This is a genomic window from Lentibacter sp. (genome assembly GCF_965657785.1).
In the GTDB taxonomy this organism is placed as follows: Bacteria; Pseudomonadota; Alphaproteobacteria; order Rhodobacterales; family Rhodobacteraceae; genus Lentibacter.
Genome location: NZ_CBFHPP010000011.1, coordinates 1 through 55,407 on the forward strand (window position 1 = coordinate 1; position 55,407 = coordinate 55,407).

General features: G+C 59.1%; 55 protein-coding genes. 25 read left to right on the forward strand and 30 right to left on the reverse strand.

What is annotated here, in order from left to right; translation table 11 throughout:
• Positions 1 to 90 precede the first annotated feature (90 nt).
• From soxZ to ACTF58_RS08035, 5 genes are all read right to left on the reverse strand, one after another.
• Complete coding sequence (gene soxZ, locus ACTF58_RS08015; RefSeq protein WP_438991451.1) at positions 91 to 420, reverse strand: thiosulfate oxidation carrier complex protein SoxZ; 330 nt, start codon at positions 418 to 420, stop codon at positions 91 to 93.
• A gap of 18 nt (positions 421 to 438) precedes the next feature.
• On the reverse strand, positions 439 to 855 hold the full coding sequence (gene soxY, locus ACTF58_RS08020; RefSeq protein ID WP_438991452.1) for a thiosulfate oxidation carrier protein SoxY: 417 nt from the start codon (positions 853 to 855) through the stop codon (positions 439 to 441).
• 45 nt (positions 856 to 900) lie between these two features.
• Positions 901 to 1,377: a sulfur oxidation c-type cytochrome SoxX gene (soxX, locus tag ACTF58_RS08025; RefSeq protein ID WP_438991453.1), complete on the reverse strand. Its 477-nt coding sequence runs from the start codon at positions 1,375 to 1,377 to the stop codon at positions 901 to 903.
• 159 nt (positions 1,378 to 1,536) lie between these two features.
• Positions 1,537 to 2,100, reverse strand: coding sequence for a thioredoxin family protein (locus tag ACTF58_RS08030; RefSeq protein ID WP_438991454.1), 564 nt, complete (start codon positions 2,098 to 2,100; stop codon positions 1,537 to 1,539).
• Positions 2,101 to 2,121: 21 nt separating this feature from the next.
• On the reverse strand, positions 2,122 to 2,862 hold the full coding sequence (locus ACTF58_RS08035; protein ID WP_438991455.1) for a cytochrome c biogenesis CcdA family protein: 741 nt from the start codon (positions 2,860 to 2,862) through the stop codon (positions 2,122 to 2,124).
• A 36-nt stretch (positions 2,863 to 2,898) separates the two neighbouring features.
• On the opposite strand from ACTF58_RS08035, the gene ACTF58_RS08040 reads away from it, so the two are divergent.
• From ACTF58_RS08040 to ACTF58_RS08050, 3 genes are read left to right on the forward strand one after another with little or no spacing between them, the layout of a single operon-like run.
• Positions 2,899 to 3,318 carry a thioredoxin family protein gene (locus ACTF58_RS08040; RefSeq protein ID WP_438991456.1) on the forward strand — a complete coding sequence of 140 codons (420 nt, stop codon included), beginning with the start codon at positions 2,899 to 2,901 and terminating at the stop codon, positions 3,316 to 3,318.
• 38 nt (positions 3,319 to 3,356) lie between these two features.
• Positions 3,357 to 3,695, forward strand: a complete 339-nt coding sequence (locus ACTF58_RS08045) for an ArsR/SmtB family transcription factor (protein ID WP_438991457.1) — start codon at positions 3,357 to 3,359, stop codon at positions 3,693 to 3,695.
• Positions 3,696 to 3,727: 32 nt separating this feature from the next.
• Entirely contained in the window at positions 3,728 to 4,780 is a 1,053-nt protein-coding gene (locus ACTF58_RS08050; protein ID WP_438991458.1) for a YeeE/YedE family protein, read from the forward strand.
• A 23-nt stretch (positions 4,781 to 4,803) separates the two neighbouring features.
• Here the strand turns inward: ACTF58_RS08050 and ACTF58_RS08055 are convergent, their stop codons facing one another.
• Together ACTF58_RS08055 and ACTF58_RS08060 are read right to left on the reverse strand one after the other, a co-directional pair.
• Entirely contained in the window at positions 4,804 to 5,502 is a 699-nt protein-coding gene (locus ACTF58_RS08055; RefSeq protein WP_438991459.1) for a DUF1223 domain-containing protein, read from the reverse strand.
• Between the two features lie 115 nt (positions 5,503 to 5,617).
• Positions 5,618 to 6,046, reverse strand: coding sequence for an FKBP-type peptidyl-prolyl cis-trans isomerase (locus ACTF58_RS08060; RefSeq protein WP_438991460.1), 429 nt, complete (start codon positions 6,044 to 6,046; stop codon positions 5,618 to 5,620).
• Positions 6,047 to 6,218: 172 nt separating this feature from the next.
• On the opposite strand from ACTF58_RS08060, the gene ACTF58_RS08065 reads away from it, so the two are divergent.
• The 5 genes from ACTF58_RS08065 (at position 6,219) to ACTF58_RS08085 (ending at position 10,923) form a co-directional block, all read left to right on the forward strand.
• Positions 6,219 to 6,917 (forward strand): haloacid dehalogenase type II, encoded by a 699-nt coding sequence (locus ACTF58_RS08065; protein WP_438991461.1) that lies wholly within the window; start codon positions 6,219 to 6,221, stop codon positions 6,915 to 6,917.
• Positions 6,910 to 7,728 carry an alpha/beta fold hydrolase gene (locus tag ACTF58_RS08070; RefSeq protein WP_438991462.1) on the forward strand — a complete coding sequence of 273 codons (819 nt, stop codon included), beginning with the start codon at positions 6,910 to 6,912 and terminating at the stop codon, positions 7,726 to 7,728. Before ACTF58_RS08065 ends, ACTF58_RS08070 begins: the two co-directional genes overlap by 8 nt.
• On the forward strand, positions 7,725 to 8,696 hold the full coding sequence (locus ACTF58_RS08075) for a threonine ammonia-lyase (protein ID WP_438991540.1): 972 nt from the start codon (positions 7,725 to 7,727) through the stop codon (positions 8,694 to 8,696). Before ACTF58_RS08070 ends, ACTF58_RS08075 begins: the two co-directional genes overlap by 4 nt.
• A gap of 107 nt (positions 8,697 to 8,803) precedes the next feature.
• Positions 8,804 to 9,592, forward strand: a complete 789-nt coding sequence (gene pcaD, locus ACTF58_RS08080; RefSeq protein ID WP_438991463.1) for a 3-oxoadipate enol-lactonase — start codon at positions 8,804 to 8,806, stop codon at positions 9,590 to 9,592.
• On the forward strand, positions 9,592 to 10,923 hold the full coding sequence (locus ACTF58_RS08085) for a lyase family protein (protein ID WP_438991464.1): 1,332 nt from the start codon (positions 9,592 to 9,594) through the stop codon (positions 10,921 to 10,923). The genes pcaD and ACTF58_RS08085 overlap by 1 nt, the downstream gene beginning before the upstream one ends.
• On the opposite strand, the gene ACTF58_RS08090 is transcribed toward ACTF58_RS08085, so the two are convergent.
• A complete protein-coding gene (locus tag ACTF58_RS08090) occupies positions 10,920 to 13,061 on the reverse strand; it encodes a malate synthase G (RefSeq protein ID WP_438991465.1) in 2,142 nt (713 codons plus the stop codon). The two genes, ACTF58_RS08085 and ACTF58_RS08090, sit on opposite strands and share 4 nt — an antisense overlap.
• Positions 13,062 to 13,260: 199 nt before the next feature.
• On the opposite strand from ACTF58_RS08090, the gene pepN reads away from it, so the two are divergent.
• Together pepN and ACTF58_RS08100 are read left to right on the forward strand one after the other, a co-directional pair.
• Positions 13,261 to 15,825 (forward strand): aminopeptidase N, encoded by a 2,565-nt coding sequence (pepN, locus tag ACTF58_RS08095; protein ID WP_438991466.1) that lies wholly within the window; start codon positions 13,261 to 13,263, stop codon positions 15,823 to 15,825.
• 4 nt (positions 15,826 to 15,829) lie between these two features.
• On the forward strand, positions 15,830 to 16,258 hold the full coding sequence (locus ACTF58_RS08100; RefSeq protein WP_438991467.1) for a hypothetical protein: 429 nt from the start codon (positions 15,830 to 15,832) through the stop codon (positions 16,256 to 16,258).
• On the opposite strand, the gene ACTF58_RS08105 is transcribed toward ACTF58_RS08100, so the two are convergent.
• Complete coding sequence (locus ACTF58_RS08105; protein WP_438991468.1) at positions 16,259 to 17,122, reverse strand: transglycosylase SLT domain-containing protein; 864 nt, start codon at positions 17,120 to 17,122, stop codon at positions 16,259 to 16,261. It abuts the gene before it with no gap.
• 183 nt (positions 17,123 to 17,305) lie between these two features.
• Here ACTF58_RS08105 and ACTF58_RS08110 point away from each other — a divergent pair, with 183 nt between their 5' ends.
• The 4 genes from ACTF58_RS08110 to ACTF58_RS08125 all read left to right on the forward strand — a co-directional run bounded on the left by ACTF58_RS08110 (position 17,306) and on the right by ACTF58_RS08125 (position 21,139).
• Complete coding sequence (locus tag ACTF58_RS08110) at positions 17,306 to 18,598, forward strand: hypothetical protein (protein WP_438991469.1); 1,293 nt, start codon at positions 17,306 to 17,308, stop codon at positions 18,596 to 18,598.
• Between the two features lie 85 nt (positions 18,599 to 18,683).
• Positions 18,684 to 20,198 carry an Asp-tRNA(Asn)/Glu-tRNA(Gln) amidotransferase subunit GatB gene (gene gatB / locus ACTF58_RS08115; protein WP_438991470.1) on the forward strand — a complete coding sequence of 505 codons (1,515 nt, stop codon included), beginning with the start codon at positions 18,684 to 18,686 and terminating at the stop codon, positions 20,196 to 20,198.
• 8 nt (positions 20,199 to 20,206) lie between these two features.
• Complete coding sequence (locus ACTF58_RS08120) at positions 20,207 to 20,683, forward strand: thioesterase family protein (RefSeq protein ID WP_438991471.1); 477 nt, start codon at positions 20,207 to 20,209, stop codon at positions 20,681 to 20,683.
• A 75-nt stretch (positions 20,684 to 20,758) separates the two neighbouring features.
• A complete protein-coding gene (locus tag ACTF58_RS08125; protein WP_438991472.1) occupies positions 20,759 to 21,139 on the forward strand; it encodes a DUF4177 domain-containing protein in 381 nt (126 codons plus the stop codon).
• Here ACTF58_RS08125 and ACTF58_RS08130 read toward each other — a convergent pair.
• Complete coding sequence (locus ACTF58_RS08130) at positions 21,112 to 21,363, reverse strand: BolA family protein (protein ID WP_438991473.1); 252 nt, start codon at positions 21,361 to 21,363, stop codon at positions 21,112 to 21,114. The two genes, ACTF58_RS08125 and ACTF58_RS08130, sit on opposite strands and share 28 nt — an antisense overlap.
• Before the next feature lie 75 nt (positions 21,364 to 21,438).
• On the opposite strand from ACTF58_RS08130, the gene ACTF58_RS08135 reads away from it, so the two are divergent.
• Complete coding sequence (locus tag ACTF58_RS08135) at positions 21,439 to 22,062, forward strand: DnaJ domain-containing protein (protein ID WP_438991474.1); 624 nt, start codon at positions 21,439 to 21,441, stop codon at positions 22,060 to 22,062.
• 28 nt (positions 22,063 to 22,090) lie between these two features.
• Here ACTF58_RS08135 and msrB read toward each other — a convergent pair whose 3' ends face one another.
• On the reverse strand, positions 22,091 to 22,558 hold the full coding sequence (msrB, locus tag ACTF58_RS08140; protein WP_438991475.1) for a peptide-methionine (R)-S-oxide reductase MsrB: 468 nt from the start codon (positions 22,556 to 22,558) through the stop codon (positions 22,091 to 22,093).
• A gap of 218 nt (positions 22,559 to 22,776) precedes the next feature.
• Here msrB and cobS point away from each other — a divergent pair, with 218 nt between their 5' ends.
• The 4 genes from cobS to ACTF58_RS08160 all read left to right on the forward strand — a co-directional run bounded on the left by cobS (position 22,777) and on the right by ACTF58_RS08160 (position 28,146).
• Positions 22,777 to 23,763 carry a cobaltochelatase subunit CobS gene (cobS, locus tag ACTF58_RS08145; RefSeq protein WP_438991476.1) on the forward strand — a complete coding sequence of 329 codons (987 nt, stop codon included), beginning with the start codon at positions 22,777 to 22,779 and terminating at the stop codon, positions 23,761 to 23,763.
• A gap of 128 nt (positions 23,764 to 23,891) precedes the next feature.
• Complete coding sequence (gene cobT / locus ACTF58_RS08150; RefSeq protein ID WP_438991477.1) at positions 23,892 to 25,769, forward strand: cobaltochelatase subunit CobT; 1,878 nt, start codon at positions 23,892 to 23,894, stop codon at positions 25,767 to 25,769.
• A 169-nt stretch (positions 25,770 to 25,938) separates the two neighbouring features.
• Positions 25,939 to 27,741: an aminopeptidase P family protein gene (locus ACTF58_RS08155; RefSeq protein ID WP_438991478.1), complete on the forward strand. Its 1,803-nt coding sequence runs from the start codon at positions 25,939 to 25,941 to the stop codon at positions 27,739 to 27,741.
• Positions 27,742 to 27,801: 60 nt separating this feature from the next.
• Entirely contained in the window at positions 27,802 to 28,146 is a 345-nt protein-coding gene (locus ACTF58_RS08160) for a DUF427 domain-containing protein (protein ID WP_438991479.1), read from the forward strand.
• A 14-nt stretch (positions 28,147 to 28,160) separates the two neighbouring features.
• Here ACTF58_RS08160 and ACTF58_RS08165 read toward each other — a convergent pair whose 3' ends face one another.
• A complete protein-coding gene (locus tag ACTF58_RS08165; protein WP_438991480.1) occupies positions 28,161 to 29,840 on the reverse strand; it encodes a chloride channel protein in 1,680 nt (559 codons plus the stop codon).
• A gap of 111 nt (positions 29,841 to 29,951) precedes the next feature.
• Here ACTF58_RS08165 and ACTF58_RS08170 point away from each other — a divergent pair, with 111 nt between their 5' ends.
• On the forward strand, positions 29,952 to 31,328 hold the full coding sequence (locus ACTF58_RS08170) for an FAD-binding oxidoreductase (RefSeq protein ID WP_438991481.1): 1,377 nt from the start codon (positions 29,952 to 29,954) through the stop codon (positions 31,326 to 31,328).
• Between the two features lies 1 nt (position 31,329).
• Here the strand turns inward: ACTF58_RS08170 and recN are convergent, their stop codons facing one another.
• From recN to ftsZ, 4 genes are all read right to left on the reverse strand, one after another.
• Entirely contained in the window at positions 31,330 to 32,976 is a 1,647-nt protein-coding gene (gene recN / locus ACTF58_RS08175; protein WP_438991482.1) for a DNA repair protein RecN, read from the reverse strand.
• 44 nt (positions 32,977 to 33,020) lie between these two features.
• Positions 33,021 to 33,869, reverse strand: coding sequence for an outer membrane protein assembly factor BamD (locus ACTF58_RS08180; RefSeq protein WP_438991483.1), 849 nt, complete (start codon positions 33,867 to 33,869; stop codon positions 33,021 to 33,023).
• 163 nt (positions 33,870 to 34,032) lie between these two features.
• Complete coding sequence (gene lpxC, locus ACTF58_RS08185; RefSeq protein WP_438991484.1) at positions 34,033 to 34,953, reverse strand: UDP-3-O-acyl-N-acetylglucosamine deacetylase; 921 nt, start codon at positions 34,951 to 34,953, stop codon at positions 34,033 to 34,035.
• A gap of 189 nt (positions 34,954 to 35,142) precedes the next feature.
• Positions 35,143 to 36,777: a cell division protein FtsZ gene (ftsZ, locus tag ACTF58_RS08190; RefSeq protein ID WP_438991485.1), complete on the reverse strand. Its 1,635-nt coding sequence runs from the start codon at positions 36,775 to 36,777 to the stop codon at positions 35,143 to 35,145.
• Between the two features lie 427 nt (positions 36,778 to 37,204).
• On the opposite strand from ftsZ, the gene ACTF58_RS08195 reads away from it, so the two are divergent.
• Positions 37,205 to 38,410 (forward strand): PhnD/SsuA/transferrin family substrate-binding protein, encoded by a 1,206-nt coding sequence (locus ACTF58_RS08195; protein WP_438991486.1) that lies wholly within the window; start codon positions 37,205 to 37,207, stop codon positions 38,408 to 38,410.
• A gap of 123 nt (positions 38,411 to 38,533) precedes the next feature.
• Positions 38,534 to 38,998 (forward strand): DsrE family protein, encoded by a 465-nt coding sequence (locus tag ACTF58_RS08200; protein WP_438991487.1) that lies wholly within the window; start codon positions 38,534 to 38,536, stop codon positions 38,996 to 38,998.
• A 51-nt stretch (positions 38,999 to 39,049) separates the two neighbouring features.
• Here ACTF58_RS08200 and ftsA read toward each other — a convergent pair whose 3' ends face one another.
• The 8 genes from ftsA to ftsW form a co-directional block, all read right to left on the reverse strand.
• Positions 39,050 to 40,378, reverse strand: coding sequence for a cell division protein FtsA (gene ftsA, locus ACTF58_RS08205; RefSeq protein WP_438991488.1), 1,329 nt, complete (start codon positions 40,376 to 40,378; stop codon positions 39,050 to 39,052).
• Positions 40,375 to 41,265, reverse strand: a complete 891-nt coding sequence (locus tag ACTF58_RS08210; protein WP_438991489.1) for a cell division protein FtsQ/DivIB — start codon at positions 41,263 to 41,265, stop codon at positions 40,375 to 40,377. Before ACTF58_RS08210 ends, ftsA begins: the two co-directional genes overlap by 4 nt.
• On the reverse strand, positions 41,253 to 42,167 hold the full coding sequence (locus ACTF58_RS08215) for a D-alanine--D-alanine ligase (protein ID WP_438991490.1): 915 nt from the start codon (positions 42,165 to 42,167) through the stop codon (positions 41,253 to 41,255). The genes ACTF58_RS08210 and ACTF58_RS08215 overlap by 13 nt, the downstream gene beginning before the upstream one ends.
• An 82-nt stretch (positions 42,168 to 42,249) precedes the next feature.
• A complete protein-coding gene (murB, locus tag ACTF58_RS08220; RefSeq protein ID WP_438991491.1) occupies positions 42,250 to 43,176 on the reverse strand; it encodes a UDP-N-acetylmuramate dehydrogenase in 927 nt (308 codons plus the stop codon).
• Positions 43,173 to 43,424: a DUF2484 family protein gene (locus ACTF58_RS08225; RefSeq protein ID WP_438991492.1), complete on the reverse strand. Its 252-nt coding sequence runs from the start codon at positions 43,422 to 43,424 to the stop codon at positions 43,173 to 43,175. The genes murB and ACTF58_RS08225 overlap by 4 nt, the downstream gene beginning before the upstream one ends.
• Positions 43,421 to 44,827, reverse strand: coding sequence for a UDP-N-acetylmuramate--L-alanine ligase (gene murC / locus ACTF58_RS08230; protein ID WP_438991493.1), 1,407 nt, complete (start codon positions 44,825 to 44,827; stop codon positions 43,421 to 43,423). Before murC ends, ACTF58_RS08225 begins: the two co-directional genes overlap by 4 nt.
• 13 nt (positions 44,828 to 44,840) lie before the next feature.
• Positions 44,841 to 45,929: a UDP-N-acetylglucosamine--N-acetylmuramyl-(pentapeptide) pyrophosphoryl-undecaprenol N-acetylglucosamine transferase gene (locus ACTF58_RS08235; protein ID WP_438991494.1), complete on the reverse strand. Its 1,089-nt coding sequence runs from the start codon at positions 45,927 to 45,929 to the stop codon at positions 44,841 to 44,843.
• Entirely contained in the window at positions 45,926 to 47,092 is a 1,167-nt protein-coding gene (gene ftsW / locus ACTF58_RS08240) for a putative lipid II flippase FtsW (protein WP_438991495.1), read from the reverse strand. Before ftsW ends, ACTF58_RS08235 begins: the two co-directional genes overlap by 4 nt.
• Positions 47,093 to 47,268: 176 nt before the next feature.
• Here ftsW and ACTF58_RS08245 point away from each other — a divergent pair, with 176 nt between their 5' ends.
• Complete coding sequence (locus ACTF58_RS08245) at positions 47,269 to 48,462, forward strand: NAD(P)/FAD-dependent oxidoreductase (RefSeq protein ID WP_438991496.1); 1,194 nt, start codon at positions 47,269 to 47,271, stop codon at positions 48,460 to 48,462.
• A gap of 245 nt (positions 48,463 to 48,707) precedes the next feature.
• Here ACTF58_RS08245 and ACTF58_RS08250 read toward each other — a convergent pair whose 3' ends face one another.
• Both ACTF58_RS08250 and ACTF58_RS08255 read right to left on the reverse strand, forming a co-directional pair.
• The gene (locus tag ACTF58_RS08250) at positions 48,708 to 49,115 is read right to left on the reverse strand and encodes a c-type cytochrome (protein ID WP_438991497.1); all 408 of its coding nucleotides are present in this window, start codon (positions 49,113 to 49,115) and stop codon (positions 48,708 to 48,710) included.
• A gap of 43 nt (positions 49,116 to 49,158) precedes the next feature.
• Positions 49,159 to 49,572: a c-type cytochrome gene (locus ACTF58_RS08255; RefSeq protein ID WP_438991498.1), complete on the reverse strand. Its 414-nt coding sequence runs from the start codon at positions 49,570 to 49,572 to the stop codon at positions 49,159 to 49,161.
• Positions 49,573 to 49,687: 115 nt separating this feature from the next.
• Between ACTF58_RS08255 and ACTF58_RS08260 the strand changes: the two genes are divergently transcribed.
• Together ACTF58_RS08260 and ACTF58_RS08265 are read left to right on the forward strand one after the other, a co-directional pair.
• A complete protein-coding gene (locus ACTF58_RS08260) occupies positions 49,688 to 50,098 on the forward strand; it encodes a PaaI family thioesterase (protein ID WP_438991499.1) in 411 nt (136 codons plus the stop codon).
• A 10-nt stretch (positions 50,099 to 50,108) separates the two neighbouring features.
• Complete coding sequence (locus tag ACTF58_RS08265; RefSeq protein ID WP_438991500.1) at positions 50,109 to 50,555, forward strand: DMT family transporter; 447 nt, start codon at positions 50,109 to 50,111, stop codon at positions 50,553 to 50,555.
• A 57-nt stretch (positions 50,556 to 50,612) separates the two neighbouring features.
• Here ACTF58_RS08265 and ACTF58_RS08270 read toward each other — a convergent pair whose 3' ends face one another.
• The 4 genes from ACTF58_RS08270 to proS all read right to left on the reverse strand — a co-directional run bounded on the left by ACTF58_RS08270 (position 50,613) and on the right by proS (position 55,395).
• On the reverse strand, positions 50,613 to 51,605 hold the full coding sequence (locus tag ACTF58_RS08270) for an Ldh family oxidoreductase (protein WP_438991541.1): 993 nt from the start codon (positions 51,603 to 51,605) through the stop codon (positions 50,613 to 50,615).
• Between the two features lie 156 nt (positions 51,606 to 51,761).
• Entirely contained in the window at positions 51,762 to 52,445 is a 684-nt protein-coding gene (locus ACTF58_RS08275) for an ABC transporter ATP-binding protein (protein ID WP_438991501.1), read from the reverse strand.
• Entirely contained in the window at positions 52,438 to 53,724 is a 1,287-nt protein-coding gene (locus ACTF58_RS08280) for a lipoprotein-releasing ABC transporter permease subunit (RefSeq protein WP_438991502.1), read from the reverse strand. Before ACTF58_RS08280 ends, ACTF58_RS08275 begins: the two co-directional genes overlap by 8 nt.
• 318 nt (positions 53,725 to 54,042) lie before the next feature.
• The gene (proS, locus tag ACTF58_RS08285) at positions 54,043 to 55,395 is read right to left on the reverse strand and encodes a proline--tRNA ligase (RefSeq protein ID WP_438991503.1); all 1,353 of its coding nucleotides are present in this window, start codon (positions 55,393 to 55,395) and stop codon (positions 54,043 to 54,045) included.
• Positions 55,396 to 55,407 lie beyond the last annotated feature (12 nt).

Below are 55,407 nucleotides of genomic sequence, written 5' to 3' on the forward strand. Positions count from 1 at the left end.
CCGATGAGGGACATTGTCTTGAAGTTCATGCATTTCCTCCCTTGGAAAGCACCCTGCCCTTCTGCGGGGCAAGGCACTCATGCGTGTTGATCAGGCGATTGCGACTGATTTTGCGTCTTCGTAGACAGAACCGTCATCATCATACCAAGTGAATTTGAAATCACCGGCTTCAGGAACAGTCGCTTCGAATTCGAAATACGGGTTTGTCGAAATCGCAGGTGCGAGTTCAACATCAATCACCATCTTACCGTTATATTCCGCGGTAAAGCGGTTGATGATCGAGCGCGGAATTTTGTTGCCGTCGCTGTCTTTACGCTGGCCTGATTCCATGCTGTGGCTGATCAAGGTTTTGATTGTCACAACCTCGCCAGCCGCTGCTGACTTGGGGGCTTTGACGCGGGGTTTTACACCATCTGCCATGTTTTTAGTCTCCTCTAATTAGCCGCCGCAGCCGCCAATGGTCACTTTTACAGTCGAGCTTGCGCGGGCAAATGTGCCATCTGCCATCTTGGCCACAGCAACAACATCTTGCGTTCCCGCAAGACGGATGCGTGTCGACGCACTCTGCGTGCCTGACAGCTCGCCAAACTTGAATGTCGCCACATCAGGTGTCGGGTTGCCCGCCGCGAGAAGCAAGATTGCCTCCGCGCCGTCCGCCGATACGCTGACTGGGACAGTATTGCCATTTTCGGCGATTTCAGGAGCTGTCAGCGTTACGCCGCCTTCAGCCACATCTGCGCCACCTGTAAACGCTGCAATCATGTCGTCTGCGGCCGCAGTGGCCTGAAACGGCAGAATTGTCAGGGCAACAGCGCCGGCCCCAAGGGCAAGCGTATCACGTCGTGAAAATTCCATATCTAACTCCTTTACGTCTCTCTCAAAGCGCTCCAGCAGGCTGGATCACTCGTCTTTCAGTGTCATCAGGAACGCAACAACATCTTCAATTTGCTGCGCACTCAAAAGCGGATCAAGCGCACCTTCCGCAGCCTTGCCTGTATAGGCATTGCCTGGGCGCTGGAAGCCTTCGACCTTGTAGTAACTTGGCATCATCGTGCCGTCGTATGTCAGCTTTGCGTTTGATACGATCCCGCGCAATTCAGCCTCGCTCCAACGGTCCGCAACGCCATCAAGCGCAGGACCAATGTTGCCGGGAAACGCGACGTCTTCCAGCGAGCTGACAACGTGACACGCAACGCAATTGCCTTTGCTGCGGCTAGAGTAGACACCGATGCCTTCCTCTACGTTTCCGGCTACGCCGCTCAACGACATTTCAACCGCGCCATCTTCGGTAAAGACGACATCTGTTGGTGCAACCATATCCGCATAAGCCGCTCCGGCTGTTAGCGTTGCCGCCAGTGCAAGTGTTGTGAACCTCATAATTCCTCCCTTGGCCACCCGTGTTCTAAAGCTAGGTTAGCTTTGCATACCGTAGTGGACAGGCACGAGACTCGCAACAACAAATTCACGAAAATGAATTTACCTATTTATCGATATCCAAAGCGTTCACGTTCTCCCACACCGCAACCGCTTGGAAAATCATTCCGAAAGTTGCGTTTCAAGCTTGCGTGCGTGATACTTTTGGAAAGGCTCCTCGCCCGCATAGCCCTCCTCTTTCACCCAGCTCAGCATATTAAGCGTGGTCCACTTCCCAAAAGCCCCAGGAACTTGCGCCACAGCCGCCTGCGGGGCCGTCAGCCCCTCGGCCACCTCTTCGGGAAAATAAATCATCAAGGGCGTGAAGAGCGCGCCCCACTTCTGGACCATCTCCTTTTCAGGCAGCGTTTCGCCGTCAAAGTCTGTAACTTCAACATCCCCGAACATATTGATCTGGACGAAGAAATAATTGTCCTTGATGTAGCTGTCGATCGCAGGGTCGATAAAGACCTCTTCGTGCATCTTCTTGCAATAAATACACCCGCGTTGCTCGATGATAATCGCAAGGCGCTTGCCCTCCGCAGTGGCCTCGGCCAAATCTTCTCTGAGGTCCTTGAAAGTGTCGCGCATCCATGCCGCTTTATGCAGCCCGTCGTCCCCAAGCTCGGCCGCATAGGCAGGCAATCCAATCAAAAGCGCCGCGAGCACAGCAAATATCTTACGCATATCTTCCTCCCGTTTCTCTTATTATCCCAGCGTTTGAAAGCTCGGAAAAACCTCGATCATCCAGTTTGCAATCACATTGACCGTGTTTGTCGCAATCAGGATCGCAAACACAATCAACATAACCCCCATGACCTTTTCAACATGGCCCTGATACTGCCGAAACCGCGCCATGAAGCCCAAGAAAGGCTTGGCAAAAAACGCAGCAAGAACAAAAGGCGCGGTCATCCCCAGCCCAAAGCAGGCCAGCAAAAGCCCGCCCTTCCAAAGCTCGCCCATGCCACTCGCCATAAACAGGATCGACGCCAGCACAGGCCCCACACAAGCCGTCCAACCAAAGCCAAAGGCCAGCCCCATAAGATATGCGCCCAGCACGGTGGAGGGGTCTGCCTTGCTCTCCATCCGCGCCTCCCGATAGAGAAAGCCAATGCGGATGACGCCCAGAAAGTGCAGCCCGAAGACAAAAATCACCGCAGCAGCAACATAAGACAAAGGCTGCTTCCACTGTGCAAAAGCCTGCCCCAAAGCTGTCGCGCCCAAGCCAAGCAGCATGAAGATCGTCGTGACCCCCAAAGCAAACATAAACGCAGACACCACAAGCCGCTTCTGTGCCCCGGGCGCAATCTCGCCCTCCTCACGCAGCTCGCTCATGGAAATACCGGCCATGTAGCTCAAATAAAACGGGACCATCGGCAGGATACAGGGCGTAAAAAAGGCCACCAGTCCCGCCAGTGCTGCGCCCCAGTAGCTGATCTCGCCGAGCATCACCCGCGCTCCTTGTCAAATTAACATATTCAGATTATGTTGTGTGTAATTCAAACAGTCAATGATGATACCATGTTCGCGCGTCTTATTTCCTTTTTGGCCTTTGCCATTTTCGTGACGGGGCAGGCTTTCGCTGTCGAATTGATCATGGTGGAACAGAAAGGCTGCGCCCATTGTCAAGCGTGGCATAAGGCGATAGGTCCAATCTATCCAAAAACACCAGAGGGCGCGTTTGCCCCCCTGCGAGTTGTCAATATTGCTGACGGAGCGCCAGAAGGCGTGCAATTCGCGCGCAAACCTGTGTTCACTCCGACTTTTATTCTGGTGGATGAGGGCGTAGAGATCGGCCGCATTGAAGGCTATCCTGGAGAAGATTTTTTTTGGGGTCTGCTCGAAATGATGCTAAAGGCCAAGACAAGTTATATAAAACCTGACGGCTCCGCTGCCAGCAATTAGAAAAAAGGAGCACAAAGCTCCGCGCAGAAGGATACCCTATGGGACTTCCACAATTCACCGATGATCTGACCGATGCAGAGATCGACAACTTCATGGACAACGCTACAAAGGCGTCCAACTTTCTCAAAACAGTCAGTCACGAAGGCCGTCTGATGATCCTATGCCATCTCGTGACAGGAGAAAAGTCGGTCACCGAGCTTGAAAGCCTGCTCTCCGCACGTCAGGCCGCCGTGAGCCAACAGCTCTCGCGCTTGCGACTTGAGGGCCTCGTCATTCCGCGCCGTGACGGCAAGGCGATCTATTACCGCTTGGCAGACAATCGTCCCAAGCGTATTTTGGAGCTTGTTTACGAACTGTTTTGCGACGACGATAGCTAAGGACACCGCATCTTCACTTGGGAGGGTTGCAGATGCTTGAAATGATTTCAGAGAGCAGTTTTGTGACGCTGGCTGGCGTTTTTGGCGGCGTTCTGTTGGGTCTTGCGGCGCGGCTCGGCCGGTTTTGCACGCTGGGCGCCATCGAAGACGCGCTCTACGGCAACAACACCCTACGCTTACGAATGTGGGGCCTTGCCATTGGTGCGGCGATCATGGGCACATATGCGCTTCAAGGCGCGGGCATGGTGCCGCTAGAGCAGAGCTTCTACCTTTCAATCACGTGGATGCCGGTCGCCTCTATTCTTGGCGGCTTGCTCTTTGGTTACGGCATGGCGCTGGCCGGCAACTGCGGCTTCGGGGCGCTGGCGCGGCTCGGCGGTGGCGATATGCGCGCGTTTGTGATTGTGCTGGTCATGGGGGTCTCGGCCTATGCCGTGCTGTCTGGCCCGCTTGCCTATCTGCGCATTTGGGTCTTTCCCCAAACTCAAGCCACAACGCCCCCCGGCATCGTTCATTTCATCGCAGCCCAAACAGGCCTTGGCGTGCCGCAGCTCGGCGTCGCCATCGGCTTTATGATTGCCCTCGCCTCGCTCGCCTCTCCCGCCTTTCGCAAAAGCCCTGCCTCAGCTGTCTGGGCGCTGGTGGTTGGCGCGGCAGTCGTCAGCGGCTGGGCAGCGTCAGGCTATATCGCGGCCAACGGATTTGGCGCTTTTCCAGTTGTGTCCCACAGCTTCAGCGCCCCTGTGGGGGAAGCCTTGCTCTTTGCCATGACGGCCTCCGCTGGCTTGCCCTCCTTTGCCGTCGGCTCGGTGGTTGGCGTTTTGATCGGGGCCTTTATCGGCTCGTTGATCAAAGGGCACTTCCGCTGGGAAGCCTGCGAAGACCCTCGCGAGTTGCGTCGCCAGCTCTTGGGAGGGGCCTTAATGGGCGCAGGCGCGGTTCTGGCGATGGGCTGCACAATCGGTCAGGGCTTGTCTGCGTTTTCCACGCTGAGCTATTCGGCTCCGGTGACATTCGCCGCGATTTTTGCAGGGGCGGCTTTCGGGCTGCGTCAGCTCATCGAGGGCTTTCAACCCGCCGAGTGACACAGCGCCAGATCAATGCCAGATCAATCAACCCGCGCCGCAGCCAGTATCGGACCATGCCCACGCGCCTGCAAAATAATTGCCGCGCGCTCAGGTCCGCTCAGGTGCTCTTTTGTTTCATACGGTCGCTTCATATCCCAGATATCGAGCACTTGGATATCGGTGACAATATTTGCGTATTTTATGTCAAGACCGGCATTTTCGCCGCGTTGGATTTGGGTCATCGCCTGAGGCAAATATCGCACCAGAAGCACGGCCACTGGCTCCTCGTGCCCCTGCGCTTGCGCCAAGATACGCAGCTTGCCCGCCTCACGCACCACAGTCAGGCGCGCTTTATCAGCTTGCCTCTGATGGCGCTGGATCAGGCGGTTAACCTCAACAGGGTGGTTCCCGACCACGTGCTGCTCCCCCTGAACAATCATTTGGGGCGTATAAACAGACCGACGCCCGCCCACATGGGCATAGGCCCGCTGACGATCAGAATGTGCCTTTTGCCCAAACACATCTTTCCAGCCGATATAATCCCAGTAATCCACGTGCAACCCGAGCGCGAGCACATCCTCACGCGCCGCCAATTTGTGCAAAAAAGCGTCAGCAGGCGGGCAACTCGAACAGCCCTGAGATGTGAAGAGTTCGACCACAACAAGCCTGTTTTCCTCAGCCTTAGCCGAGGCGACAAAGCCCGCAAGCATCAGGATAACAAATATAATGCTGCGCCACATTGGGCTTCTCCTTTGCGCCTCTGGTCGTTGAGGTATACCGCAAAGAGGCTCTCACTCACCAATCAAGGTTTCGCGAGACTTGGGCGGGTTTTGTTTCAAACCCGCCCGAAAGCGTTTAATTTACAGACACAAGTTCGATCTCGAATGTCAGGTCTTTGCCCGCAAGCGGGTGATTGGCGTCCAGAACAACAGTCTCATCTGTGATCTCAACCACCGTGAGCGGCATGACCTCGCCGCGCTCGTTCTTGGCTTGAAGCTGCAAGCCAATCTCAAGCGGGATCTCCGCCGGAATTTCGCCGCGCGGCACCGCTTGGCGCGCTTCAGCGTGATGCGGGCCATAGGCGTCATCGGAGCCAATCTCAACGCGCTTTTCCTCGCCGACTTTCATGCCGGGCAAAGCCACATCAAGACCCGGGATAATCTGGCCAGAGCCAACCACAAACTCAAGCGGATCGTTGCCTTGGCTCGAATCAAAAACCGAGCCATCGCTCAAGGTTCCAGTATAGTGAATACGTACGGTGTCACCGCTTTTAACTTCGCTCATGGCGTGTCCAGTTCTATTTGGGGGAAATGAATTTAGAGGCCGCGCCAGCTGCGCAGGTTCTCAGGCTCGCAGACAAACTAAACGCCAAATCTCATGATTGCAAACAACCAGCGCCATTGACCTTTCTCCCCCCCTCACTCACTCTCGCTAAAAAATCACGAGGGGAAATGTGATGCCGATCAAAGCCTGCGTTTTTGACGCCTATGGAACTCTGTTTGATGTCACGGCCGCCGCCCGCGAAGCCGCCGCAGAACCCGCTTTTCCAGAGCTCGCCGACACATGGCAAAGCCTTGCCGCACACTGGCGCGACAAACAGCTGCAATACACTTGGCTGCGCGCCGTCACAGGCGACCACACCGACTTCTGGCAAGTGACAGGCGATGGTCTTGACTGGGCGCTCGAGGCCACAGGGCTCCACGGCAATCCCGACCTGCGCGAAAGGCTGTTACAGCTTTACTGGTCGCTCTCGGCCTATGCAGAAGTCCCCGAAATGTTGCAAAGGCTGCGCGCAGCAGGGCTTCAAACCGCCATCCTCTCCAATGGCTCCCCCGATATGCTCAACGGCGCAGTCTCCTCTGCGGGCTTGTCAGGCCAGTTTGACGCCGTGCTTTCGGTTCAAGATGTGGGCGTTTTCAAACCCTCTGGCAAAGTCTACCAGCTGGTTGAAACAGTGCTGGGCGCAACACCAAATGAGGTGATCTTTGTCTCCTCCAACGGCTGGGACGCTTCCTGCGCAACCTCGTTTGGCTTTGAAACCGTCTGGGTCAACCGCACAGGCCTGCCGATGGACCGCCTCTCTGGCAAGCCCAAGCATACCTTGAGCGACTTGAAAGAGCTGCCAGAGTTGGTCACCGAGCGCAACCATGCCTAAATTCCAAACCTCAGACAGGCTATCGCTTCACTATGAAGACGAGGGAGCGGGCACGCCCCTCCTCTGTCTGTCTGGTCTGACACGAAACGCGCGAGACTTTGATTTTGTGGCGCCACATCTCTCCCATATGCGCCTCATTCGCCTTGATTATCGCGGTCGCGGTCTATCTGATTGGGCCGATCCAAGCACATATACCCCCCTCATTGAGAGCCGTGATGTGCTAGAGCTGATGGACCATCTGGCCCTGCCCCAAGCAGCGATTTTGGGCACATCCCGCGGCGGGCTGATCGCAATGACACTGGCCGCAACAGCCAAGCCACGCCTGCTTGGTGTCGCGCTTAACGATGTCGGGCCTGAGCTTGCCCGCGAAGGCCTTGAAAAGATCGCGCAGGTGATTGGCAAAAAGCCCGCCTTCAAGGACTTTGACAGCCTGCTCAAAGTCTGGCCCGATCTTGCGCAAGGCTTTAATAATGTTCCGACAAGCCGCTTTCGCGAAGAAATTTCGCGGCTCTTCACACAAGGCGATACGGGGCTAGAGCTGACCTATGATCCTGCCTTGCAGGAGGGTGTTCTTGCGGCGCTCGTGGCTGACCTGCCCGATCTCTGGCCATTGTTTGAGGCCCTCACAGGGCTGCCGCTCTGTGCGCTGCGCGGCGCAAACTCCAACCTTCTCAGCGACAGCACTTTCGCCCAAATGCGCGCCCTGCGCCCTGACATGATCGCCGCTGTGGTCCCTGACCGTGGCCATGTGCCCTACCTCGACGAACCCGCAGCCCTTGACGCGCTGCTCCAATGGACAAAACGCCTATGAATATCGACATGATCCGCGCCGCCGCCGCCCGCCTTGAGGGCCACGCGCGCCGCACCCCGCTCCTCTCTTCGCCTTTTCTTGACGAGATCGCGGGCAAGCCCGTTTTTGTCAAAGCCGAATGCCTTCAACACACTGGCTCTTTCAAGTTTCGCGGCGGCTGGTCGGCCCTCTCTGGCCTGCCCGATGCACAGCGCAAAAACGGCGTCATCGCCTTTTCCTCAGGCAATCACGCCCAAGGGGTCGCCTATGCGGCCGCCCTTCATGGCGTCAGCGCCGTGATCATCATGCCCTCGGATGCGCCCCGTCTCAAAATTGAAAACACCCGCGCGCTTGGGGCAGAAGTGGTGCTTTATGATCGCGCCACAGAAGACCGCGACGCCATCGGCGCAACCCTCGCAGCAGAACGCGGCCTCACCCTGATCAAGCCCTACGACGAACCGCTCGTGATCGCAGGCCAAGGCACGGCTGGCCTTGAAATCGCCACCCAAGCGGCAGAACTTGGCGTGAAAAAGGCCGAAGTGTTGGTCTGTTGTGGCGGCGGCGGGCTGACCTCAGGGATTGCCCTCGCCCTCGCAGCAGAGGCCCCGAGCTTTAAAGTCCGCCCGTGCGAACCGGAGGGCTTTGACGATGTGACACGCTCGCTGGCCGCTGGCAAAATAGAGCGCAACGCACAGCTCACAGGTTCACTTTGTGATGCGATCATAACTCCTCAGCCCGGCGATCTGACCTTCCCGATCATGGCAAAGCATTGCGGCGCAGGCATTGTTGTCACCGAACAAGACGCGCTCAAAGCCATGGCACACGCGTTCCAACGCCTCAAACTTGTGATTGAGCCGGGCGGCGCCGTGGCCCTTGCGGCCGCGCTCTTTCACGCCGAAAAGACAGATGCCCCCGCGCTCATTGCAGTCACGACAGGCGGAAATGTCGATGTTGCAGTCTTTCAAAAGGCGCTGGCTTTTCTGGAGTGAGCGCCAAAACGCGCGGCTCGGACCTATACTTTGAATGTTTCGGGCGGTTATAAGCGCATCAGCCCGATCACAGGGCATCAGACGCGCCAATCTGCGGAGACAGACGCATGAAAATAGCCGACCTTGGCAATATCCGCCTTCATTATAAAGACGAAGGCCCCAAAAACGGGCCTGCCGTCGTCTTTGCCAATTCGCTGGGAACAGACTTGCGCCTATGGGACTCTGTGCTGCCACATCTGCCCAAAGGCCTGCGTCTCATTCGCTATGACAAGCGCGGCCATGGCCTGTCTGACAGCCCCGATGGCCCCTATTCGATGGGCACATTGGTGCATGATGTGGAGAGCCTACTCGATCATCTGGCCGTGAAAGACTGCGTCTTTGTGGGCCTCTCAATCGGCGGGATGATCGCACAAGGCTTGGCCGTGAAACGCCTTGATCTGATGCGCGCGATGGTGCTGTCCAACACAGGCGCCAAGATCGGCACGCGCCAGATGTGGCAGGATAGGATCGCCGCTGTTGACGCAGGCGGGATAGAGGCCTTGGCCGACACGATCCTTGAGCGCTGGTTTGCCCCCGCCTTTCGTGAAACGCCAGAGTTCACCGCTTGGCGCAATATGCTCATCCGACAGCCAAAAGCCGGCTACATAGGCTGCTCTGCCGCCATTGCTGGCACAGACTTTATCACGCCGACTTCAGGCCTGCGCCTTCCTACATTGGCGATTGCAGGCTCCGAAGATGGCTCCACCCCGCCTGATCTCGTGGCTGAAACCGCCGCGCTCATTCCCGGTTCGCGCTTTGAAATTATCCGTCGCGCAGGGCACCTGCCCTGCGTTGAACAGCCCGAAGCCTACGCCGTCCTGCTCACCACATTTCTCACAGAGATCGGACATATCTGATGGCCGCTTCCGCCTTTGACAGCCAACACCTCGCCAAACTCTTTGATACAGGCGAGCTGGCCGCCCTCTTCACCGACAGTGCAGAGATGCGCGCGCTCCTGCTCATAGAAGGCGCGCTCGCCAAAACCCAAGGGCAACTCGGCGTGATCCCTGAGATCAGCGGCGTATTCTTACACCGTGCCGCAATGGAAGTTCAGGTTGACCCGTCAGGGCTGGCCGCCGCCACGGCGCAAAACGGCGTCAGCATTCCTGCCTTTCTCGCCGCGTTGCGCAAAACCTTAGAGGCCCCGGAACACGCCCAATATTTGCACTGGGGCGCAACCTCACAGGACATTCTGGATACGGCCCTCATGCTGCGCCTCAAGCGCGCCTTTGATCATATCCAAACCCATTTGAAAGAGCATCTGACACAGCTCGCCGATCTCGCCGACACATACGCCGAAACGCCGATGGCGGGGCGCACTTGGGGGCAGCACGCAACTCCGACAAGCTTCGGTGCGGTTGTGGCCGCATGGGGGCACCCGTTGCGCGCGCTCTACGGCGAGCTTGAGGCCAGCAAAAACACAGCCTTCTGGGTCTCTCTCTCAGGCGCAGCAGGCACAAGCAGCGCGCTTGGCCCCAAAGCGGGCGAAACCCGCGCCGCCCTCGCAACGGCCCTTGGCCTCCATGATCCCGCGCAGAGCTGGCACAGCGACAGAACGCCTGTCGTCACACTGGCGTCATGGGCAACACGCCTGACCAACGCTCTGGGTAAAATGGCGGCGGACCTGTCCGAGCTGACCATGACAGAGCTTGCCGAAGTGACACTGGGCGGCGCGGGCAGCTCCTCAACCATGCCGCAAAAGCAAAACCCCGTTTCCGCAGGCGTGATCGCCGCCTTGGCGACCCATGTCACGGGTCTCAACTCAAGCCTGCAAACCAGCGCCCAACACGCCCAACAGCGGGACGGCGGCGCATGGATCACCGAATGGCTCACCCTTCCACAGCTTGTTCTGAGCACAGGCGCAGCCCTTGGTCACGCCAAGCAGATGGCCGCAGCGCTCACACCCAACACTGAGCAGATGACCGCAACGCTTCAGAGCGGCCAAGGCCTGATCTTTGCCGAAGCCCTCTCCTTTGCGCTGGCCGCCACAATGCCACGCCCCGAGGCCCAACTCAAAACCAAAGAGCTGTGCGCCAGCGCCCTCAGCTCAGGCAAAACTCTTGCAGAGGCGGCATCAGAACACTTTCCTGAACTTGATCTGTCTGATGTGTTTGACATCAAAGCCCAGCTTGGCCGCGCGCCAGAAGAGGCGCGCGCCTTTGCTGCGGTTGTGCGTGGCTTGGCCTAAAGCGACGCCTTCAGCTCAAGGCGGCGCGCGTGCAAGACAGGCTCGGTATAGCCTGACGGTTGCGTGCGGCCCTTAAAGACCAGATCACAGGCCGCCTGAAAGGCGACCCCGTCAAAGCTCGGAGCCATCGGCGTATAGTCAGCATCACCTGCGTTTTGCCCGTCAACCACAGCCGCCATCTTGCGCATGGCCGCCATCACATCCTGCGCATCCACAACCGAATGGTGCAGCCAGTTGGCCAGCGCCTGCGCCGAAATGCGGCAGGTCGCACGGTCTTCCATCAAGCCGATATCGTTGATGTCTGGCACTTTCGAGCAGCCGACACCCTGATCCACCCAGCGCACCACATACCCGAGAATGCCTTGGGCATTGTTTTCAACTTCCCGCGTGATCTGCTCTTTGGTCCAGCGACGATAGGTTGCCAGCGGGATGTCCAATATCCCGTCCACATGAGCGCGCCGCCCGCCCGCGCGCAGCTTGGCCTGAACAGCCAGAACATCAATCTTGTGATAATGCAGCGCATGCAGCGTTGCCGCAGTTGGCGAGGGAACCCAAGCACAGGTCGCACCCGCTTTCGGATGTTCGATCTTTTGCTCGAGCATCGCCGCCATCATGTCGGGCATAGCCCACATCCCCTTGCCAATCTGCGCCTTGCCCGAGAGGCCACACTCAAGGCCAATATCGACATTGAGGTTTTCATAGGCCCCGATCCAGCCCTTGCGCTTGATAAAGTCCTTGCGGCTGAAGGGTCCAGCCTCCATCGAGGTGTGAATTTCGTCGCCCGTGCGATCAAGAAAGCCCGTGTTGATAAAGGCAATCCGCGATTTCGCCGCGCGGATACACGCCTTAAGGTTCACAGAGGTGCGTCGCTCTTCGTCCATCACCCCGATCTTCACAGTATTGGCTGGCAGACCAAGCAAATCTTCAACCCGCCCAAAGAGCTCGTCGGCAAAAGCCACTTCTTCAGGCCCGTGCATCTTCGGTTTCACAATATACACCGATCCATGCACAGAGTTGCCGCTCTCGCGCTTGAGGTCATGCATCGCAATCAAAGTGGTGATCGCCGCGTCCATAAGCCCCTCAAAGACTTCGTCGCCATTCGCATCAAGGATCGCAGGGTTGGTCATCAAATGCCCGACATTGCGCACCCACATCAAGGCCCGCCCCTTCAGGACAAGCTCGCCCCCGTCAGGCGCGGTATACTCACGGTCCTCTGCAAGACGGCGGCTCAGCGTTTTGCCGCCCTTCGTGACATCTGCCGCAAGATCCCCCTTCATCAGGCCGAGCCAGTTGGAATAGGCGAGCGTCTTATCTTCCCCATCCACACAGGCCACAGAATCTTCACAATCCATAATCGCCGACAAAGCGCTTTCAAGCTGAACATCGGCCAAGAGCGCCTGATCATGGCTGCCAATCGGATGCGCACGATCAAACACAAGTTCGACGTGCAAGCCGTTGTTCTTTAGAAGGATCGCATCTGGCGCTTTCGGATTGCCTTTGTAACCCACAAATTTTTCAGGGTGTTGCAGAGGCCTGTCGTCCACCAGAAGCCGCCCCTCCTGCACATGATAGCGCCGAGCATCGGCGTGAGATGTGCCTTCAACAGGGAAGGCCTCGTCCAGAAAGACCCGCGCCCGCGCCACAACGCGCGCGCCGCGTCCACGCTCATAGCCCCCAGACGGCGGCAAAGACCCCATCGCATCTGTGCCATATAAAGCGTCATAAAGACTGCCCCAGCGCGCATTGGCGGCATTGAGCGCATAGCGTGCATTGGTAATCGGAACCACAAGCTGCGGCCCGGGAATAGAGGCAATCTCGGGATCAACATTTTGAGTGTCGATTTCGAAATCCTCGCCCTCAGGGTGCAAATATCCGATATCTGTCAAAAACGCTTTATAAGCCTCATGGTCGTGCGCCGCACCGCGGTGCGCAATATGCCACGCGTCGATCTGGCTCTGAAGGCTCTCACGTGTCTCAAGCAAGGCGCGGTTTTTGGGCGTCAAATCCGCCAGAACCTTTGCAAATCCACTCCAGAAATGCTCAGCGCTTACGCCGGTTTCGGGAAGCGCTGCCTCCTCCAGAAAGCTTGCAAGCGTTGCGTCTACGCTTAATCCGGCTCGGTCCACACGCTTGGTCATGCTTTGCTCTCTTTCTGCTTAAACTCTGCTCCTGTCTTTCTAGCCCGCTGAAGGGCAAAGGCGCAATCTTTCGGGAGAGCGTGAAAAGAAAATAAACCTTCATATTTTTCAAGATAATCTGCGGCCAAACAAAGCGATCCCCTATTGAAGCCCAATCTCTGCGCGCATACCGTCAACCCAAAGCCAAAAGGATGCCGTGATGAACGAGACCAGCCCCCAAACACTCCCCCAGACCATTTATCTCAAAGACTACACGCCATTTGGCTGGAGCGTCACATCCGTTCACCTGACCTTCAAGCTTCACCCGACCGAAACTCGCGTGATCAGCCGTATCGCTTTTGCGCCCAATCCAGACGCCCCCGCGCAAAGTTTCTTTTTGCATGGTGAAGCCCTCAAACTTATATCCTCAAAAATCGACGGCGCGCCCTGCACGCCCACCCTGACACCAACAGGCCTCACCCTTGATGTGCCGACTGGCCCGTTTGTCTTTGAATGCGAAGTCGAAATCAGCCCTGAGACAAACACCGCGCTTGAGGGCCTTTATATGTCAAACGGGATGTATTGCACCCAATGCGAGGCCGAGGGCTTTCGCAAAATCACCTATTACCCGGATCGTCCCGATGTGATGGGCACCTTTACAGTGCGGATCGAAGGCGACGCCCCTGTTATGCTCTCCAATGGCAATAAGGGCGCTCTCGGAGCAGGCTTTGCCGAATGGCACGATCCATGGCCAAAGCCCGCCTATCTCTTTGCCCTCGTGGCCGGCGATCTACTCAATTACTCCGACCGTTTCAAAACCCGGTCAGGCCGCGATGTTGAGCTCAATATTTGGGTGCGCAAAGGCGATGAAGACAAATGCGCCTTTGGCATGAAAGCGCTCAAAGCCTCCATGACATGGGATGAAGATGTTTACGGGCGCGAATATGATCTGGATATCTTCAATATCGTCGCGGTGGATGATTTCAACATGGGGGCCATGGAAAACAAAGGCCTCAATATCTTTAATTCGTCCTGCGTCCTCGCCAGCCCCGAAACCTCAACAGACGACAATTTCGAGCGCATAGAAGCCATCATTGCCCATGAGTATTTTCACAACTGGACTGGCAACCGCATTACCTGCCGCGACTGGTTCCAGCTCTGTCTCAAGGAGGGGCTGACCGTCTATCGCGACAGCCAGTTCACCTCCGATCTGCGCTCTGCGCCCGTTAAACGCATCTCCGATGTGATTGATCTGCGCGGCCGCCAGTTCCGCGAAGATGGCGGCCCGCTGGCCCACCCTGTACGCCCCGAGAGCTTCGTTGAGATCAATAATTTCTACACAGCCACCGTCTATGAAAAAGGTGCTGAAGTCATAGGGATGCTCAAGCGGCTTGTCGGCGATGACGCCTATTACAAAGCACTTGATCTCTATTTCACCCGCCATGATGGCGACGCCGCGACGATTGAAGACTGGCTCAAGGTTTTTGAAGAGGTCACAGGCCGCAACCTGAAGCGCTTCAAGCGCTGGTATAGCTCTGCAGGCACCCCTCGCCTCAGCGTCAAAGAAAAGTTCAACAACGGACGCTATACCCTCACGTTTAAACAAGAAACCCCGCCCACACCGGGTCAGCCCCACAAAAAACCGCGCGTTATTCCCATTGCCGTCGGCCTGCTTGGCTCCAATGGTCACGAGGTGCAGCCGACAACTCTGCTTGAAATGACAAAGCGCCAACAAAGCTTTTCCTTTGAGGGACTCGCTGAAAAGCCTGTGCCCTCTATCCTGCGTGACTTTTCTGCCCCCGTTGTGCTGGAGTATGAGCGCAGCAACGCCGAGCGCGCCTTCCTGCTCGCGCATGACACCGACCCCTTCAACAAATGGGACGCAGGCCAAGCCCTGCGCCGCGCCAGCCTGATTGCCAGCGTCACAACAGGGGCCGCTCCCGACACCGCCTTTCTTGACGCCGCCACACGCGTTGCGCGCGACGACAGCCTTGATCCCGCGTTCCGCGCGCTTGTGCTCCAGCCCGTCAGTCAGGATGATTTGGCCGCGAGCCTCCACGCCCAAGGCCACACCCCCGATCCGCAAGCGATCTATGACGCCAGCGAGACCATGGCGCAAAGCCTCGCGCAGCATCTCGCCGACAGCCTGCCAAGACTTTATGCCGCGACAACCGTAGATGGCCCCTTTGTGCCTGATGCCAAAGGCGCGGGCAAACGCGCCCTCAACGGGCGTATTCTGTCCATGCTCACGCGTATGGACGGCGGCGCACAGGCGCGCGCACAATTTGACACAGCAAACAATATGACGCTGCAAAGTGCCGCCCTGAACGCTCTGCTCGCGCAAGACATCGGCGCAGATCAATCCGCCGCATTCTTCACCCAATGGCAATCGGATCGCTTGGTGATGGACAAATGGTTCGCAGCTCAAGTGGCCTTTGCAGCTCCCGAAAAGGCGGCCAATGTGGCCCAAGCCCTGACAACCCATCCGCTCTTCACCGTGAAAAACCCGAACCGCTTCCGCGCGGTGTTTGGTGCCCTCGCCATGAACCACGCAGGCTTTCACCACGCATCAGGGCAAGGATATGCGCTGCTGGCCGACTGGCTGATCAAGCTGGACGCGCTCAATCCGCAAACAACGGCGCGGATGTGCACCGCCTTCCAGACCTTTTCACGCTATGATGCCAGCCGCCAAACCAGCGCAAAATCCGCTCTGGAGCGGATCCTTTCTACGAACGGTCTGAGCCGTGACACGACCGAAATGGTCACTCGCATTTTGGAAGGTTAGGCGCTTGGCTCTTCTGCATCAAAGCAATGGCCGCTCCCGCGCTGCGCTGATCACGCTGACGGGCGTCTATACGGTCTTGCTTGCGCTCGTCTGGTGGATTGATCTCAACCTCTATATCGCTGTTTTTCTGGCGCTGTTCACCCTGCCCGCCCTTTGGGAGGCCGTGCAAAACCCCGTGAGCACCTTTGAGTTGAGCGACAGCCATATGCGCTGGAGCACACCAAGACTGGCAGATGAAATGCCCGTCGGCCTGATCTTGCGGGCGCGCTTTGATACGCGGCTTGATCTCTCCGTCAAGGTGACACTTTTTTTGAAAGACAATCGCAAACTGCGCCTGCCTCATGCCTGCACACCGCCCCACGAAGCCCTCGAGGCCGAGCTGCGCGCACTGGGTGTGAAAACCGAACGGCATCACTTTTCCCTGATCGGCTGATCAGCCCTCAGTCTCGGCCAATACCCGCAAGGGGCGCGCTTTCGGGCGCAGGCTCTTATGGGACACACAATAGGCCTGCTTGCGCGTCCAGGCCGCCATTTCCGCCCGTTTGGTAGAAGAATGCATCGGCCCCCAATCTTGGGTGACACCCTGATACTTGCGTTTTTTTTCGGGGAAAAACCCGTGGATGACTTTGTCGCGCGCGACGGTCTTGCTCATGATCCGTGTGGCACAACTCAGATTGAGGCCCCCATTTTTAAGCGCCTCACCCGTCTTCGCCTGACATTTGTAAAGCCGCGCCGTAGAGGGAAGGATTTGCAACAACCCATACCAAAGCCCGCCGCCCCCAACCGCATCGGCGCGGTAGGTGCTCTCATGTTTTGCCAAAGCCGACATAAACCCGACCCAGAACATAGCACGACGAAACTCGTCGTTTTCTCGGTAAGCCGGGCACCAGTCACGATAGTCCTCAGGCACCGTCTGCGTCAGGGGCTTCCCATGCGAGAGCACCGCCTTCATTGCAGTTGTGGTCCACTCCTGATGGCCCGGACGGTGCTCCCATCGCGTGTGCGGCAAGGCAAAGACATAGGGCCGCCCCTTTGGCCTGATCTGCGCCAAACGCGCATGACGCGCCGTGGCGTATGACGTCTCGCGCGCCTTGGGCCGTATCTTGGCAAGCTCAGGATCAGGAGGGTGAATGTCTGCCTCACTCTGTGGCGCTGGATTTAGAAGGCCCAATGTCTCTGCCCCAGCCTGCGCAGCTTCTCTCGCCGCCGGGGCAAGCTCAGACGCGCCGGCTGTGCCATTACTCACAACACAGAGCAGAGCGGCACCAAAAACAATATGATAAACTGAAACAAACATCCCAAAACAAATAGGACGATTGCACCCGGTTTGGCAATCTTTTCGCGCTGGCCCCCATGATTGTTTCGCCAGCCCGAACAGTCCACCAAATCATACCGTCTTTTCCCGAAATCAAACCCGCAATTGCCCTGTTTTGGCCCGATTGGGCCACGACAAAGAGGACAGATAAAGGACGAATCACACATGGCACTGTTGTCTCACTTTCCGGAATTTGCCGCGCAAGCCCGTCAAAGCCTTGGCCGGCTCCCCTTGGCGCGGTTCCCGCTGGCAAAACGGTCTGTGGGTGAGAACACCCCGCTTGAAACCGCACCACGCCCCTTAAAAAGCCGCCTCCATGAACAGCTCGTGATTCCCACTGCGGTCGAGCCCCCCGAGGAAAGCTGCCGTGAGCGGGTTCAGGACCGTGGTCAGTTTCTGGCGCGTCAGGAGCGCTGGGAAGAACTGAGTCGCCTCATTCGCTCCGCCGACAATCGCAAAGTCGCAACCCATTGCGGAATGCCTCATGCTGACCTGCTCAGTCTCGGCGCGCGCACAGATGTGGTCTTGGCGACAGAACACGCCATTGCCGATGGTCTGACCCCGGGCCTTGCTGGCATAGAAGCGCTGGAAGACGTCTTATTTGAATTCCCGGACGAATATGCCATCGCAGATATCGTTGCCCAAACCCATATGGATATCGGCTGGGCATGGCGCGGCTCAAACTGGTCTCATGAAATCCCTGCGCGCAACCTTGCTTTGTTTGAAGCGCATTTTCAGCGCGCAACAGACATCTTGGAGAGTTTTTCGCGCACAGCCCTCGCCTCGCCCCTGCTTGCCTCAGCCCAATGTGGCCTTGTCGTCGCCAAGCCCAAACCCGCCATGCACATAGCAGATGCCTATGAGCGTCTGATTGATCTCAACCCCGTCAACACCGCCCCTATGCGCAGCTTGGGCAATTTCCTCTTGCCGCGCTGGTTTGGCTCTTACGAAGCGCTTGAGCTTGAAGCCCGCCGCACCGCCGCGCGCTCAAACAATATCTGGGGCAATGGCGGCTATACGTGGGTCTTTCTTGACGCCCTCAGAGTCGATCAAGGTGCCGCGCGCACTTTGGATGTGAACTTTTTCCTAGATGGGCTACATGACATTCTCTACCTGCAACCGGACCAACACATCGCCAATTTACTGGCCGCCTACACAGGCATCACAATGTCTCCCGCCCGCACCCCTGTCGAAGCGCCTGATGTGGTGCGCAAGGTGCGTCAGAGCATTCACACAATGTTTGATCACATCCTGCGCGAAAACCTGCGCGAGCTTCATCCGCTCCTTTGGGCAGAGGCCGAGCTTGGCCCAGCCCCCGGAACCTATCTGCCGCCGCGCGGAGCGCTCTTGCGCAAGGGCCGCGACACTGCGCTAAATGCCATAGCCGATCATTTCAAAAGCGATATCACCAATGGCAAGACTCTGGAGTTCGGCCACGGCGGGCTGAGGCTTTCATAACAAAACCAACTCCCCCTTGCCCCGCCCCCAAGCCTGCCCTAGAACCGACCTCGACTTTGCATGAGACGCATAAAAGGACGAGGCAATGCTAGATCTGGCCTATGAAACACCGCAGCCCAAAGTGATCGCGGGTGCGAAATATGACTGGGAACTTGTGATCGGCATGGAAGTCCATGCGCAGGTCAGCTCGAAGGCCAAGCTGTTTTCTGGCGCATCAACCCTTTTTGGCGCCGAGCCAAACTCCAATGTCGCCTTCGTCGACGCCGCCATGCCCGGAATGCTGCCCGTGATCAACGCGTTCTGCGTTGAACAGGCCGTGCGCACGGGCCTTGGCCTCAAGGCCGAAATTCATCTCAAATCAGCCTTTGATCGCAAAAACTATTTCTACCCCGACCTGCCCCAAGGCTATCAGATCAGCCAGCTTTACGAGCCGATCGTTGGCGAAGGCGAAATCCTTGTCGATATGGCACCAGGTGTCGCCCGCCTCGTGCGCGTGGAGCGGATTCACCTTGAACAAGACGCTGGCAAGTCGATCCACGACATGGATCCGAATATGTCGTTCGTCGATCTCAATCGCACAGGCGTTGCCTTGATGGAAATCGTGTCGCGCCCCGATATTCGCAGCCCCGAAGAGGCCGCCGCCTATGTCGTCAAGCTGCGTCAGATCCTGCGCTATCTCGGCACCTGTGATGGCAATATGCAAAACGGCAATTTGCGCGCCGACGTCAACGTCTCGGTCTGCCGCGCGGGCCAGCACGAAAAATATATGGCGACGCAAGACTTCAGTCACCTCGGCACCCGCTGTGAAATCAAAAACATGAACTCGATGCGCTTTATCCAGCAAGCGATCGACTATGAAGCCCGCCGTCAGATCAAAATCCTCGAAGAGGGCGGCGAAGTCACACAAGAAACCCGCCTTTATGATCCTGACAAAGGCGAAACCCGCTCCATGCGCTCTAAAGAAGAAGCGCATGATTACCGTTATTTCCCCGACCCCGACCTGATGCCGCTCGAGATCGAGCAATCATGGGTCGACGAGATCGCAGCCTCCCTGCCCGAGCTGCCAGACGCGAAACGCGCACGATTTATGTCAGACTACGGCCTGACAGAATATGACGCCTCCGTGCTCACAGCCGAAGTGCAAAACGCGACCTATTTTGAAGAGGTCGCCACGGGCCGCGACGGAAAAACCGCCGCAAACTGGGTGATCAACGAGCTCTTCGGACGCCTGAAAAAAGACGGCGACAAAGATATCAGCGAAAGCCCGGTCTCCCCTGCCCAACTCGGCGGCATCATTGATCTGATCGCAGCCGACACAATCTCTGGCAAAATCGCCAAAGACCTGTTTGAGATTGTCTATTCCGAGGGCGGCGACCCCGCCGAGATCGTCGACGCCCGCGGCATGAAGCAAGTCACGGACACAGGCGCCATTGAAACCGCACTGGATGAAATCATTGCCGCCAACCCCGCTCAAGTTGAAAAGGCCCGCGAAAATCCCAAGCTCGCAGGCTGGTTTGTCGGTCAGGTCATGAAAGCCACAGGCGGCAAAGCCAATCCCAAGGCCGTCAATGATCTGGTGCAAGCCAAACTCGGCGGCTGAGCACCAAGATGACCAAGCCCTTTCTCTCCGAGCCGATGGTCGTGCGCCCCGAGTGGATCGACTTCAACGGTCACCTCAATATGGCGTATTATAACGTCCTGATGGATTTGGGCGTCGATGCGCTCTGGCAAGAGATCGGCTTTGGCGGCGATTACCTCGCCCGCACAGGCCACACGACCTATTCCGCCGAATATCATATGCACTATATGCGCGAGGTTCACGAAGGCGACCGCCTGCGCGCGACCTTCCAAGTGCTTGATATGAATGACAAGTCTATTCATTTCTGCCAAGAGCTGATCCATGAAGACGGCTGGGTCTCGGCGGGTGGCGAAGGGATGTGTCTTCACATCGACCAATCCGGCCCACGGGTCGCAACCATGCCCGCAGACATTCTCGCGACATTTGAGACCATGCGCGCCGCACACGCAGACCTCCCCGTGCCGAGCTTCGTGGGACGCCCGATGGGCATCCGTCACAAAGCCTGAACGGGATCAACAATGAGAACCGGCCGCGCCAAACTGTTAAGCCATTGCGCGAGATGAGCCGAAAAAGGGAAGAGAATGCACGAATATAAAGTTATCCCCGCCCCCCGCAAAGGTCTCAAAGCCAAAGGCATCAAGTCAAAAGAAGACCGTTTTGCCCATGCCCTTGAAGAGCTCATCAACACCGAGGCCAAAGCGGGCTGGGCGTTTGTGCGCGCCGAAACCCTCCCTAGCGAAGAACGCTCGGGGTTTCGCTCAAGCTCGCTCGTCTATCGCTCTGTGCTCGTGTTTTGCAAAGCGCTTCAAGCGGCAGAAAGCCGTGATGACGTAGCAGCCGCTTCAGCCCCCCAACCCACTTGGAACGCCCTCAAGCCCGAACCAGCCTTGACGGCCCGCCCCGATGCCTCCCAAAGCGAGACGTCCGAAGCCGATCAGGACAGCTCCAAAGCCAAGGCGTGAATCTGGTCATTAAGAGGCCCCAGTGCCGCATGAACGGCGCGGTGGCGCGCCACACGGCTCAGTTTATCAAAGCCATGCGCCGTCATACGCACCCGAAAATGGCTCTCGCCTGAGCCATCATCGCCCGCATGGCCACTGTGCTGATGGGATTCATTGATCACCTCAAGCGTCTTGGCCTCAAAAGCTTCCGTCAAAGCCGCGCGAATTTTTGCTTCCATATTCATTTTTTACGCTCTTTCCTCTTTCCCCCAGTTTCAAACACATTAGAGTGCTAAGCCAGTCGCGAAAAGAGAGTTCCTATGCCCAAACACGATCCTTTCGGTTTTGATATGTCGGTATCATCCGCCAAAAAGAAAAATCCACGCGGTCGCCGTGGAATGTCGGGCGCGTCCGAAACTTCAACGCGCCAGTGTGAACACGCAGGTTGCGAAGAGGCAGGCAAGTTCCGCGCCCCCCGCGCGCCTGATGTGCTCGACGAATATCTGTGGTTCTGCAAAGAGCACATTCGCGAATACAATCTGAAGTGGAACTTCTTTGACGGCACGACAGAAGCCGAAATGAACGCCCAGATGTCCAAAGATAAAGTCTGGGAGCGCGAAACCAAGCCACTGGGAGACCCGGAGGCGCGCGCATGGGCACGGCTCGGAATAGAAGACCCCCATCAAGTTCTTGGTGCGAACGCAACCAAAAACCCCGGCAAAGGCGGCGGCGGCTCACGACGCCTGCCCCCGACAGAGCGCCGCGCCATCGAGATCTTGGAAGCCAAAGACCATTGGTCCAAAGCCGAGATCCGCAAGGCCTACAAGAAGCTTATCAAAGTGCTGCACCCTGATATGAACGGCGGCGACCGCTCACAAGAAGAGCAGCTGCAGGAAGTCGTCTGGGCTTGGGATCAGATCAACGTGAGCCGCAGCTTCAAGTGAAGCCGCGGCCCCTCAGGCTGGCCTCGGGTCAGCTGCCCCTAAACACCAAGCTCACCCCGTTCAGACAATGCCGCTTGCCAGTAGGCTTCGGCCCATCGTTGAAAATATGCCCAAAATGGCTGCCGCAACGGCGGCAGTGGCACTCCGTGCGCGGATAGATCAATTTGTAATCTGTCTTGGTTTCAATTGCATTTGGCTGGGCCTCATAAAAGCTCGGCCAGCCCGTTCCACTGTCATATTTATGCTCCGAGCTATAGACCGCCAGATCACAGCCGCGGCAATGATACATCCCCGCGTCATACACCTTGTCCAGCGGTGAGGACCCCGCAGGCTCTGTTCCCTCCTGCCGCATCACCCTGTATTGCAAAGGCGTCAGCATCGCCCGCCACTCAGCATCGCTGCGCATCACCTCAAACTCTTTCGCCGTTGCGCCACGCACAAAAGGCAGCCCCGCCGCCGCCGCCAGTGCTGTCATCACAAACATCCGTCTTTTCATATCGCACTCCCTAAATTTCTTGCGCCACCATAGCCCAAGCCATCAGGCTTGGCAGCACAAGCCTGCGCACCTTCGCGTGAACACGCCGTAACAAGCGCCGAGAACCAGCTCCGTCAATTCTCCGCTCCAGAGTGGCAATCTTCGGGCTTGGCCTTGCCCTTGCCCCGAAATTGTTGCACCACAACTGCAACACTTACGAGATATGAAGGAATCCGGCTATGGCGGACGGTATGATCGACATCAACGCAAAACCAACCGAGAAAATTTCTGTGCGTGATGTCTTCGGCATCGACACCGATATGACTGTGCCCGCCTTCGCCGAGCGCACCTCGCGCGTGCCCGATATGGACAGCACCTATAAGTTTGATCCAGACACAACGCTGGCGATTCTTGCAGGCTTTTCACACAACCGTCGCGTGATGATCCAAGGCTATCACGGCACAGGTAAATCAACCCACATCGAGCAAGTCGCAAGCCAGCTCAACTGGCCCTGCGTGCGCGTCAACCTTGACAGCCACATCTCCCGTATCGATCTGATCGGCAAAGACGCCATCAAACTGCGCGATGGCAAACAAGTCACCGAGTTTCAGGAAGGCATCCTGCCTTGGGCCCTGCGCAACCCGACCGCGATTGTGTTTGATGAATACGACGCAGGCCGCGCCGATGTTATGTTTGTGATCCAGCGAGTTCTGGAAGTGGATGGCAAGCTGACACTTCTGGACCAAAACGAAGTGATCACCCCAAATCCCTACTTCCGCCTCTTCGCCACCGCCAACACTGTTGGCCTCGGCGATACCACAGGCCTCTATCACGGCACGCAGCAGATCAACCAAGGCCAGATGGACCGTTGGTCGCTTGTCGCCACGCTCAATTACCTGTCGATTGATGCTGAAACCCAGATCATTCTGGGCAAAAACCCACATTACAACACAGAGGCGGGCCGCAAGACCATCAAGCATATGGTGCAAGTCGCCGATCTCACCCGCACAGCCTTCATGAACGGTGATCTCTCGACAGTGATGTCGCCGCGCACCGTGATTGCTTGGGCGCAGAACGCCGAAATTTTCCGCAACGTCGGCTATGCTTTCCGCCTCACCTTCCTCAACAAATGCGACGAGCTCGAGCGCCAGACTGTTGCGGAGTTCTATCAGCGCTTGTTTGATGAAGAACTGCCAGAATCAGCCGCCAGTGTGAGCTTGGGATGAGGTCGCTCTCGGATCCGCTTCGCAGATCCGACCCGCGCGCGCTGACGCGCGCGGTGAGGGGGCCAGCCCCCTCGGCTTCGCCTCACTCCCGGGATATTTCAAGAAAGAAAAAGGGCTAATCGCGCGAGATGTCAAAGCCATCCGATAACCCAGCAGATCCGTTCAAGAAAGCTCTCGCCGAGGCCACCAAAGTCTTGGCAAATGATTCCGATCTGACGGTCAGCTATTCGGTCGACCCCTCTGGGATGTCGGGGGACACAATGCGCCTGCCGCAAGTCTCCCGCCGTATGACCCGCGACGAAGTCTTGCTGGCGCGCGGCACGGCGGATGCCTTGGCGCTCAAGCACAAGTATCATGACACCGCCACCCATGCGCGCTACGCCCCCGCTGGCGACTTGGCCCGCGATATCTATGAGGCGATGGAAACTGCGCGCTGCGAAGCCATGGGCGCGCGCGATATGCCCGGCACCGCCGGCAATATTGACGCCAAAATAGCCGAAGACGCCCGCCGCGCGGGATATGCTGACATCACCGACCGCGCCGACGCCTCGCTTGCGACAGCCGCAGGCTACCTCGTGCGCCACATCGCCACAGGGCGCGACTTGCCCGCAGGGGCGCGCAACGTGATGGAGCTCTGGCAGGGTTTCATGGAAGAGCAAGCTGGCGAAGCTCTTGAGGATGTCTCCGAGCGCCTCGCCAGCCAGCAGGATTTTGCCCGCTTCGCCCGCCGTGTGATCTCGGATCTTGGCTATGCCGACCAGCTCGGCGAGGACCCCGACGCTCCCGATGAGGAAAACGACGAGAGTCAGGACGAAGCCGAGCAAGACGAGGATCAGCCTGACAGCACAGGGCAGGACGACGCACAGGAAGATGAAGCCGAGGCCAGCCCCGAACAATCCCAAGACGAAACCCAAGACGCCGCCGAGGCGCAAGTCTCGATGGACGAGATGGCCGATGAAGAGCTTGGCGATGAGGCCGATATGCCTGATGGCGAGGCCCCGCTAGAGCCGCCCCCCCCACAACCGAGCTCGGACGCAGACCCCAACTATCTGGTCTACGACGCGAGCAATGACGAAGAGATCCTCGCAGAAGAGCTTGCCGAAGCGGCCGAGCTTGAGCGCCTGCGCGCCTATCTTGACCAACAGCTTGAGCCGCTCAAAGGCGCTGTCAGCCGTCTTGCCAACAAGCTTCAACGCCGCTTGCAGGCGCAACAAAACCGCTCTTGGTCCTTTGACGAAGAAGAAGGCATCCTCGATGCCGGCCGCTTAGCACGGGTCATCTCAAACCCGACAACGCCGCTTAGCTTCAAAGTCGAACAAGACACCGAGTTCCGCGACACCGTTGTGACTCTGCTGATTGACAATTCAGGCTCCATGCGTGGCCGCCCGATTTCGATCGCGGCGATCTGCGCAGATGTTCTGGCGCGCACGCTCGAGCGCTGCTCGGTGAAAGTCGAAATTCTCGGCTTTACAACCCGCGCCTGGAAAGGCGGGCTCGCCCGTGAAAAATGGCTCGCCGATGGCCGCCCCCAACAGCCGGGCCGCCTCAATGATCTGCGCCACATCATCTACAAACACGCCGACAGCCCGTGGCGCCGCTCACGCGATAACTTGGGCTTGATGATGAAAGAAGGCCTGCTCAAAGAAAACATCGACGGCGAAGCCCTCGAATGGGCACACCGCCGTATGTCTCGCCGCACAGAGGCGCGCAAAATTCTCATGGTGATTTCTGACGGCGCGCCCGTGGATGACTCAACTCTGTCAGTCAATCCAGCCAACTACCTCGAGAAACACTTGCGAGACGTGATTGCAATGGTCGAGAAAAAACGCGCCGTCGAACTGCTCGCCATCGGAATCGGCCATGACGTCACACGCTATTACAACCGCGCCGTCACCATCACAGATGTCGAACAGCTCGCAGGCGCGATGACAGAACAGCTCGCCTCCCTCTTTGATACCGACCCGCGCGCCCGCGCCCGCTTCCTCGGGATCAAACGCGCAAGCTAACCTGAAGCCAGATACAACCTCCCAGCTTTTTCTTTCTAAAAATATCCCGGGGGAGCACGAGGGGGCTGGCCCCCTCGTCCAGTCGGATTTTGCAAAGCAAAATTCGACCCCGCCTCTTCCCACGGGCAGCGTTCCCCCTTAATCTCCCACACAAGTGGGGAGACACATCATGTTCCAGAGCTTTGAAAACCGCGCTGACCCAAGTCAGGGGCGCGCGCGCTTGACAGCGTTGCGCCGCCTGATGGTTCAAGAGAATGTTACAGGCGTCCTTGTTCCCCGCGCCGATGCCCACCAAGGCGAATATTGCGCCCCCCGTGACGAGCGCCTGTCTTGGCTCACGGGTTTCACAGGCTCGGCGGGCTTTGCGGCCGTGCTCAAAGACAGTGCTGGCGTCTTCATTGACGGCCGCTACCGCACACAGGTCAAAGAGCAGGTCGATCTGGCGGTGTTTACGCCCGTGCCATGGCCCGAAACCGCACTCAAAGACTGGCTCGCCCAAGAACTGCCCGAGGGCGGCATCATCGCCTATGACCCGTGGCTGCACGTCGCCAGCGAAATCGAAGATCTGGAGGCAAGCCTCGCGCACAAAGGCTTCAGCTTTCGCGCCGGCCACAATCTCGTTGATAAAATCTGGCCCGATCAGCCCGCGCCGCCCTTGGGCACAATTGCGCCCTACCCCGAAGCGCTCGCAGGTGAGACCCACGCCTCAAAACGCGCCCGCCTAGCCAAAACCCTGCGCGCGTCGGGTCACTCCGCCGCCGTGATCACCCTGCCTGATTCCATCGCGTGGCTCCTCAATATCCGTGGCAGCGATATCCCGCGCAATCCCGTGCCGCACGCCTTCGCCATTCTCTTTGACACAGGCCATGTCACCCTCTTCGCCGATCCGAAGAAAATTGATGATATGCTGCGCACCCACCTCGGCGCTGAGGTCAAGCTGCGCCCAAGTTCAGCGTTTGAGCCAACCCTTCATTCTCTCCAAGGCACGGTGCAGGTCGATCGCAAAACCGCGCCTGTTAAGGTCGCCCAAGAACTGGCCGAAGGCAGCGCGACCCTGTCTTGGGGAGATGATCCCTGTATCCTGCCCAAAGCCTGCAAGACTGCGGCCGAAATTGCAGGCACCCAAGAGGCACACCTGCGGGATGCGGCTGCCGTGGTCGAATGCCTCACATGGCTTGAGGCTCAGCCCATAGGGTCTGTAAGAGAGATCGATGTGGTCAAACGCCTTGAAAAGGCCCGCCACGCCACCGGAGATTTGCTCGACATCAGCTTTGAAACCATTGCAGGCACTGGCCCCCACGGCGCCATTATGCACTACCGCGTCACCGAAGAGACAAATGCCCCCCTCAAAGACGGCCAGCTTCTCGTGTTGGACAGCGGCGGACAGTATATCGACGGCACAACCGACATCACCCGCACCTTGCCCATCGGCACTGTGGGCGAAGAGGAAAAGCGCGCCTTCACCCGTGTCTTACAAGGCATGATAGCAATCTCTCGCCTGCGCTTTCCCAAAGGCCTCGCAGGCCGTGATCTGGACGCGATCGCGCGCTATCCGCTCTGGCTCGCAGGGCAGGATTTCAACCATGGCACAGGGCATGGCGTCGGGGTGTATCTCTGCGTCCATGAAGGCCCGCAACGGCTCAGCCGCGTTTCAGATGTCCCGCTTCAAGCTGGTATGATCCTCTCCAACGAGCCGGGCTACTACCGCGAAGGGGCCTTTGGCATCCGGCTGGAAAATCTCATTGTCGTCCAAGAGGCCCGCGCGCTAGAGGGCGCCGATGAGCGTCCGATGTTTGATTTTCTCACGCTCACATATGTGCCGATTGCCCGTGCCCTCATCTGCAAAGAGATGCTCAGCGGTGCGGAGCGCAACTGGCTCAATCTTTATCATAAAGCCTGCTATGAGAATATCGCACCAAGGCTTTCCCCTGAGGCCCGAATGTGGTTAAGTGACGCCACTCAAGACATTTGACATTTTAGTGTAACAGTTTGCCGCCATGCTGCGCGCAACCGTACTTCAAGGATTTCGCACATGGCCCCCAAAATCACACTCACCCGCGCCACTGGCACTTGGGTTGTGCGCGCTGGCGGCGCTGTCTTGGGCGAAAGCAAAAGCGCACTTGAGCTGTCAGAAGGCGACCACCCCTCGGTGATCTATTTTCCCCGCAGCGACATTGCGACCGCTTTCCTAGATGCCAGTGCTCACAAAAGCCACTGCCCCCACAAAGGCACAGCCAGCTACTACTCAATTGTGACCAAGTCCAAAACGATTGAAAATGCGGTCTGGAGCTATGAAGCCCCGCTGGAGGCCCTCGCCAAAATCGCGGGCCACCTCGCCTTTTATACCTCAGAGGATGTCACCGTCGAGCGCGTCTGATCTTCTGGGCTCACTCAGCTGTGCTCTTCGGCCGCCGTGGCCGCCAGCGCGCGGTTATAGGCTTTCAAAGCGTCCACCTGCATCAAAGCGCCCCAGAGTTCGGGCGGCGCGTCTTCTCCTGACAAGCTCACAACAGGCAAAAACCGCGCCCCCGTGCGCTCAAACAGCGGCATAGCGGTTTCCAACGTGGCGTTGCCGTCCACATAGACCCCCTCCTCAACAAGCGCCCAAAGCTCCTCCTCTGGGGGGCAGCTCGCGTCGTCTTTGTCACGCATCAGCTTTGCAACACGAAACATCGCGAGCAGATAGGCCTGCGGTCCCGCCGCAAGGTGCACATTGCGCCGCTCCAGCTGGGTGAGAAAGAACGAGCGGTCCACAAGCCGCGAGCCAAGCGCCGTTGACATACTCACCGCCACCATCACAGCAATCGCAGTCTGCCAGTCTCCTGTCAGCTCAAAGACAATCAAGGTTGTCGAGATCGGCGCGCCCAAAACAGCCGCCGCCACAGCGCCCATCCCCGCCAGCGCATAGAGCGCGCTGGTGCCTGACACATCGGGAAAAATACTGGTCGCAATCGTCCCAAAGGCCAGCCCTGTAAGGGCACCCAGCATAAGAGACGGCGAAAACACCCCGCCCCCCATCCGCCCCGCCATGGTGATCACGACGGCCACAACTTTCAACATGGCATAGACGACCGCCTGCCACAGCAAAAGCTTGCCCGTCAAAGCCGCAGAAGTCGTCTCATAGCCAACCCCGATAATATGCGGAAAGAATATCGCCAGCGCCCCAAGCATTGCCCCCGCAATCGCAGGGCGCAACCAGCGCGGCACATTGAACTTTTGTTGCAGATGGCTGGCAATATCTTCGCCAATAAAGATCGAGCGCATCAGCGCCGCCGCAATCAGCCCGCACAGCAAACCTAAAATGATGAAAGCTGGCAGCTCCACGTAAAACGCCAAAGCAGAGCTGTCGGGCAGGCTGAATTCCGTCACATCGCCAAAAGCCAAACGGTTGATCACCGTGCCCGCGACCGAAGCAATGACAATCGGCGCAAAGGCATGAACTGCAAAATGCCGCAGCACGACCTCAAGCGCAAATAATGCCCCCGCAATCGGTGCGTTGAACGAGGCCGAAACCGCCGCAGCCACAGCACAGCCCAGCAAGTCGCGCCCCGTGATCCCGTCGGCATGAAGCTTGTTTGACACCCATGAGGATATCACCGCCGCAAGGTGCACAACAGGCCCCTCCCGCCCTGAGGAGCCACCCATGCCAAGCGTGATCAGTGAGGCAAACGCCGAGGCCACGCCCTCGCGCCGCTCCACGCGGCCATCATTCAGCGCCGCGCCCTCGATCACATCGGCCACCGAGCGCACCCGTCCGTCTGGCGTGAAATGATGCAGGATCTGCCCCACAATCAGCCCCCCCACAATCGGGATCACAAGCACCCAATACCAAGACATATTCTGTGCAAAACTATAAAGCTGGTTCACATCCTCGACGCCATAAGCCCAAGCCTGCAAGCCTTCAATGCCCTTGCGAAACAACAGCGCCGCAAAGCCCGCGGCGATCCCGATCGCCAGCGCAATAAACCAGAACTGAACCTGACTTGGCCCTTGATCCCGCAGCGCCCGCAAAGCGCGGCCAAGGTCTTCCCCCGCCGCCGCCAGCTTTTCTTTCGCAAACTTCGAGGCCATCGTCCGCCTTAACCCTTTTATGCAGCATTTTAATAAAATATTAACGAGCTACGCTTTCCCCTGCGCTCCCAAAGGCTTAACCTTGCAGCATAAATGCAGCAGGGGGCACTCATGAGCGTGACACGCGCCATTCACAGGTTAACTTCATTACTAGGCGAAGGCCTCAGCCTGTCCAAGCCCGTTCTTGAAGATCATGGCCGCTCCGAGACATATTTCCCTCTCGCCGCCCCCGATGCCGTAGCCTTTCCCACCAGCACAGAAGAGGTCAGCGCCATCGTCAAAATCTGTGCCGAAGAGGCCTGCCCCGTGATCGGCTTTGGCGCAGGCACCTCTCTTGAAGGTCAGGCCCAAGCGCCTCTGGGCGGCGTCTGCGTCGATTTTTCCAAAATGAAAGCAATCCGCCGTTTGGCCCAAGAAGATATGGTCGCCGCCGTTGAAGCGGGGATCACCCGCGAAGAGCTCAATGAAGAACTGCGCGCCACCGGGCTGTTCTTTCCCGTCGATCCGGGGGCCAATGCCTCCCTCGGAGGCATGGCCTCGACCCGCGCCTCCGGCACCACCGCCGTGCGCTACGGCACCATGCGCGACAATGTCATCGGCCTCGAAGTCGTTCTTGCAGACGGGCGCATCATCCAGACAGGCACAGAGGCCCGCAAATCTTCGGCGGGCTATGACCTGACAGGCCTCTTCGTCGGTGCCGAAGGCACCCTTGGCCTCATCACAGCCCTGACCCTGCGCTTGCGCGGCCAGCCCGAAGCCATCACAGCCGCCGTCTGCGCCTTTCCCTCCGTTGACGCCGCCGTCAACTGCGTGATCGACACGATCCAGATGGATCTCGCCATGGCCCGTATCGAAATCGTCGATACTTCAACGGTCCAAATTTTCAACACCATCGCAGGCGCAACCCTGCCTGAAACCCCGCATCTCATGCTGGAGTTTCACGGCACCGAAAGCAGCGTCCAAGACATGGCCGAAACCTTTGGCGACATCGCGGCAGATCATGGCGGTATGGGCTTTGAATGGGCCTCCCGCCCCGAAGACCGCGCCGCCCTCTGGCATATGCGCCATCACGCCTATTGGTCGATCCTCCAGTCTCGCCCTGGCTCAACCGCCTTGGTCACAGATGTCTGCGTGCCCATATCGCGTCTCGCCGAAGCCGTCACCGCCGCCCAAGACGATATCGCCCGCTCTGGCCTCATCGGGCCGATCCTCGGCCATGTCGGCGATGGCAACTTCCACTCGATTCTGATGTTTGACCCCGCCAAGCCCGAAGAGCTGACCGCCGCCAAAGAGGCCTCCGAGCGGATGGTCTCCCGCGCACTTGATATGGGTGGCACCGCCACAGGCGAGCATGGCATCGGGATCGGAAAGTTACATTATATGGAACGCGAGCATGGCGAGGGCTGGAGCCTGATGGGCGACATCAAGTCAGCACTCGATCCGCAGAACATCATGAATCCGGGCAAGCTCGTTCCGCCCAAAACCTGATCTAAAGCAAGGCCTTCGCCGCCGCACGGGCCTCTGGCGTGATTGTGTCGCCAGAGATCATCCGCGCAACTTCATCAATCCGCTCATCCGCCCCCAAAGGCTTCACAGTGGAAAGCGTCTGCCCGTTCGTGACGCTCTTTTCAACCCGCCAGTGATGCTCACCAAGGGCCGCAACCTGAGGAGAATGCGTCACAACAAGCACTTGCCCGCCCTCGCCAAGCGCGCGCAATCGGCGGCCCACTGCGTCCGCCGTCGCCCCGCCGACACCACGATCAATCTCGTCAAAAATCATCGTCACATCGCTTGCGCCACCCGTCAGACACACCTTCAGCGCCAGCAAAAAGCGGCTCAACTCCCCGCCCGAGGCGATCTTGGCCAAAGGCCCCGCAGGTGCGCCGGGGTTCGTCGCAACAACAAAGCTCACGGCGTCAAAGCCCTCTGGCCCGGCCTCGCCCTCGGTGATTTCTGTGGTAAAGACGGCCCGTTCCATCTTGAGCGGTGCCAGTTCCGCCATCACGGCGGTGTCAAGCTTTGCAGCCGCCGCGCGCCGCGCAGCACTCAGTGCCTCCGCGCCCGCGCGGTATGCCGCCTCGGCCGCTTTGCTCGCGCTTTCAAGCGCCCCAAGCGCGGCATCACTCGCATCGACCTGCTCTAGCTTGCTGCGCAATGTCTCGGCATGATCGGCCAGATCGTCAGGCTGCACTTCATATTTGCGCGCCAGCCCGCGAATGGCAAAAAGCCGCTCCTCGCAGGCTTCAAGCTCGGCAGGGCTAAACTCCATCTCGCGCAGGGTGCCTTCCACCGCGTCAGAGGCCAGCGCCAGCTCGTTCAAGCCACGCTCCAAAGCCTCAATCGCCTCGACAAGCATTTCGCCTGCCTCGCCGCCCACGGCCTCAAGCCAGCGCAAAGCCTCGCCCGCGCTGTCCTCTGCGCCCTTTTCGTCGCGCAGCCCGCTCAGAGCGCGGACAATATCGCTGCGCACCTTCTCCGCGCCCTGCATCTGACGGCGCTGGCGGTCAAGCGCCTCATCTTCGCCCACCTGTGGCGCAAGCTTGTCAAGCTCACCCACCGCATAGCGCAAATACTCTTCTTCCTCGCGCAACGCCTCAATAGCCTTCTGCGCGGCGCTCAGCTCGAACGCCGCCTTGGCCCGCGCCCGCCAAAGCCCGCGCAGCTCGCCCAGCTTGGGGCCAAGCCCCGCAAAATCGTCCAAAAGGCTGCGATGGCCGCGCGGATTGAGCAGGCCTCTGTCGTCGTTCTGCCCGTGCAGTTCAACCAGATGCTCCGAGAGCGCGCGCAACACATCACCAGAGCAGCGCCGGTCATTGACCCATGCGGTCTTGCGCCCGTCACTTGTATTGATCCGCCGCAAAATAAGTTCGCTTGCGTGTGGAATGCCTGCCTCTTCCAAGACAGCAAAGGCCGCGTGCCCCTCAGGCAAATCAAACACAGCCGTCACTTCGCCCTGACTGGCCCCGCTGCGCACAAGCTCCGCGCGCCCGCGCCAGCCCAGCACAAAGCCAAGCGAGTCAAGCAAGATGGACTTGCCCGCGCCGGTTTCGCCCGTGAGCACATTGAGCCCAGCCTCAAAGCCAAGCTCAAGGTGATCAATCAGCAGAATATCTCTAATGTCTAGCGCCCGCAGCATCTTGGCTCAGCTTTCCTGTCACAGGTTGCCCAAAGCGGTCTCTGTCACAACCAATCGCCCTTGATGGTCTGACGATAGGCCGACGCAAGCCAGTTGCCCTTAAAGAACTTCGGCTCAAGCCCCTGCCCTGACAGAAGCGCAAAGCTGTCCTCATACCATTCCGAGCTGCGGAAGTTATGCCCCAGAATAGCCGCCGCCGTTTGCGCCTCTTGGGTAAGACCCAGCGACAGATAAGATTCCACCAAACGGTGCAGCGCCTCTGGCGTATGTGTCGTGGTCTGGAAATCCTCCACAACCACACGGAAACGGTTGATCGCCGCGGTGAAACGGTCGCGCTTGAGGTAATACCGCCCGATCTCCATTTCCTTGCCCGCAAGGTGATCAAAGGCCAGATCAAACTTGAGAACAGAGGCGCGCGCATATTCGCTATCAGGATAGCCCTCGATCACAGCGCGCAAGCTTTGCAGCGCCTGAAACGTCAAGCCTTGGTCGCGGCCAACATCATCAATCTGGTCATAATAGCTCAGCGCCAGCAAATACTGCGCATAGGCGGCGTCTTCATCGGTCGGATAAAAGTCAATATAGCGCTGTGCCGAGGCGCGCGAATTTGAATAATCCTTGGCCCTGTGAAACGCATAGGCCTGCATAATCACAGCCCGCTTGGACCATGTGGAATAAGGGTAAAGCCGCTCGACCTCGCCAAAATACTTGGCGCCGTCTTCAAAGCGTCGGCGGTTCATCTCGAATTCGCCACGCTCAAAAATTTGTTCTGCGGTAAAGGTTTCCAGCGGAACTTCACCTCGTGCCAGTTTCCCTTGCTGACCACAGCCAGCCAGCGAAAGGCACAACAGCGTAAAACCGAAGATTCTCGTCAGAGAAAGCCCGCTCTTCATGCTTGATATCCCACCTACGTCTTGTGCGTGGCGTTGCGCCACTCTTGCCTCTGTCCTAGCATAGAAAATTCGAGGGCAAAACGCCATAATGTGCCTTTCAACAATGCCCATCACGCAGCACTTGCCTCAAATATTCCCAATGCAGATCTGAATGTAAAGCCGCTCAGGCGACTTGTGGCATTTCGCCCAAGTGAACGCCCGCGCCCGGAAGCCGCGCGGCTTGCGCTGGCGTGCAGCGCACAAAACAAAATGCGCCTTCCGCCTCAAAGAGTTTGCGCAACAAAGCGTTGGTCATAGCATGGCCTGCGCGCGCGCCCGTATAAACGCCCAGAATAGGCGCACCGGCAAGGGCCAGATCGCCCAAAGCATCCAGCATCTTATGGCGCACAGCCTCATCGGCATGACGCAAGCCACCCGGGCTCAGCACCTTATCGCCTTCAACCACAACAGCGTTTTCAAGCGTGCCCCCAAGGGCCAGCCCCTGCTCGTGCATCGCATCCACATCCGCCTGACGGCAGAATGTGCGGCTGTCGCAAAGCTCGCGCACAAACGATCCATTGGCCATGTTCAGTGTCTTTTGCTGACGGCCAATCGCGGCATCTTCAAAATCAATCGAAAAGTCGATCTGCATTTCATCGGCGGGGCTCAGACGCGCCCAAGCCGCGCCACGGCGGACTTCAACATCGCGCAAAATACGGATCGCCCAGACAGGCTCCTCAAGCTGCGTCAAGCCGACCTCAAGGAAGCGTTTCACAAAAGGCGCAGCGCTGCCGTCAAGGATCGGAACCTCGGGACCATCAAGTTCAATCAAAGCATTATAGATACCACAGCCCGCCAGCGCGGCCATCACGTGCTCGATCGTGGACACATCAACGCCGCTGGCGTTCACAATCCGCGTGCAGAGTGGGCCTTGCTCCACGGCGTCCCAACGGGCCGGGACAATCGCGTCTCCAAGCGCAATATCCGTGCGGCAAAACTTAACGCCATGTCCGGCCGGCGCCGGACGCACAGTCAGGCACGCAGGCTTGCCACTGTGAAGGCCAACGCCTTGGAAGCTGACTGGATGTTTGAGTGTTCTCTGCACGTATGTCGCCTATTGCTTTTGTTGGCCGCAACTTATGCTTAGGCTCGGAAAGCCTCAACTCACTCTTTGCAACCAGATGTAACATCGCCTGTTACATTCGGCGAAACACCGCCCCACAAGCCCTAAACCCCTGATAAAAAATAAAAAAGCCGCCCCTAAAGGCGGCTCTTTCGTGATATCTTATGGGCCTTAGTTGGCTTGACGGCGCAAGAAAGCGGGGATTTCGATCCGCTCTTGGTCCGCGTCAGGCTGCGCCTGAGGCTGTGTTGCGCTCACGTTTGGCTGCACACGGGGGGCCGCTGACGCCGCGCGGGGCGCGGGCTGTGCTGCGGGTTTCTGGCCCTGCTCATGCCCTGTCATACGGTTGATCAACGAGTTGATGCCAAAGCGTGGCTTCTCCTCAGCAACAGGCTGGGGCGCGGCCTCTTGGGCGGGGCGGTTGTTTTGAACCGCTTGGCGCAAACGGGCCAGGGCCTCAGGAGAGGGGGTTCCGGGCGCAGGCGCGCGCGGGGCCATGAAATCCTCGGGCGCCGCATCAATCGGCTCTGGGCGATACGCCGCTGGCTGATATGCGGGCGGCGGGAGGTCGTCCTCTACAGCCTCTTCCACTGGGGCCGCATAGGCCTCACGTGGCGTGAAGATATCTTCCATCTGCTCTTCAGCCGCCGCGTTCTCTGCATCGGGCAGCTCTTCAAAAAGCGAGCGCTCTACAGGCGCGGGCGCAGCCACAGCTGGCGCAGCCGCCGTAAAGGCAACAGCGGCCTCTTGCGCTTCAGCAGGCGCTTCTTCTGCAGCCACTTTCTGGCGCAGAGGCTCTGCAAGCGAGCGGCGCGGCACGGGAAGCTCGTTGCGAACGTCGCTCGCGTCGATCCCCGTCGCAACAACGCTCACGCGCATCTTGCCGTCCATTGTTGTGTCGAGCGTGGAGCCGACAATGATATTGGCCTCAGGGTCGACCTCTTCACGAATGCGGTTCGCCGCTTCATCCAGTTCAAAGAGCGTCAGGTCGTGGCCGCCTGTGATGTTGATCAGAACGCCTTTCGCGCCACGCAGGCTGATTTCGTCCAGCAGCGGGTTAGCAATCGCCTTCTCGGAGGCTTGCGTTGCACGATCCTCGCCATCGGCTTCGCCTGTGCCCATCATGGCCTTGCCCATTTCGTCCATAACGGCGCGCACGTCGGCAAAGTCGAGGTTGATCAAGCCGGGGCGCACCATCAGGTCCGTGACACCCTTCACACCTTGATACAAAACATCATCCGCAAGCGAGAATGCGTCTGCAAAAGTCGTCTTCTCGGTCGCGATGCGGAACAGGTTCTGGTTTGGAATAATGATCAGCGTATCAACTACTTTTTGCAAAGCCTCAACGCCGTCTTCTGCCTGACGCATACGCTTTGCGCCCTCAAACTGGAACGGCTTCGTGACAACGCCAACCGTCAAAACGCCAAGCTCGCGTGCGGCCTGCGCAATGATCGGCGCAGCGCCCGTGCCTGTGCCGCCGCCCATGCCTGCGGTGATGAAGCACATGTGTGCGCCCGCGAGGTGGTCAACAATCTGCTCAATGCTCTCTTCGGCAGCAGCCGCGCCGATGGTGGCCTTCGCGCCCGCGCCAAGACCTTCGGTTACCTTGATCCCAAGCTGCACCTTGCTGGCCGACTTGCTCTGCTGAAGCGCCTGCGCGTCGGTGTTCGCGACCACAAAGTCCACGCCCTCCAGCTCTTTGTCGATCATGTTGTTGACTGCGTTACCGCCAGCACCACCCACACCAAAAACGGTGATACGTGGCTTGAGGTCTTCCTGACCGGGCATTGTGAGATTGAGTGTCATAATTACTGTCCGCCTGATGTCTTTGTCCGCTTGCGCGGGTGCGATTTCTGCCTGTTCCGCGTTAATTCTACCTTGCCTTTGACCTATCGTCACTAAAAAAACGGCCAAATACCACAAAATATAGTCAATTATCAGCAAGAGCCTGCGGTATTTCGCCGACGGCCCAAAATATTGCGGACATCGGCCTGACAAACACCACCCACAGCAAAACACACCCCGCGCGTGAGGTGAATTTCAAATTAAAAATGGTCTTGGGCCCTGCTCGGCCTGATCGCTTCTTTTCTAGAGCGTTGGGGTGTAGCCTATCATAAGTTTTCAAAGGCTTCCAGTCTTCCTGCACAAAGCTGCGGAGTTTTTCTGTGCCCCGCCCGCATTGCGCATTTGCCAGCGCTGCGCTTGCCGCCCTATAAAGAGGCGGGAGGAGCATATGCTCAAAAGATTGATAGCTGTGATCATGATGGCCTTGGCCTGCTGCTCGCCAGCACGCGCCCAAGACAACACCCCCATAGCCCGTATCGGCGTGCTGGCCTATCTTGGGTATGAAGACGCGCTCGCGCGCTGGCATGGCCTCAAAACCTATCTTGATTCCTCCCTGCCCGCCTATCGCTTCGAGCTTGTCCCGCTCACGCTCGCCTCGGCATCGACACAGATCGCCTCAGGCCAAGTCGATTTTGTCCTGACAAACCCGGGCCACTTCGTCGACCTCAGCGCCAAACATGCCATGAGCGTGATCGCCTCGCGCAGCGTCCTGCAAAGCGACGGCCATTATGAAAGCGACTTTGGCAGCCTTATTTTTGCCCGCGCCGATACAGGCATCACCGTGCTGACCGACGCCGCAGGCAAGACTGTCGCCGCCATCGACAAGATGGCCTTTGGCGGATTTCAAACCGCGTGGCGCGAGTTTGACAATGCGGGCCTCAATCTCTTCACAGAGACTGCCGAATTGGTCTTTGTTGGCTTCCCAATGGATGAGGTCGTGACCCGTGTCGCGACAGGGCGCGCCGATATCGGAATCGTGCGCAGCGGGCTGATCGAGAGGTTGATTGCCGATGGTCACTACAACGCCAGCGATTTCACCTATCTCAACACCAGCGCAACCTATGACCACCCCAACCGTATCAGCACGCGGCTCTATCCCGAATGGCCCTTCGCCGCTCTGGCTGGGGTTGATCCTGCCTTGCGCGACAGCGTGGCACTGGCGCTTCTTAGTGCCAAGACCAGCCCGCACAGCGAAGCCAGACGCCTGCGCTATGTCTGGACAGCCCCCGTCGCCTATCACGCCGTCGAGGAGCTCAACGAAGCCTATGCCCAGCGTGTCGAAGCGCTCAGCCTTTTGCAAAAACTCTGGCGCAGCTGGCCGCTGCTGATCGGCAGCGTGCTCTTGCCACTTCTGTTGCTCGCCGCCGCTCTACGCCTCAAGCGCCCTCTGGCGCGCCCCCCCTCTGGCACGCCTCAGCCCGAGCTGACCAACCGCGAGCGCGAAATTCTGGGCCTCATCGCAGAGGGCTTTTCTTCAAAAGAAATCGCCCGCAAACTCGGGATAAGCCCGAAGACAGTCGAGTTTCACCGCGCCAACCTGTTGAAAAAATATGAGGCCCGCTCCTCAAGCCAGCTGGTCGCCTTGGCGAGCTGAAAGCCCACCCTAGGCATCGCCCTAGCCCCAAACCCATGGTTCCCCCCAGCTGTGCATCTGGCTCACGCCTGTCATGATGACCCTAGCGTTGCAGCAAGCAACCGAACCAAGAGGGAGACGATCATGAAGAAACTTATTTCAATGGCCATGGCTCTGACCATCGCAGCCGCCAGCTTTGTTTTTACAACCGCAAGCGCCGAGGCCAACGAGCGCTACGGCAAGCAGAAAGTCGTTTATCACATCAATTATGATGGCGGTCAGGACGACAAAAAATATCGCGGCGCCATGCGCAACATCCAAAACCACATCAACGCCGTCGGCGCCGAGAACATGGATATCAAAGTTGTGCTCCACGGCAACGGCCTTGGCCTTTTGTCCCAAGCCAAAGCAAACGAAGCCCTGCGCGGGCAAGTGCTTGAGCTCAAGGGTCAGAACGTCGCCGTGCACGTCTGCAACAACACCCTGAAGGGCCGCAAAATCTCTTATGAGAATGATCTCTTTGACGTCTACGAAGAAGACATCGTGCCAAGCGGTGTGGCCGAGCTTTCACATCTGCAACTGCAAGGCTACACCTACATCAAGCCCTAAGCTTGCACCTCAAAAGCCAAAGGCCGCTCCATTTGGGGCGGCCTTTTTATCTTACCAATTGTCACGGAACCAGCGCATCACGCGTTTGAGCGAACGCGCAGGGTAGCGGTCCACAGGCAGCTCGAAGTCCCACCACTCGTCTTGCGGATGCGCCGCAAAAAGCGACAGCCCCACCGCGCTGGCAAAGCCCGGACCCGTGGCCGCCTGCGGCAAGCCCTGAACCCGCACAGGCCGCCCAAGGCGCACTTGCTGGCCCAGAATGCGGCTCGCCAACCCGTCCAGTCCAGGGATCTGGCTTGCGCCCCCCGTCAAAACGATCTGCTGGCTGGGCAGGTGGTCAAAGCCCGCCGCATCCAGCTTGGCGCGCACCTCCTCAAGGATTTCTTCCACACGCGGACGCATGATCCCGATCAGTTCGGTGCGGCTCACAGAGCGACGGTCATGCTCCCAGTCGCCGGTATCCCCGCCCATATCAATCATCTCGCGGTCGTCCATGCCGGTGGCCACAACGCCGCCATAAAACGTCTTGATGCGCTCCGCCGTGCTCATCGGCACTTGCAGACCCATCGAAATATCGCCGGTTACATGGTCGCCACCAAGGCGCACAGCATCGGCATAAATCATGTGCTTCTTCATAAAGATCGAAACACCCGTGGTGCCGCCGCCCATGTCAATACAGGCCGCGCCAAGCTCTTGCTCGTCTTCCACAAGTGCCGCATACCCCGACGCATAGGAAGACGAATAGATCCCCGCCAGCTCCAGATCACAGCGGCGCACACAATGCGCTAAATTCTGGATCACCGAGCCATCGACAGACAAAAGATGCATATCCGCGGCCAGACGCGCGCCCATTTGTCCCCGCGGATCAGACAGACCCGAGCGGTGGTCCAGCGCAAAGTTGACAGGCTGCGCATGAAGCACCTCGCGCGCCACCCCAATATCAGGCACATCACAGGCGCTCAGCACACGGCTCACGTCTTCATCACTCACCATTTGCCCGTCAAGGTCTACGCCTCCGACAAGCCCGTATGAGCGCGGATCGCCTCCGGAAAAACAGGCAATCACATGATCCACACGAATGTTCGCCATTTTCTGCGCCGCCTGAACAGCGGTGCGAATGGCGCGTTCGGTTTCCGCCATTGTGTCGATCTCGCCAAAGCGCACCCCGCGCGAGCGCGTCGTCGCCGCGCCAATCACACGAAAGCCCGCCTGCCCCGCCATCGACACAACCGTATCGCCCAAAACCTCACTGCCATCAAAGCGCAACACAAGACAGGCAATCTTGGAACTGCCCACATCCAGAATGGCAATCACGCCTCGCTGCATGGCTGCGCGCCGCATATTGCGCATGGCGCGTTGGGATTCGTAAAGCTCGATCATTGGTCTTCCACTTTCACTTCCGTCGCGCGCGCCTTCCAGCGCTCGCGCGTTGCCGCGTCACTCATTCTCAAAGTCGGGCGATGCGCCACCCGCATATCCACAACCGTCACATCCCGCCCCAAAAGGTCGCGCGCCGTGTTCAGCGCAAGCACCCGTTGCAGCGCCTGCACAGGCCGATCTTCTGGCAGCATGATCCGCTGATCCCGATCCAGAACCACATCCCAGCGGCGCTCGCCAATCCGTGCAACCCCGCGCAAGCGGTCCTGCAAAGGCGCTGCAACCGAGAGAATTTGCATGGCTTCCGCCAGCTCATACGCCGCCCCGTCGCCCGCAATCAGCGGCAAGTCAGAGCGCTCGTGGCGGCTACCAATCTCGCGAAAGGCGACGCCCTCGCCGTCCAGAAGCGAGAGGCCCTCAAGCCTGCGCCAGATCGCAACAGGCTGGCGCTCCTCAATATCAATCTGCAAAATCCCGCCCGACTTGATCTTGATCCGCGCCGATTTCACAGCTGGCAGAGCCGCCACATTCTGGCGGATTTCTTCCAAATCAAACTCAAAGGACGACAGCGGAAAATCAAACGGAACGACGGCGCGGATATCTTCGCCCAAGGCCGCAGTCGCCCCGTCAATCGCCATCAGCTTGACCATAAATTCGGGGCGGTTCTTGATCTCTGCGCGCAAGTCGGCAAAGGCAATGTTGAAATTGTCCCGACGCCCTTGATCGGCAAAATAGACAAGCCCGACACTCAAAGAGATCGCAAAAGGCACCCCGAAGCGCAGCGCCAAACGAAACATCGGCGTCAGCATCAAGCGCTGATAGCGGTAGCTCCAACGGCTCGGTGCCGGATCTGCCTTGTTTGAAAAACGCGGCGCTCTCATCTCAGACATGACGCATCCTCCACCATCCAAGCACAAAGCGCCCCAAAGCTCATCCCAACAGCGCGCGCCTGCTCGGGGCTGAGCGAGGTCGGGGTCATCCCGGGCTGCGTGTTGGTTTCAAGCAAAACAAGGCCTTCGGCTCCGCGCGCTTCGTCCCAGCGATAATCGGTGCGGCTCACACCACGACAGCCAAGCGCCTGATGCGCAGTCACGGCGTATTCCATGCAAAGCTCGAAAATATCCTGCGGAATATCAGCAGGGCAGACATGGCGCGAGCCGCCCTCGGTGTATTTCGCGTCATAATCATACCACCCCTCGGTGATAATCTCGGTCACAGTCAGCGCCTGATCGCCCATCACCGTGGTGGTCAGCTCGCGCCCCGCCGCATAGGCCTCGACCATGACGGTCTCAGGCATTGACGCGTCAAGCTGGGGCGGCCCGTTCGCCGCTTCCTTCACAATATAAACCCCGACAGAGGAGCCTTCATTGTAGGGCTTCACAACATAGGGCGGGGCCATCACGTGTGCCGCGCTCACATCGGCTTTTGCGGCCAGAAGCGAGGGCACAACAGGCAAGCCATGGGCGCGGTAAACCTCTTTGGTGCGCTCCTTGTCCATCGCCAGCGCAGAGGCCAAAACGCCCGAATGCGTGTAAGGAAGATGCAGCCACTCAAGCAGACCCTGCACACAGCCGTCTTCGCCCCAGCGTCCGTGCAAAGCATTAAAAACAACATCAGGGGCAAGCGCGCGCAAACGCTCGGCAATATCTTGCCCAGCGTCCAGCTCTGTAACCTCATAGCCCTCTTCGCGCAGCGCATTGGCACATTCTCGGCCTGACACGAGAGACACCTCGCGCTCCGCCGATGGTCCGCCCATCAACACTGCTACTTTGGGGGTTGTCCTGCCCGACATCCCGATCCGCCTAATTTTGGGGCCATTTTTGGCCCTCGTTGCTGTTTATCGTCTGTTGTTTTGTCGTTTGATAGTGCCTGACTCACGGGGTTGGTTCGCCAACCCTCATAATTTCCCACTCTAGCGTGATCCCGCTGTTTTCGTAAACCTTTTTTCGCACCTCTTCGCCAAGACCCTCAAGGTCGGCGGCTGTTGCGCCGCCCGCGTTGATCATGAAGTTGGAGTGCATCTCGCTCATCTGCGCGCCACCACGCCGTGCGCCGCGCATCCCTGCCTCGTCAATCACTGTCCACGCCTTCAGCGCGTGGCTGTCGTCAGCCTGCCCTGTCGAGCTATAACCCGCTGGGTTGCGAAAGGTGCTGCCCGCACTGCGTTCTTTGGTTGGCTGGGTCGCATCGCGCTTGGCAAGCTGCTCCTCCATCCGCGCATGAAGCGCCTCAGGCGCAGCGCCCGGCCCCTCAAACGTGGCCTCAACCAAGACCATGCCCTCAGGCAGCGCGCTCTGGCGGTATTCAAATTTCAGATCATCAGGCCCAAGCGTGATAATCTCTCCGCCCCGCGTCACCGCTTTGGCGCTGACAAAGACATCGGCGATATAGCGGCCATAACAGCCCGCATTCATCTTGACCGCGCCGCCAACCGCGCCGGGAATGGTGCGCAGGAACGTCAGATCAATCCCCGCATCCGCCGCTTTGCGCGCCACGTGCGCATCCAGCGCCGCCGCGCCCGCGCGCACGCGGTTTCCCTCAATCTCGATATGGTTAAACCCGCGCCCCATTTTGATCACAACAGCACGCAAGCCACCGTCGCGCACAATCAGGTTGGAGCCAACGCCCATAGGGAAAACCGCAACAGAAGGATCAAGCGCCGCCATAAAACCCGCCAGATCGTCCAGATCTGCAGGGCCAAAGAGCCAGTCCGCAGGCCCGCCCACGCGCAGCCATGTCAGCTCGCTCAAAAGCTTGCCCGCGCGCAGCGTGCCACGCACCTCTGGCAGAGTGTGGCTCATCGCGCGCGCCCCAAGCCGCGCAGCCAGCGCATCAGATAAATCACAGGCCAGCGCAACATACTCATCGCAGCCACAAGAACCAGAAGACCAACCCAAGGGCCGTTTTCATAGGTCACATAGCCCAAAAGCGGAATGCCAAGGCCGATCAGCCCGTAAGCGCGGCCCCAGAGATTATCGCGGCTCGGCAGCATGGCAAGAATGTTTGCCGCCGCCGCCCAAAGGCACGCCAATGTCAGCGAAAGCGTCATTCACCCGCCCCAAGCGCCACAGGCAACCCATTGGCCCAAGCACTGATCGTGCCCGCACCAAGACAAACAACCATATCCCCCGCTTTGGCCTCGGCCCTCACCAGCGCCAAAAGTGTCGCCTCATCCGGCACAGCCTGCGCGTTGCGGTGACCATGGGCAATCAAACCCGCGATCAAGTCATCACGGCTCGCGCCCTCAATCGGCGCTTCGCCCGCGCTATAAACATCTGCAATGCCGACAACATCCGCCTCGTTAAAACAGGCGCAAAACTCGGCGAAATGGTGGTGCAGCCGCGTGTAGCGGTGCGGCTGATGCACCGCAATAATACGCCCCTCAGAGGCCTGCCGCGCCGCCTTGAGCACAGCGGCAATCTCGGTGGGGTGATGGCCATAATCGTCAATAATCGTGACCCCGTTGACAACACCCACCTTGGTAAAGCGGCGGTTCACCCCGCCAAAGGCCGCCAGAGCGGCGCGAATTTCATCAAGCTTCATGCCCAAATGCCGCGCCACAGCCACAGCGCTCAACGCATTGGAAACATTGTGATCCCCGGGCATAGGCAAGGTGCAGCCGTCAATCCGCTTGCCCTCGCTCTGCAAGACAATATCAAAGCACGCCGCGCCGTCTTTATAGTGCAAGTTGACCGCGCGCACATCGGCCTGCGCATTGAAGCCGTAAGTGACAACGCGGCGGTCGGTGAGCTTGCCCACCAAAGTCTGCACATCGCTGTCATCGGTGCAACAAACAGCTATGCCATAAAACGGGATCCCTGACACAAACTCGTAAAACCCGCGGTGCAGGTTTTCTTCTGTGCCCCAGTGCTCCATGTGCTCAGGGTCGATATTGGTCACAATCGCAATTGTGGCTGGCAGGCGGTTGAACGTGCCGTCGCTCTCGTCGGCCTCCACAACCATCCACTCGCCCTCGCCCGTGCGCGCATTGGAGCCATAGGCGTGAATGATCCCGCCGTTCACAACCGTGGGGTCAAATTTGCCATGATCCAGAAGCGCTGCAACCATCGTTGTGGTCGTCGTCTTGCCATGCGTGCCCGCCACCGCAATGTTGGATTTGAGCCGCATCAGCTCAGCCAGCATCTCTGCACGGCGCACAACAGGCAGCCCCTTAAGGCGCGCTTCGTCAAGCTCGGGGTTGCCCGGCTTGATCGCGGAGGAAATCACAACAACCTGCGCCTCGGCGAGGTTTTCGGCCTTCTGGCCTTCAAAAATAGTCGCGCCCATCTCGGCCAAACGGTCGGTGATCTTGCTGCGCTTGAGGTCCGAGCCTTGCACCCTGTAACCATGGGTCAGCAGCACCTCGGCAATCCCCGACATCCCGATCCCGCCGATCCCGACAAAATGGATCGCCCCTACATCGCCCGGAAGCTTCGTCGCTGCTGCACTCATATTACTACCCTTTCTACGCCAGTTCTTCGACCAGCTTTTGCAATTCTTCTGCCGCCTCGGGCTTTGACACAGACAGCGCCGCCGCAGCCATCATCCGCGCGCCCTCTTCTGTGTCCATCACACTCAAGATCTGCTCGCTCAAAGCCTCTGCCGTCAGCTTGCTTTCAGGGATCACAATCGCCCCGCCCGCCTCGGCCAGCCCGCGCGCATTTGCGCTCTGATGATCTCCCGCCGCGGCGGCAAAAGGAATAAGGATCGAAGGCCGCCCGATCACGGAAATATCCGCCACCGAAGACGCCCCCGAGCGCGAGATAATCAACTGCGCCTCGCTGATGCGCGCTGGCACATCCTGAAAAAACGGCTCAACTTCGGCTGGAATACCATGATCGGCATAAAACGCCGCAACCCGCGCGCCATCCTCCTCGCGCGCCTGATGGGCCACCCGCAGATGCTCCAACAAAGCCTCGGGAAGCATGGCAATCGCCGCAGGCACAATATCGCTCAGAATCCGCGCCCCCTGCGAGCCACCGATCACCAAAAGAGACATCGGGTAGGCACCCGGCGTGATATACCCCGCCCCCGCGCGCTCCCGCACAGTGCCCCGCACAGGGTTGCCTGTGTGGATACCCTCAACGCCCTCTGGCAATGTGGTCGGCCAGGTGCCGCAAGCCACAACATCAACCCGCTTGGCAAAAAGCGTGTTCACCCGCCCCAAAACCCCGTTTTGCTCATGGATCATACACGGCTTGCGCAACAGCCACGCCGCCGCCATCGCAGGGATACTCGGATAGCCGCCAAAGCCAACCACAACAGCAGGCTTGTCGCGCAACATCTTAACGCTCGCGGCCAAAACACCGCCCAAAATCCGGAACGGAACCACAAGCTTGCTCAACAGCCCACCGCGCGCAAAGGTCGAGGAGGCCACCTGCTCTATTTCAACCGAATGGGGAAATCCGCCTGTGTAACGTGCGCCGCGCGCATCCGTGCTCAGCTTCACACGCCATCCCGCGCGCAACATCCGCTCCGCCAGTGCCTGCGCAGGAAACATATGCCCGCCGGTTCCTCCCGCCGCAATAATCAGCAGCGGTTTGTGCTCACTCATCTCTTCTGACCCCTGAAGATATCATCAATCTCCCCTTGCGGCCTTGAGCGTGTAAATGCAAGCAACATACCCACAGCAATCCCCCCCGCAATCAGCGAAGACCCGCCGTAGCTCACAAAGGGCAAGGTCATGCCTTTGGCGGGCAACAGCCTGACCGCAACCCCGAGGTTGATCATCGCCTGCACCCCGAAGATCGCCGCAAGCCCCGTGCCCGCAAGGCGGATAAACGGATCGCGCTCGCGAATAAGGCGCATCATGGAGCGCACGACAATACAGGCATAGAGCGCAATGATAGAGATCACGAGAATGAGGCCGTATTCTTCCGCCGCCACCGCAATGATAAAGTCTGTATGCGCGTCAGGCAGGCTCCACTTGACCTGCCCCTCGCCAACACCCACGCCAAAAAAGCCGCCCTCGCGGATCGCATTGGTGGCATAGCCAAGCTGCGTGCGCGGGTCGATATCGGGGCTGAGAAAGCCGTCAATACGGCGCGCAAAATGCTCGGACGCCGAATAGGCAAAGCTCCCCGCCGCCACCACAGCGCCCGCAAGGCTGATCAGCAAAATCATAGGCGCACCCGCGATAAAATACATAACGCCCCAGCCAAACAGGAGCAAAGCCGCCTGACCAAAATCAGGCTGCATCGCGAGAATAAACGCGACGATAATCAAAAGCGCAAACGACAGCGCCTTGCCGGGCGGCCCGTTGATCTGAAAGCTCGCCGCCATCAGCCACGCCGTCACCACAATAAATCCGGGCTTCAAAAACTCGCTGGGCTGCAGCGAAGCAAAGCCGAGACTATACCAACGCACAGCCCCCTTGCCGAAATCCGTGCCAAAAACAGGCAAACCAAGCAGCGCCACAAAGGAAACCAGAAAGCCGATCACAGCCAAACGCCGCACAAGCTGCGGCGGCATCATCGACGTGACCAGCATCGCCATCAGCGCCAGACCGCCAAAAACGGCTTGCCGCTGCACATAATGAAAGGCGCCAAAGCCGTTGCGCTCCGCCAGAGGCGGGCTGGCCGCCAGCCCAAGCAACAGCCCGATCGCAAACAGCAGCAAAATACACGACAGCGTCCACTTATCTATCGTGCGCCACCACTTGGGAAGCACAGGTTCGCCCGATTGCACGGGAACCGTGCCATACACCATCTCTGTCATTTCAATGTCACCGCAAGCTGCCTCAACCGCCCCTTTTCGGGGTCTGTTCCTGCCAGTTTAGCATGGTGATTCGCCTTTGGGAAGTAGGCGATTCGCGCCAAAGTGGTGAAAAAGCCGCCCAATCGCCTCCAAGGCAAGAGGTTGCCAAAGCCTGCGCTTGAGATTAGCTCCCCCTGATGCAAGTCAACACACTCATCCTAGGCGCAGGCGCCGCCGGCCTCATGTGTGCCGCCCACGCGGGGCCAAACACGCTCGTCATCGATCATGCCAAAAAACCGGGCGAGAAAATCCGCATCTCAGGCGGCGGGCGCTGCAACTTTACCAATATGTATTGCACGCCTGCAAACTTCCTCTCTGAGAACCCGCATTTCGCCAAATCCGCCCTCGCGCGCTACACCCAGTGGGACTTTATCGAGCTGGTCGCCAAGCACGGCATCGCCTATCACGAAAAGACCCTCGGTCAGCTCTTCTGTGACGGCAAATCCACCCAGATCATCGATATGCTGCTCGCCGAGATGGCCCGCGCAGAGGCCGCGCTCTGGCTTGAAACCACAGTGATCAGCGTGACCCACGACGGCACAGACTTCGCCGCGACGCTGGAGCACAAAGGCAAGCGCAAGACCGTCCTCGCGCGCAACCTTGTGCTCGCCACAGGCGGCAAATCCATCCCCAAAATGGGCGCAACGGGGCTGGCCTACGAGATCGCCGAGCAGTTCGGCCACAACCTCACCGAGACGCGCCCCGCCCTTGTGCCCTTCACCTTCTCCGACAATCCCTTCACGCCCCTGTCAGGCACAGCCGCCCAAACCCGCGCCACAGCAGGCCAGACAAGTTTTGACGAGGCCACGCTCTTCACCCATCGTGGCCTCTCTGGCCCCGCCATGCTGCAAATCTCCTCCTACTGGCAGGAGGGCGAGGCCATCACCCTCAATCTTGATCCGCAAAATACGCTGTATGAGGCCCTGCGCCGCCAGCGCCAGAGCCAAGGCCGCAAACAGCTCACAACAGAGCTTGCCCGCCACCTGCCCGCCAAACTCGTCGAGCATCTCACAGCCCCGCTGGCCCTCTCAGGCAACCTCGCCGATCAGTCCGATGCCCGCCTCACCGAAATCGTGCACACCCTACAAAACTGGCAGCTTAAACCCACCGCCACAGAGGGCTACCGCACCGCCGAAGTCACCCTTGGCGGTATCTCCACAAGAGAGATCAGCTCGAAATCCATGGAAAGCAGCCTCCAGAAAGGCCTCTACATGATCGGCGAATGCGTAGATGTCACAGGCTGGCTCGGCGGGTTCAATTTCCAATGGGCTTGGTCCTCTGCCATGGCCGCAGCCCGCAACATTGCCCGGCCCTCCGACACCCGCTCATAGCAAATGCCCCAAAGCGCCCCCACCAGCCCCGCAAACAGCGCGCAAAACCAGCGCAAAACCAGCGCAAAACCTGCGCAAAACCTGCGCGCCCAAACCCGTCTTTTTCTTTCTAAAAATATCCCAGGGGGTGCGGGGGACTGGTCCCCCGCCTGTTCTGTGGTGCGGGGGACTGGTCCCCCGCCTAGCCTGTGGTGCAGGAGGCTCCCTCCCGCCTGCGGAGTGCACGCAACCCGCCTCAAAACTGCCTAGCCCTGAATGCTCTCCAGATAGGCCAGAAGCGCCGCCAAAGGCCGTGGCGTCGGCGTCAAAACGCCCTCCCCCGTCGCCACAGGCACGCTTGGCCCCTCCAGCAAAAGCCCGAACTCGGGCATCTCAACGGCCTCGGGCGCTTGGCGTTTATAGCCGTCGATATAACTCAGCACACGATTGACAGGAAAACTGCCGCCATTGTCGCGCGTCAGACGGGTCAGATCCACAGGTGCGACACTCAGATCGCCCGCAAGCGCCCCGTCGCCCTTGCCAGCGGCCCCGTGACACATCGCACAATTCGCGTCATAAGCTGCACGGCCCTCGCCCGCATCCGGCATCTCGGCCTCCATACAGCCCGCAACCGCCAATACACCCGCCGCCAATCCTGTTAAAACATACCGCATCCGCTCGCCCCTTTGTGGTTTCCTTGAGCCTAAAGAAACGCCCCTAGCGCTGCAAGCCTTCCAAATACGACACAAGCGCCACAAGCGCGCTTGGCGTGGCGATTTTCTGCCCGTTTTGCGTCTCCCACATCACGGTGCCACCGGCCTCAAGATCGGCAAAATCAGGCATATCGCCAAAATGCCCCGGCCCACCGTAGCCATGTATCTTGGCCAGCACATCATCGGCAGGAAAGCGGCCCCCATTGCGCTCTGCAATGAGTGTGAGGTCCGCAGGCGCCTGCTCAAGCCCCGCCGCCACACCCCCCTCTGCACGCCCGTCTGCGCCGTGGCAGGCCGCACAGTTCTGCGCAAACAGCCGTGATCCGCTCTCAGATCCGCCAAAACGCCCCGCCTCTTCGGTGCAGCCCGCCAAAAGGCCAAACCCAAGAGCCACAGCCAGAGCCAAAACCAGTCTCATCCTATGTTCCATCGCGCCTCTCCGTTTCAGCCAGTCTGCCCGCAGTCGCCAAAGCCACGCTTTGATCTGGATCATCCGCGCGCGCCGTGCCACTCTGCTCCAAAAAGAGACGCCCATGAGCCTGACCCCAGAAGACGCCCAAGCCATTTTTGATCAAGACTTTGCCCCATGGGTGCGCGCGCTTGATCTGACAATCACAGCCATCAGCCCGACAGGCGCAACCCTGCAAATGCCAATCACACCCAATCTGACGCGCATGGGCGATGTGCTCTCGGGTCAGGCTCTCGCCGCCCTCGCCGATACTGCCATGGTCTTTGCCTGCGCAGGCCTCTTTGGCGCGATGAAGCCCGTCGCCACAACCAATCTAGAGGTGCAATTCCTGCGCCCGGGCCTCGGAGAAGCCATCATTTGCGACGCCGAGATCGTCAAACCGGGCCGCAACCTGATCTTCACACGCGCGCGCCTGCGCGCCGCCCCGTCGGGCAAGGATATTGCAACCGCCACCGCCACATTTTACCTCGCTTGAAAGACACCCCATGCACAGCACACCTGTCTATATCCTCCTCATGCTCGCCGCGGGCTTCGGAATTCCCATGCTCGCCGCGCTCAATGCCAGCCTCGGCACCCGCCTCGGCACACCCTTCGCCGCAGGCGCCATCCTGTTTTGCGTCGCGCTCTCGGCGGCGGTGGTCATGCTCTTTGTCACAGGCAGCGCCAGCGCCCTTGCCAAAGCCCCCGCACAGCCCAAACACCTGTTTCTCGCAGGGCTTCTGGTGGCCTTCTACGTGCTCTCCATCACATGGGTCGCACCCCGCTTTGGCGTCGGCAACGCGGTCTTCTTTGTTCTCTTGGGCCAGCTCATTTCCGCCGCTCTGATTGATCACTTCGGCCTCTTCGGCGCACGTGTCTCCCCGCTGTCGCTCACCCGCGCCGGCGGGATCGCCCTCATGGCCTCAGGCGTCTGGCTCACCCAACAGGCCTGACGCCCTCTACTCTACTCTGCTCTGCTCCACTCTGCTCTGCGTGGCCCACCGCGCGCCTCAGCCCGCCGCCAAAGCCTCGATCTTGGCCCAAAACGCGGGGTCAACCTCAACAGAAGACATCGCAACCTTGCCCTGCCCGGGCATCCGCGCGCCCTCGTCCTCGGCCACAGCCGCCGCAACCTGCGCGAGACGGTCCTCAAAGGCCCCCGACGCAGCCGGATCAATCAACAAATAATATTGCCCCAAATCATGCGGCGCGCCCGTCGGTGCCTTCAAAGGCTTCACATCAAGGCTCGCAAGGCTCCCCGTCATTCCCGCGACCAATAGCTCCGCCATCAGACCAAAGCCCCAGCCCTTATAGCCGCCCATGCTCACAAGCGAGCCGCCAAGCGCCGCCTCAGGGTCCGTGGTCGGCTGGCCGTCCTTGTCCAAAGCCCAGCCCTCAGGAATAGCCTGCCCCGCCGCCTTGGCCATGGTGATCTTGCCAAGCGCCACAGTGGTCGTGCTCTGATCAAACATCATCGCCACACCGCCCGCCCCGTCGGGCACAGCAAAGGCCATCGGGTTGGTGCCAATCACACGGCTCTTGCCCCCGGGAGGTGCCACAATTGGGCTGGCATTGGTCATCCCGACGCCGATCATCCCCGCGCGCGCGATCTGCTCGGTAAAATAGCCAAGGCTCGTGCAGGTATGGGCATGGGCCACAGCCAGACTGGCCACCCCACATTCGCGCGCCGCACTCAAAGCCTCAGGCAAAGCCCGCGCAAAAGCAGGCTGCGCAAAGCCAAAGCGCGCATCCACAGTCACAACAGCAGGCCGCACACGGCGCACATCAGGCTCGACATCGCCCTTCACCCGCCCGCTCTCAAGCTGCTGACAATAGCTTTCAAGATAATAAAGCCCGCAAATCTTGTTGCCAAAGCTCTCCGCCACTTTCACAGCATCCGCCACATGAGCCGCCACCCAAGGCGCCGCCCCGTGGCGCAAAAGCGCCCGCTCGCTCAGCGCATAAATCTCGCCGAGTGTTTTCACCGTCACCGTTCTGGTCATGGTCATTGTCATGGTCCTCCCTCAATCTCCCCCCTTTTTCTTTCCAGAAATATCCCGGGGGTGCGGGGGCTGGCCCCCCCCGCTCCGGGGTGCGGGGGCGGGCCCCCCCGGTGGCCGGGGGGCGGGGGGTGGCCCCCACACCACGTTGCACGCGCCTTAAACAGCCACAAGCAAACCCTCTTCCAAGCGGACACAGCGGTCCATACGCGCCGCCAAGTCAAGGTTGTGCGTCGCAATCAAGGCCGCAAGCCCCGTCTCCCGCGCCAGCCCCATCAAGGCCGCAAACACCTGATCAGAGGTGGCAGGATCAAGATTTCCCGTCGGCTCATCCGCCAGCAACAGGCGCGGCGCATTCGCCAACGCCCGGCAAAACGCCACCCGCTGCTGCTCCCCCCCCGACATATCCGCAGGCCGGTGACTGGCCCGCGCCGCAACCCCGACGTGCTCCAACAGCCCCAGCGCCCGCGCCTTCGCCGCCCCACGCGCCGCGCCATTGGCCAGCTGCGGCAGCATCACATTCTCAAGCGCGCTAAACTCGGGCAATAGATGGTGGAACTGATAGACAAACCCCACATCCTCGCGCCGCACCCGCGTGCGCCGCCGCTCGCCCCGCCCCGTCATATCCTGTCCGCCGATCTCCACAGTCCCCGCACTCGGCGTATCCAACAGCCCGCCAATATGCAAAAGCGTCGACTTCCCGGCCCCGGACGGTGCCACAAGCGCCACAATTTCGCCCGCCTCAAGGCTCAGATCCGCCCCGCGCAGCACCTTGATCTCGCTCGGCTTTCCCGCATTGTAAGTCTTTTCAATCCCCCTCAGGCGCAACACCGCATCACTCATAGCGCAGCGCCTCCACAGGGTTCATCCGCGCCGCACGCCGCGCCGGAAAAATCGTTACAATAAAACTCAGCCCAAGGCTCAACCCCACAGCAGACATCACATCCTGAACCTGCAATTTCGCAGGCAAAAACGAAATCCCCCGCACTGCAGGGTCCCAAATGCCGCCGCCCGACACCCCGTTCACAATCGCAAAGATCGGATCGATGTAGATCGCAAACAGACAGCCAAGCAAAACCCCAAGCGCGGTCCCGATGATCCCCGTAAAGGCCCCGCAGATAAAAAACACCCGCAAAACCGCCCCTTCCGTCAGACCAATGGTGCGCAAAATCCCGATATCGCGTCCCTTGTTTTTCACCAGCATGATCAGCCCCGAGACAATGTTCATGGCCGCAATCAAGACAAGGATCGACAGGATCACAAACATCACATTGTCCTCAATATCAAGCGCCCGAAGGAAGCCGCCACTGGCGTCTTTCCAGCTCCATAAAATCGCCCGATCGCCGCCCGCACGCAGCAGCGCCAGCGTCATCTCCTCCACAGCGTCAGGCGCCGCCACCATCACTTCGATCTCGTCGGCCCGCCCCTCTCGGTTGAAAAACACCTGCGCCTCGGCAAAGGGCATATAGACCCGCGTGCGGTCAATATCATAGCGCCCCGCCGTAAAGATATAGACAACCTCATAGGCCTTCACCCTTGGGCTGGTGCCAAAGGCGGTCTTGACCCCGTTGGGCGAAATAACCTTGATCATATCCCCCGCCACAACCCCAAGCTCGCGCGCAACCCCCGAGCCGATCGCGACCCCCTCGCCAAACCGTCCCAGATCGCCATAGGCCTCTTGCGGCGTCACAATCCGCGGGATCGTCATCAAATCGTCTTGCGAGATACCAAAAACTTCAATCCCCGCATTGCGCGCCCCCGCACTGGCCATCACCTGCCCCTTGACCAAAGGCGCCGCCCGCGTCACGCCCGCCACGGCGCGCAGCCGCGCCGCCATCGCGTCATAGTCGGCAATCGTGCGCTCAAGCCGCCCGTCAGCCTGCACTTCGGCCGATTGATAAACCGTGATATGGGCATTCGCTCCCAGAATCGTGTCAACAAACTCCGCCCGAAAGCCCGCCCGCACCGCCAGAGTGGCAATCAGCGCCATCACCGCCAGCGTGATCCCGATCAGCGAAATCCAGGTCATCACCGAGACACCGCCCTCAGCGCGCCGCGCGCGCAAATAGCGCCACGCGATCATCCACTCAAAGCCTGCAAAAGGGGGAGGAGGTAACGCCATAGATCTGCTCACATATAAGGAATGCGCAAAATGCGCGGCCCGCCCTGCAAGGTCAAGCGCAAGCGTGCAAAGCCGGCACGGAAGTGGCCCAGCCCCAAACCCCGCCCCCCTTTCTTTTTGCCACAAATATCCTCGGGGGTCTGGGGGTGAAACCCCCAGTTAAAGGTGTGTCTGGGGGTGAAACCCCTGGTAAAAACGGCGTCTGGGGGCACAGCCCCCAGATGGTCGGATGCGCAAAGCGCATTCGACAGCTCACTTCAAAACACGCGCCACCTCGCGGATGAAAGACAAGAAGACAGCGTCAGCCTTTGGCGCAGATCAAAGACCCTTGACCATATGCCCCTTGTAAATCTCGGCCAGTTTCGCAACCGCAGCTTCAGGGGCCAGCTCTTCGCTCTCCCCCGTGCGGCGGCTCGTCAGCTCGACAACCCCGTTCTTAAGGCCGCGAGGCCCGACCGTGATCCGCCAGGGCAGACCGATCAGATCCATCGTGGCAAATTTGCCGCCCGCCCGCTCGTTGCGATCGTCATACAAAGGCTCAAGCCCCAACGCTTCCATCGCGGCTTCAATCGCCTCACAGGCCGCATCGGCCTCGCCGTCGCCTTGCTTGAGGTTGACAATCCCCGCATGAAACGGCGTGACCCCTTCAGGCCAGATGATCCCGTTGTCGTCATGGCTCGCTTCAATGATCGCCCCCAGAAGCCGCGAGACGCCGATCCCGTGGCTGCCCATATGCACAGGGGTCGGCTTGCCATCTGGCCCCTGCACCGTCGCGCCCATGGCTTCGGAGTATTTCGTGCCAAAGTAGAAGATCTGGCCGACTTCAATCCCCCGCGCCGTGCGGCGGCGCTCTTCGGGCACCTCATTGAAAACAGCCTCATCGTGGGTTTCGTCGGTGCGCGCATAGCGGCTGGTGAACTCTTCCAACACCGCCTGACAGGCGGCCTTGTCGGCATAATCAATCTCGCGCGCACCAAACTTGAGGTCGGTGATCTCGCGGTCATAAAAGACCTCGCTCTCGCCCGTCTCTGCCAGCACAAGGAACTCGTGGGTGTCATCGCCGCCAATCGGCCCGCTGTCCGCACGCATCGGAATCGCCTGCAAGCCCATCCGCTCATAGGTGCGCAAATAGCTCACAAGATGGCGGTTGTAGGCGTGCAGCGCGTCTTCCTTGGTCAGGTCAAAGTTATAGCCGTCTTTCATGTAGAACTCGCGGCCCCGCATCACCCCAAAGCGCGGGCGCACTTCGTCGCGGAACTTCCACTGGATCTGATAGAGCGTCAGCGGCATATCTTTGTAGCTGTTGACATGGCTGCGGAAAATATCGGTCACAAGCTCTTCGGCCGTGGGCGTAAAGAGCATATCGCGCCCGCCACGGTCCTTGATACGCAGCATCTCGTCGCCATACGCGTCATAGCGCCCGCTCTCGCGCCAGAGGTCGGCAGACTGGATCGTCGGCATCAGCATCGGCATATGCCCCGCGCGCATCTGTTCTTCGTGGACAATATTCTCGATCTTGCGCAGCACTTTAAAGCCCAGCGGCAACCACGAATAAATCCCCGCACTCGATTGCTTGATCATCCCCGCACGCAGCATCAGACGATGAGAGACAATCTGCGCCTCCGCAGGGGTTTCTTTCAGAACGGGCAAGAAGTAGCGGCTCAGACGCATGGGGAAAAACCT

Excerpts from the sequence above, each read along its gene's own strand:
- soxZ (WP_438991451.1), bottom strand. The coding sequence starts at position 420 with ATGGCAGATGGTGTAAAACCCCGCGTCAAAGCCCCCAAGTCAGCAGCG.
- soxY (WP_438991452.1), bottom strand. The coding sequence starts at position 855 with ATGGAATTTTCACGACGTGATACGCTTGCCCTTGGGGCCGGCGCTGTT.
- soxX (WP_438991453.1), bottom strand. The coding sequence starts at position 1,377 with ATGAGGTTCACAACACTTGCACTGGCGGCAACGCTAACAGCCGGAGCG.
- ACTF58_RS08030 (WP_438991454.1), bottom strand. The coding sequence starts at position 2,100 with ATGCGTAAGATATTTGCTGTGCTCGCGGCGCTTTTGATTGGATTGCCT.
- ACTF58_RS08035 (WP_438991455.1), bottom strand. The coding sequence starts at position 2,862 with ATGCTCGGCGAGATCAGCTACTGGGGCGCAGCACTGGCGGGACTGGTG.
- ACTF58_RS08040 (WP_438991456.1), top strand. The coding sequence starts at position 2,899 with ATGTTGTGTGTAATTCAAACAGTCAATGATGATACCATGTTCGCGCGT.
- ACTF58_RS08045 (WP_438991457.1), top strand. The coding sequence starts at position 3,357 with ATGGGACTTCCACAATTCACCGATGATCTGACCGATGCAGAGATCGAC.
- ACTF58_RS08050 (WP_438991458.1), top strand. The coding sequence starts at position 3,728 with ATGCTTGAAATGATTTCAGAGAGCAGTTTTGTGACGCTGGCTGGCGTT.
- ACTF58_RS08055 (WP_438991459.1), bottom strand. The coding sequence starts at position 5,502 with ATGTGGCGCAGCATTATATTTGTTATCCTGATGCTTGCGGGCTTTGTC.
- ACTF58_RS08060 (WP_438991460.1), bottom strand. The coding sequence starts at position 6,046 with ATGAGCGAAGTTAAAAGCGGTGACACCGTACGTATTCACTATACTGGA.
- ACTF58_RS08065 (WP_438991461.1), top strand. The coding sequence starts at position 6,219 with ATGCCGATCAAAGCCTGCGTTTTTGACGCCTATGGAACTCTGTTTGAT.
- ACTF58_RS08070 (WP_438991462.1), top strand. The coding sequence starts at position 6,910 with ATGCCTAAATTCCAAACCTCAGACAGGCTATCGCTTCACTATGAAGAC.
- ACTF58_RS08075 (WP_438991540.1), top strand. The coding sequence starts at position 7,725 with ATGAATATCGACATGATCCGCGCCGCCGCCGCCCGCCTTGAGGGCCAC.
- pcaD (WP_438991463.1), top strand. The coding sequence starts at position 8,804 with ATGAAAATAGCCGACCTTGGCAATATCCGCCTTCATTATAAAGACGAA.
- ACTF58_RS08085 (WP_438991464.1), top strand. The coding sequence starts at position 9,592 with ATGGCCGCTTCCGCCTTTGACAGCCAACACCTCGCCAAACTCTTTGAT.
- ACTF58_RS08090 (WP_438991465.1), bottom strand. The coding sequence starts at position 13,061 with ATGACCAAGCGTGTGGACCGAGCCGGATTAAGCGTAGACGCAACGCTT.
- pepN (WP_438991466.1), top strand. The coding sequence starts at position 13,261 with ATGAACGAGACCAGCCCCCAAACACTCCCCCAGACCATTTATCTCAAA.
- ACTF58_RS08105 (WP_438991468.1), bottom strand. The coding sequence starts at position 17,122 with ATGTTTGTTTCAGTTTATCATATTGTTTTTGGTGCCGCTCTGCTCTGT.
- ACTF58_RS08110 (WP_438991469.1), top strand. The coding sequence starts at position 17,306 with ATGGCACTGTTGTCTCACTTTCCGGAATTTGCCGCGCAAGCCCGTCAA.
- gatB (WP_438991470.1), top strand. The coding sequence starts at position 18,684 with ATGCTAGATCTGGCCTATGAAACACCGCAGCCCAAAGTGATCGCGGGT.
- ACTF58_RS08120 (WP_438991471.1), top strand. The coding sequence starts at position 20,207 with ATGACCAAGCCCTTTCTCTCCGAGCCGATGGTCGTGCGCCCCGAGTGG.
- ACTF58_RS08125 (WP_438991472.1), top strand. The coding sequence starts at position 20,759 with ATGCACGAATATAAAGTTATCCCCGCCCCCCGCAAAGGTCTCAAAGCC.
- ACTF58_RS08130 (WP_438991473.1), bottom strand. The coding sequence starts at position 21,363 with ATGAATATGGAAGCAAAAATTCGCGCGGCTTTGACGGAAGCTTTTGAG.
- ACTF58_RS08135 (WP_438991474.1), top strand. The coding sequence starts at position 21,439 with ATGCCCAAACACGATCCTTTCGGTTTTGATATGTCGGTATCATCCGCC.
- msrB (WP_438991475.1), bottom strand. The coding sequence starts at position 22,558 with ATGAAAAGACGGATGTTTGTGATGACAGCACTGGCGGCGGCGGCGGGG.
- cobS (WP_438991476.1), top strand. The coding sequence starts at position 22,777 with ATGGCGGACGGTATGATCGACATCAACGCAAAACCAACCGAGAAAATT.
- cobT (WP_438991477.1), top strand. The coding sequence starts at position 23,892 with ATGTCAAAGCCATCCGATAACCCAGCAGATCCGTTCAAGAAAGCTCTC.
- ACTF58_RS08155 (WP_438991478.1), top strand. The coding sequence starts at position 25,939 with ATGTTCCAGAGCTTTGAAAACCGCGCTGACCCAAGTCAGGGGCGCGCG.
- ACTF58_RS08160 (WP_438991479.1), top strand. The coding sequence starts at position 27,802 with ATGGCCCCCAAAATCACACTCACCCGCGCCACTGGCACTTGGGTTGTG.
- ACTF58_RS08165 (WP_438991480.1), bottom strand. The coding sequence starts at position 29,840 with ATGGCCTCGAAGTTTGCGAAAGAAAAGCTGGCGGCGGCGGGGGAAGAC.
- ACTF58_RS08170 (WP_438991481.1), top strand. The coding sequence starts at position 29,952 with ATGAGCGTGACACGCGCCATTCACAGGTTAACTTCATTACTAGGCGAA.
- recN (WP_438991482.1), bottom strand. The coding sequence starts at position 32,976 with ATGCTGCGGGCGCTAGACATTAGAGATATTCTGCTGATTGATCACCTT.
- ACTF58_RS08180 (WP_438991483.1), bottom strand. The coding sequence starts at position 33,869 with ATGAAGAGCGGGCTTTCTCTGACGAGAATCTTCGGTTTTACGCTGTTG.
- ftsZ (WP_438991485.1), bottom strand. The coding sequence starts at position 36,777 with ATGACACTCAATCTCACAATGCCCGGTCAGGAAGACCTCAAGCCACGT.
- ACTF58_RS08195 (WP_438991486.1), top strand. The coding sequence starts at position 37,205 with ATGCTCAAAAGATTGATAGCTGTGATCATGATGGCCTTGGCCTGCTGC.
- ACTF58_RS08200 (WP_438991487.1), top strand. The coding sequence starts at position 38,534 with ATGAAGAAACTTATTTCAATGGCCATGGCTCTGACCATCGCAGCCGCC.
- ftsA (WP_438991488.1), bottom strand. The coding sequence starts at position 40,378 with ATGATCGAGCTTTACGAATCCCAACGCGCCATGCGCAATATGCGGCGC.
- ACTF58_RS08210 (WP_438991489.1), bottom strand. The coding sequence starts at position 41,265 with ATGTCTGAGATGAGAGCGCCGCGTTTTTCAAACAAGGCAGATCCGGCA.
- ACTF58_RS08215 (WP_438991490.1), bottom strand. The coding sequence starts at position 42,167 with ATGTCGGGCAGGACAACCCCCAAAGTAGCAGTGTTGATGGGCGGACCA.
- murB (WP_438991491.1), bottom strand. The coding sequence starts at position 43,176 with ATGAGCCACACTCTGCCAGAGGTGCGTGGCACGCTGCGCGCGGGCAAG.
- ACTF58_RS08225 (WP_438991492.1), bottom strand. The coding sequence starts at position 43,424 with ATGACGCTTTCGCTGACATTGGCGTGCCTTTGGGCGGCGGCGGCAAAC.
- murC (WP_438991493.1), bottom strand. The coding sequence starts at position 44,827 with ATGAGTGCAGCAGCGACGAAGCTTCCGGGCGATGTAGGGGCGATCCAT.
- ACTF58_RS08235 (WP_438991494.1), bottom strand. The coding sequence starts at position 45,929 with ATGAGTGAGCACAAACCGCTGCTGATTATTGCGGCGGGAGGAACCGGC.
- ftsW (WP_438991495.1), bottom strand. The coding sequence starts at position 47,092 with ATGACAGAGATGGTGTATGGCACGGTTCCCGTGCAATCGGGCGAACCT.
- ACTF58_RS08245 (WP_438991496.1), top strand. The coding sequence starts at position 47,269 with ATGCAAGTCAACACACTCATCCTAGGCGCAGGCGCCGCCGGCCTCATG.
- ACTF58_RS08250 (WP_438991497.1), bottom strand. The coding sequence starts at position 49,115 with ATGCGGTATGTTTTAACAGGATTGGCGGCGGGTGTATTGGCGGTTGCG.
- ACTF58_RS08255 (WP_438991498.1), bottom strand. The coding sequence starts at position 49,572 with ATGAGACTGGTTTTGGCTCTGGCTGTGGCTCTTGGGTTTGGCCTTTTG.
- ACTF58_RS08260 (WP_438991499.1), top strand. The coding sequence starts at position 49,688 with ATGAGCCTGACCCCAGAAGACGCCCAAGCCATTTTTGATCAAGACTTT.
- ACTF58_RS08265 (WP_438991500.1), top strand. The coding sequence starts at position 50,109 with ATGCACAGCACACCTGTCTATATCCTCCTCATGCTCGCCGCGGGCTTC.
- ACTF58_RS08270 (WP_438991541.1), bottom strand. The coding sequence starts at position 51,605 with ATGACCAGAACGGTGACGGTGAAAACACTCGGCGAGATTTATGCGCTG.
- ACTF58_RS08275 (WP_438991501.1), bottom strand. The coding sequence starts at position 52,445 with ATGAGTGATGCGGTGTTGCGCCTGAGGGGGATTGAAAAGACTTACAAT.
- ACTF58_RS08280 (WP_438991502.1), bottom strand. The coding sequence starts at position 53,724 with ATGGCGTTACCTCCTCCCCCTTTTGCAGGCTTTGAGTGGATGATCGCG.
- proS (WP_438991503.1), bottom strand. The coding sequence starts at position 55,395 with ATGCGTCTGAGCCGCTACTTCTTGCCCGTTCTGAAAGAAACCCCTGCG.